Consider the following 56,231-nt stretch of genomic DNA (forward strand, 5'->3'; position numbering starts at 1 on the left):
GCCGCTCGCACCCGCGACGACCTGTACCGCGCCATCGGTGCCGCCATCGACACCTTCACGCCTGCCGAGTGCGCCAACTACTTCGCCGCTGCAGGATATGATGCGTACTGATCGGAATCTGCTCTAGGGTCCGGACTCATAACCACCAGATGACTGCGGCCGCTAAGGCGATGGTTGCCATGAAGTTTTTGATGTTGCGATCAAAGGGGGTTGCGATGCGCCTCCAGTCCTTGAGGCGGCAGAACATGCGCTCGATGACATTTCGCTGTTTGTAGATGGTGCGGTCGTAGTCGTACTGGACCTTGCGGTTGCGCCGCGGCGGGATGACGGCCTGGGTGCCGCGCTCGTCGAGCCATTCGCGCAACGCCTGGCTGTCGTATCCCTTGTCGGCGACGAGTTCGGCGGATGGTGGCAGTGCAGCGATGCAGGCCTTGGCGACCTTGCAGTCGTGGACGTTTCCCGGCGTCAGCAGGAGGACATGAGGGCGGCCCCTGGCGTCGCAGACGGCATGGACCTTGGTGTTCCGACCGCCTTTGGTGCGGCAGATACCATGGGCCAAGCCCCCCTTTTCCGCCGCCTGCACAGCGGTGCACCTTGATGCAACTGCTGTCGATGAAAGGCCGGTCCGGTACACCGTCCGCACCTGCGAGCGCGCTGAAGATGCCATCCCAGACACCGCGTCCGGCCCAGCGCACGAAGCGGTTGTACAGCGTCTTCTTCGGCCCGTACACGTCCGCGCAGTCCGCCCAGCGCCCTCCACAGCGCAGCGCATGCACGATCCCGCTCAGTACACGGCGATCATCCACCCGTGCCTTGCCGCGCACGTCGGTCGGCAGCAGTGGAGCGATCCGCTCCCACTGCGCATCCGAAAACCAGAAGAAATCTGACATCGCACCACCTCCCCACAGAGGCAGTGAATCACCATCAGGCACACAACCAAAGACCGTTATTGGCTCCGGACCCTAAAAAAAGCCGCCGGCATCTTTGCGGAGATGCCGCGGTGAAGTTCGCCTTTATGGAGCAGCATGGGTCCACCTGGCCGGTGAACGTCATGTGCCGCATGCTCGGTGTGTCGCGCAGCGGCTATTACGACTGGCGCGCTCGCGCACGGAGCGCGCGATCCTGGCGTTGCTCACCGACGTGCGTCGTCTCCAGGCGCGCCATCAGGGACGATACGGAGCGCCCAGGATGCATGCCGCCCTGCGGGCGGAAGGCCATCGGTGCAGCCGTGGCCGCGTCGAGCGGCTGATGCGGCGACACCGCATCCGCGCGCTGGCCGGGCGCCGGTTCCGGCCATGCACCACCGACAGCCGCCACTATCTGCCGGTCGCTCCGAACCTGCTGGCACACCGCTTCGTGGCAAACGCACCGAACCGGATCTGGCTTGCGGACATCACCTACATCGCCACCGGCGAGGGCCGGCTGTATCTCGCGGCCGTCCTCGACTTGGCGACCCGCGAGATCGTCGGTTGGGCGATGCGCGACCATATGCGGACCAAGCTGCCGCTTGCCGCGCTGATGGTCGGGGAGCGGGCGACGATACGGTTGTCGCAGCGAAAGGCTCGGCGTTGGCGGGCCGGGTGGCGGCAGGGGGCGGCATTCTCGAAATCGGGGGCCTGGATGCCGGCGATGCGGATGTGCTCGCCGGTGCGGCACCAGAGGGGCTAACTCCGTTGTCAGCGCGAATCATGGAGCAGGTGAACGGCGTCAGCATGAACAACTTACAAATCGCCTGACCTGCTTATCGCTGGACCGCTTTGCGCTACGTACGGGAACGTGATCCGGATGTCGGAATGCTCCACCCCGATGGCGCGCGTCCGCATGAAGATCAAGGTTGGGTGTTCAGAAGGTCGGCTGAACCGATGCCGCTCCCCCTCGCGGCCACGAACTACCCCGCAATGCATCGTCAGCAGACTTGAGCAATTCATCCCCCCGGTACGGCTTCTGCAGGACCGGCACGTCCTGATAGGCGCCGTTCAAGCCTGCCCGGCCGTAACCGGTCGCGAAGATGAAGGGGGTCCCCCGGGCCCGCAGCAGATCGGCGACGGGGTAGCTCCGGTCTTCGCCCAGATTGACGTCGAGGATACCAAGCTCCACCTCGTCGTCATCCGCCAGCATCATGGCCTCGTCCAGGCGCATCGCGAGAAGCACCTCGCATCCCGCGTCAAGCAGCAAGTCTTCCGCCAGGGCCGCAACCAGGCTCTCATCCTCGACGAGAAGAATGCGACGGCCATTGAGGGAATGGGGGGGCATCATGGTCATGACGCTGTGCCCGTCGCTGTTTCTGATATGGCGACGTCAGCCCTGCCCGGATGCGGAAGACCGAGATCCATCTGGCACACCAGCCCGGATGGACGGTATTGGAGCTGGATTGATCCATCGAACTCCATGGAGACCTGACGCTCCAGAAGACGCGTGCCAAAACCCTTCCGGGTCGGCACCTCGACTTGCGGCCCGCCGACTTCCTCCCAGCGCATCGCAAGGCGCTCGCCTCCCGCCGCCTGCCGCCTGACCTGCCACTCGATACGGACCAATCCATCGGGCACCGACAGGGCGCCGTATTTGACGGCGTTGGTGGCCAGTTCGTGGATCACCATGGAAAGCGAAACCACCATTTTGGGTGCGAGCGGGTGATCGACCCCGTCGAGTTCGAAGCGACCGGGCGCTTGGTAGGCGGCAATCGCCGTCTCGATGGCGGTATAGAGGCTGGCTCCTGTCCACCCCTCCTTCGTCAGGACATTGTGCGCGCCTGAAAGGGCAACCAGCCGGCCTTCAAAGGCCTGTCGCGCATCCGCGTCGGCTCCCTTCAACGACTGGTAGGCGATCGACTGGACGGCCGAGAGCGTGTTCTTCACGCGGTGGTTCAGTTCGTCGATCAACAGGCGCTGACGCTCCCGCGCGGCCTTCTCGTCGCGGATATCGCGAACCTCGATGATCGTGCCGATCGTTCTCGACGCCTCGTCACGAATGGGGCTGGCGGTGAAGGCGACCGGATAGAAGCTCCCGTCCTTGTGGACGAAGGTTTCCTCCCCCTGGGTCTGGTTATGCTCGGGGAAGGCGCGATCGATCGCACATTCGGCAAGCGGGAAGTGCGAACCGTCCGGTCGCGTATGGTGGACGATGTCATGGAGCGGGCGATCCAGCGACAGCACCTCGTCCAGCGTGAATCCGGTCAGCTTCTCGGCCGCGCGGTTCATGTAGATACATTGCTGCCGCTCATCCATCAGGATGATCGAGACGGAGGCGTTGTTGAGAACGGCATCCAGTCGACGTTGCGTGTCGCCAAGCTGTCCGACTTCAGCACCGCTCGCACCCTTCAATCCCATGCCTGCCCCTCGAACTTGTGTCGCCATCTTCCAACCATATGGGATTATACAAACCTCGCAACCGGTTAGACCCTGGATGGTTGCAATCGGTTTAAATGCGTTGCCTGCGAGGTCGCGTATGAGGGACGATAGTGCACCAACGCGGTGCGCCGCGAACGACACATACCTATGAAGTTGAGCAGGATGGCACCAAGCCAGATGAAACCGCATCGGTATGTGCAACGCCAAGTCGGCACCCAGGCACGATGCTCGGCGCCGCGTCGGTGGACGTGCTTGCGGAGATTGTCACCGGTCAACTCAGCGGTGATGTCTTTGCCGATCCGCTAACCATGCGCCTCCTGCACCTCGACGCCTTTGGCCTCCCGAAGCGGGTCGAGGCTGATCCTGCCGTCGCCACGCCAATCTGCGCCCGGTCGACGTCGCGCCCGATCACACCGATGCGGATTAGCCGGGCGATCCGTTGGCGTATGGGGGGTGCCGATGCGTGGCCGTATGCCCCGGCTGATGCGGCATCCCGTGGGGGGCATCCAATCGCCTGGGCATTCGACGTCGACTGCGGTGGCGACCCAGGGGGTGGTGCCGGATAGTCCGTCCGCCCCGCCTCTGCTTTCCGCTCTTATGGAGGCGGTGGCCCGGCGAAATCTATCCCGCCCCGGCGCCAGGCAGCGAACCGAACCTGTGTCCTACCGCTTCACCACAGGCTGATCGACCAACCGTTCCAAATCCTCCCTCACCGCCTCCAACGCGATGACGATGTCGATTACCTCGCCTCTGAATATCAGATCGATGGCCGCAACCAGACCGTCGTTCAGCTCGGCCGACGCGGGCATCAGCGTGCAGCATGGATGTCCGGATGTGTTCTCGTCAGCGGATGATCGCCAAATCCGATCCACCTGCCAACGCTTATCGCGCGATAGGCCTGCATTCCGGATGTGCTATGGCATTGCAGACAAGCAGAACGAGGTCCTGCACTGGACGATTCACATGCCGCGTAGCAAGACCATCCCTGCCATCGACCGCCTGCTGTCAAGGTCATTACAGTATAGATTGAGTCAACCACTGCGTTTCGTCGTCGCCACGGCTGCGGTCCTGGTAGTGGCGTTGTTCCGGGCGTTCGTCGTGACGTCGATCCTGCCGTGGCTGCTTTTCGTTCCGGCAATCCTGGCGATCGGCCTGATGCTGGGACGCGTGCCCAGCGTCTACGCCTGTGTCCTGGCAACGGCCGTCGCAGCCATCTCAATCGCAAATCCCGATCAACCATATTGGCTGACCGACGTGCAATGGGTCGCCAGCCTCATCTTCCTGGCGATTTCCGTTGGCGTCGGGATGCTTGCGGCCGAACTCCACGCAGCCTTTGCCCGCGCACAGAGCCTGACCCTCGAAAAGGACGACGCGCTCGCCCGTTTGTCGGATCGCGAATCCTTCCTCTCCAGCGTCCTTGCCAGTTCGACCGACTGCATCAAGATCCTCGATCTCGACGCGCGCCTGACCTTCATGTCCGAAGGTGGGCAGAAGATCATGGAGGTCAGCGACTTCAACGCGATCGCGGGATGCCCCTGGCCCGATTTCTGGCAAGGCAGAGGCAATGTGGAGGCGCGCGCCGCCGTCGCCGCCGCAAAGGCAGGCGAAAGCAGCAGCTTCGTCGGCAATGCCTCCACCATGGCGGGTACGCCGAAATGGTGGCACGTCGCCGTCAGCCCGGTACGCGGGCCGGACGGCGCCCCGACCGGCATCTTGTCGGTGTCCCGTGACATCACGGCCATCCGCGAGGCGCAGGAGGAAAGCAGTCGTCTGCAACGCGTGGTCGAGAACAGCACCGATTTCATCGGCCTGGCCAGTATGGACGGCACCGTCTTCTCCCTGAACGATGCCGGCCTGGACCTGGTCGGCCTGGACCGGTCGGCGCTCAATGCCGTGGTCATCGCCGACTTCTTCCCGCCGGAAGAGGCGGAGATCGTAGAGGCGCAGGTGCTTCCCGCCGTCCAGAACGAAGGCAATTGGTCCGGCGAACGCCTGTTCCGTCACTTCCGAACCGGCGAACTGATCCCGGTCTTGTACACCGTCTTCTCCGTGTTCGACACGGACGGCACCCAGATCGGCTACGGCACGGTCACGCGCGACAATCGCGAACGCCACAAGGCGCGCGAACAGCAGCAGCTGCTGAACGACGAACTCAGCCACCGGCTGAAAAACGTGCTGGCGGTCGTGCAGTCGGTCGCGGCGCAGACCCTGCGGCAATCGACCGATCTCTCTGCCGCGAATGACGCGCTCGCGGCGCGCCTCACCGCCCTGGCGCAAGCCACGGATGTCCTCACCGCCAAATCCTGGGCGGCGGCCGATCTGCACGAGATCATCCGGCGGACCCTGGCACCCCATGGCTTCAGTGATCGCATCCGGATGCAAGGACCCGCGATTGTGCTCGATCCGCAGATCACGTTGGCCTTCGGACTGGCGTTGCACGAGCTGGCCACGAACGCCGGCAAATATGGGGCGATGTCGACGGACGCTGGACATGTCGATCTTACCTGGAACGTGACGCATGGATCGATCGGCGAAAAGCCACGTTTTCGTCTTATATGGCAGGAGGTTGACGGGCCTATAGTGCGCCCTCCAACCCGCCAGGGCTTCGGGCAGCGGATGATCGAACGATCCCTGCGCTCCTACTTTAAAGGGACCGCAAAGCTCGACTTCCCGTCGAGCGGTCTTGTGTTCACCTTGGACGCCCCGTTGGGCGACAATGGGAAGGTTTGCGAGTAAGCGTCATGGGTCAGAGCAAGCCTATCACCACCAGGTCCATCCTCATCGTCGAGGATGAGGCGTTGATCCGGTTCGACCTGATCGACTTCTTCGAGGATGCCGGCTTTCGCGTGTTCGAGGCGGCCGATGCGGACGAGGCGATCGAAATTCTGGAGCGGGAACGCACCATCCGCGTCGTCCTCACCGATATTCAGATGCCCGGCTCCCTGGATGGCCTCAACCTGGCCCATTATGTCCGCGACCGGTTTCCGCCCACTGCACTGATCGTCACCTCGGGCGCGCTGAGCCCGCGCCCGGCCGATATGCCGATCGACAGCTTCTTCGTTCCGAAACCGATGAACACCCGCAACGTCCTGGCGCAGATCGAACGGCTGATCGGCTGAAATCCTAAAACTACGAACATGGTGTACCAGGGCGGAGACCTCCTCCGCCGCCCATCATGTCCCCTCATGGGAGATACAGGGCGTGAGCCGATCCTCACGCCCCATGTCCCCGTCAGAAGGCGACCCGCACCGAAAGCGAAGTCGTCCGCGCGTTGATGGTCCGCGCCGGCACGATGCCATTCGCCGGGATCACACCATCCTCGGCCTCGGTAAAGCCCAAGGCGTTGAACAGGTTGTTGCTGTTCAACGAAACCAGGATACGGTCGGTCGCACGGAACTGCGCGAAGGCGTTCACCACCATATAGCCGGGCAGATTCAGCTGGTTGCTGTCCTGCGCATAGCTGCTGGTCGTGCCGACCACGTTCGCGCCGATCGTGACGCGGTCCCGATCGACCTGCGGCGTCGCCTGGAAGATAGCCGGGCCTGACGGCGCGGCGGATTGCCGACCAGGCCGCGGTTGAGCGCATCGCTGACGATCTTGGCATCGGTCCAGGTCGCACCGCCGGTCATGTTGAACGGGCCGACGCTATACGCCCCGTCCAGCTCCAGCCCAGAGGCGCGATATTCACGATCGATGAAGACCTGGCGGGTCGCTTCGTAATTCTGCTCCGCGGTCCGCGCCCAGAAGCCGGTCAGGGTCACATGCATGCCCTTCTTGCGATATTTCAGGCCCAGCTCCGCCTGGCGCACATGATCGACGGCGGCATCGCGATTAATCAAATGGCCATCGGTCGTGCTGACCGCCGGGCCGAACAACATCCGGTCGGCATTGGCGCCCCCCCCGCCCGGCTATAGCGGACGAACATGGCGAACGGCTCCGATACGCGGAAGTTGATCCCCGACGAATAGGAGAGATAGTATTAACCGCAATCGACCGGCGTCGGGCTGGTCAGCGGGATCACCGCCACACGCCGCTCGGCCGCCGAGATCACGCCGTCGCCGTTCATGTCCCGCGCCGTGGTGCCGACATGACCGCCGCCCATATCCGATCCGAAGATCGATCCGCGTGCATTGCCGAAATCGTAGCGGACGCTGGCGCCCAGCGCGAAACGCCCGACCTTGTCGTTCAGCGACCCGGACGGCGCGTTGACATTGTAATCGACGCGGTCGCTGCGAAGACAGCAGCCTCCGAAATAGTCCGCCCCGAACGCATAATAGCCGTTCTGAGTCTGCGGCACGCCCGCGGCCTCGACCACATCGACCAGCGCCGCGCGACCATCGTCGCGCACGTCCATCAGCGTCGAGGTCCACAGCCAGTCGGTATCGATCGTCTGGCGCGACTTGTAGAAACCGGCGGTCATGGTCAGCTCGCCCTTGCCGATGTCATAAACGCGGCTGGCGCGCAGGTCGTTGGTGACAATGTCGAGGCTGTTGAGCTTGGTGTCGAACACCACGACGCGCGCAAGCAGACTGTTGCCGTTCGGCCCCGACGGGTTCGTGATCGCCTGGCCGTTATTGGGGCCGCTGACATAGCGCAACGTCGCTCCCGCGCCGCCCAGTGCCGTGCGGTCGCCGCCGCGCCGTCGACCGCCGAGGGGAAGTTCGAGATGAACCGGCCCGAGATGTCCAAGTAGCGGAACCGATCGGTCACGGTCCATCCCGACCCCTCGAAGCGCGTCTCGACCACGAAGGCGTTGACCATCGGATGCTGGCCATCGCGAATATCGTCGACCACCGGATTGTTCTGGCCATCCAGCGTCACGTTGCTGGTGTCGTAGCGCGACAGCAGCGCGTCGCGGGCGATGCTGAATCCCGGTACGATCCCGTACCGTGGATCGGCGTTGGTGCCGGTCACGTGCACGGGGTTGGGCAGATAGGCCGCCGACCGATCGTTCAGGAACTTGCCGTAGAAGCGCATATAGCCGCCACGGAATTCCTTGGTGACGTTCAGCTTGATCTGGCCGCCCTTCGTTCCGTCATAGCTGACGCGGCGCGGCCCCTGGACCTGGTGATAGAAGCCGCCGATATGGAAGCGCAGGGTGTCGGTGAGCTTGGCGCCGTAATCGAAGTCGAGCCGATACTCGCCACAGTCCAGGCCAGCGGTCGCCATGATCGCGCCGCCCGGCACGTCACCGGTCTTGGAGATCATGTTGATGACCCCGCCGGACGAATTGGACGAGAAGGTCGAGGCGGAGCCGCCGCGAATGGCATCGACTGACGACACGTTCGTGTCGGCGCGCAGGAATGTGCAGGAAAATGTCGGCATTGTCGAAGGTGATGTCGCGGAATTCGAGCACCGGCAGGCCGTCTTCCTGCAACTGCAGGAACGTGGCGCCGCCCGACGCGATCGGAAGGCCGCGGATCGCGATATTGGCATTGCCGTCGCCGCCCGAGCTTTCCGATCGGATGCCGGGGATGTTGCGGAAAATCTCGACGGTCGATCGCGGCCACGTGCGACGGCGGTGACTATGATATCCTTGCCAGCCGTAGTCTCCTCACCGGCTTGGTCGTTTGTAGATGCGCCATCCGGTGCAGCTTGCGCCTGCGCTTGCGCAGGGATTAGCAGGGCGAAAGGAATGACTGACAGTAGCAGATTATGATGAAGCACTTGCCCCAAGGTATTTTAGCGCCGTCTATCGAGGAAGCACTTGCGACAGATTAAATCCTCGTAATTTTAAAGGGTAGTTTATGGGTCAATATCGCTGTTGATACAGCTGTAATCGTAACATCAAATTAGTCAAAATCGACATCACATTGTTGAGGGCGGGATTCATTCACGAAATACTGCCGTTTGGACGGTATATTCTACCGGCCGATGCTCAAAAACGCTGCCTGCTGACTTACCTCGGCAGGAGGGGCGGGATAATGTTTGACCATAGGATCGTTTTCGGGATGACGCGCCATCCGTCGCGGCGGCAACCTCGAACGCACCCGCCATCAGAAGATGCGATTGAGGGAGGCCAGCCAAACAGAAATTCGCCGTGACCTGCAACCGGATCAAGCAAGGCGGTGCATCATGGCGCGACTTCCACAACATGAACCAAATTGGCTTCTAAAACGTCCATTCGAGGCGCTTGTCGCAGATCAGCCAATGGGCCTATCTAGGCGGCTTGGCCTTCAAGATTGTGGTGACGATGCCGACTGCTCATTGCGTAGCCACGATCGACGGTATCATCCTCACCGCAGATCGGGGGTTTCTCGATCTTGTCGGATTGAGCGAGGCGGAGGTGATCGGCGCTTCGTACCGCACCATCACCCACCCGGACGATCTCGACCGAAGCGCGACGATGCTGGCCTCTCTCGTCGATCGCGCACCGCCATTCCGCCTGCAAAAGCGGTATATCCGACCGGACGGCACCATCATTGCCGCGAACCTGTATGTCACCCGGTTCACCGATGCCGATCGGCTCGTCAGCACGATCTTCTGGAATGATGACGGGCGGACACCGCCGCCAGCGCGGTTGTGGGAAATGGCGCTGCGCATCCGGCGCTTGCACGAGGTGCGCAAGGCGGCACTGGGTGACGACTTGTCGACGGATCCGGTCTGGTCTGTACTGAACTGCGTCTACCTTGCCGAGGCGGAAGGGCGCGTCGTCGGCGTTTCCGATATCGCGACCGAGACCGGCCTACTGCCGGCGATCGTGGAACGCTGGGTGAAAGTCCTTAGCGATCGCGGGATCGTCGAACCCTGCGCGCTGGCACGGCGAAACGTCCAACTGACCCAAGCCGGCATGTCGAAAATGGAGGCGATCCTGTCATCCGCGTACGAAATGCCGGTCTCGCGCTGACGCTTCGTCGACCAGGCAGATCACGCCGTCCAGATAGGCGGCCGCGACCGCGCAGCCTTGCTCGTCCAGGATCGCGAGGGCGTCGCGGAGAAGGTCCGATGCAAGCTCCAAGCGTGCTTGATCTTGCTGGTTCACCTCTGCCTCCTATCTGCCGCCACAAGGCTACCATTGTCGGGATTACAGCGGGATAGCCACGATATGACAGGCGCCAACGCACATCACCACTTGTTATCGACAGGCTGCGCAGAATCACCCCGCCGCCTGGCCACCCTTGCGCGTCGGGAACACCGGCCCGCGCACCGTCATCCGCTCCGCCGGATAGGGCCGCTGGAGGGCGACCACGTCCTCATAGCTGCCGGTCAGCCAGCGGTCCCAGTCCGCCTCGGGCAGGATCGTGATCATCGCCTTGGGGTGGATCGGCGCGACCAGATCGTTCGGATCGCAGGTCACCATCGCGAAGCCGGTGCCCTTCGCCGCCGGCTGCCAGAAGCCGGCGATCGCGAACACCGGCTGGTCGGGCACGGCGAACCACATCTCGCCCTTGATCGGCGGCCCGTCGCCGACCGGGTGCTTGTCCGGCGTCCACTCGCAGAACTCGGTCAGCGGCACGAGGCAGCGGTGCCGCGGCTCGGCGGCGAGCCGGCGCCATTGCGGCAGGCCCAGGTTGCGCACGTTCGTCATCGGCCATGACGCCGCGCCGCCCAGCACATCCCACAGCATCAGGTCGACCACCCGGGCCCCGCCCGCCTCGCGGACGACGAAAGCCTTGCTCTTGGGGAACAGCTCGACCGGATCGCGGTTCGGCCGCACCACGCCGTCCGCCCAGCCGGCCCCGAAGCGTTCGAACAGCGTCTCGGGCTCGCTGGCCAGCCGGGCGCGGTTGCACATGCGATCAGCGCCGCGCCGTGACCGGCACGGACGCGCGACCGGGTGGCGGTGCGTCGCGCGCGGCCGGCGGCCCGTCCGGGGACGCGGACAGCCGGGTCGCGTGGAGATGCCGCAGGATCAGCGCCAGATCGCGCTCCGTCAGCCCAGAGGCCGCATCGATCACGTGCCCCTCGGGCAGCGGTTCGACCCAGGCCGCCAGGCGGTTGCATGCTGCGCCCAGCGCCGCGTCGGAGGAGTCGTCGAAATCAGCCATCCGCGAAAGGTACGGCGTTTGAGATGGGGTTCAAGGTGCGAACGGTGCCGACGGCGCGTACTCGCGCACATCGCTGCAACGGCGACTGCCGCCGCACACAGCCTGCTATAGAGCTTTGATATGCCGACTAAGCTATGATGGGATGAGCCGTTGTGCAAATCGTTTAATCTGACGTGGGCGATGAGGAATGATCGCTGATCGCGCGCCATACTCGACGAAGTGGTGGGGCGCCATCACCGCATGTTCGTCGACCCGCACGAGGCGAACAGCCGTTCCTATGCCGATTTCCAGGGTCGGCTGCGCGCGGGCGAATTCTTCTCGGCAGAGTTTCCCCGCGTCAGCAAGGCCGGCAAGCGGATCTGGATCCAGGGCGTCTACAACCCCCTACTCAACGCGGATGGTGTTCCATTCAGGATCATCAAGTTTGCCACCGACATCACGAACGCCAAGCTCAAAAGCGCCGATCACGCAGGCCAAATGGCTGCGATCGGTCTGACGCAGGCAGTGATCACCTTTGACCTGAACGGGATCATCACTTCGGCGAACAAGATATTCTGCGACGCGGTGGACTATGCCGAACATGAAATCGTCGGCCGGCACCACCGGATGTTCATGCTACCCGAAGAGCGGGACAGCGTCGGCTATGCCGATTTCCGGAAAGCGCTCAATCGCGGCGAGTGTCTATCCGGTGAATTCTGCCGACGGACTCGGTCGGGTCGTTCCATCTGGCTCTAGGCGTCCTACACACCGATCCTTGATCCGAACGGCATAGCGTTCAAGGTGTGAAATATGCCAGCGACATCACGAAACGCGTCGAGGAAAAACAAGGGTTCAATCTACTCTCGCTGGTCGCTGACGGCGCCGAGAATTCCGTCGTCACGGACCGCGACCGGCGCATCATCTATGTCAATGAAGGCTTTCGCCGCCTGACCGGATATACGGATGCGGCGGCGACGGGCAAGTCGCCTGGTCGCATCCTGCAGGGTGTCGCAACCGACCCGGACACCATCGCGCGGATCAGGAGCAAGCTGGCGAATGGCGAAGCCTTTTACGATGAGATCTTGAAATATAAAAGCATGGCGAGCCCTATTGGATTTCGCTGGCAATCGATCCGATGCGCAGGGGCAAATCGAGAATTTCATTTCGATTCAGGCCAACATCACCGAAACCAAGATGCAGTCTCTGCAGTTCGACTTGAAGCTCAAGGCGATCGGTGCCTCCACCGCCATGGCGGAATGGAACGACGATGGGATATGCCAAGCGCTAAACCCGGTTCTCGCGGATCGCGCCATGCGGCCATTGGCGAAGATCCTATCAGGCGACCAGATCGCGCGCGTGCTTCGCAACGAGGTGGTGCGGTGCGAAGTCGCATGGCCTGATTCCAGGGGCCACGACATGTGGCTGGACGCTGTGTTTTCGCCGATGATCAACCTCGAAGGTCGGATCGACCGCATCCTGATGCGTGGCGTCGATATCACGCCACGACGTCACACGGTCGAGGAGACGTCGTTGGCGATGCGGCAAATGCTGGATGGCGTCACCAACATCGTCGGGAAGATCGACGTGATCGCCAGAATGACCAATCTCCTTGCCTTCAACGCGGCCGTGGAGGCGGGCCGGGCCGGCGAAGCGGGCAGTGGCTTCAAGGTAGTGGCGGAGGAATTGCATAAGCGCGCAGCGCAGGCTGGGGAAGCAACCACGGAAATCAACGTACTACTCGAGAACAGCAGGGTCCAGATCGCGCGCCTCCGCGACGGCGACACCGCCGATCATGGTTCGCCTATCAGGATCGCTGGGTGACTCGCCCCGGAACGCGTTCTTCGAATCCATCGATAGGGCACACCATCAAATTCGGAGATCAAACAGTTAGGCCCAGGCAATCTTCATAGCGCGGCGACGATAGCGCGCCGCGCCGCCGATCAGGCTGAATCCGACCAGCATCATCGCCCAGGTGGCGGGTTCCGGAACCGTGCCAGTGGCTTCGTCATAGGTCAGGGTCAATGTGCCGGCGGCCCAGCGCGCATCCGGCGACACCGAAATATCGTCCAGATCCTCGAAATATTCCAACCGCAGGATGCCGTCCGCACCGACCATGAAATCGAGGCCCAGCACGACGAGATCCGCCGAGCCCGTGTAGCTGGCCGTCCCCGGATTGTTGTCGTTGCCGCCGGGCGTCAGGGTCAAGCCGGCACCGCCATCCGAACTGGTCAACCCCACCGACGTCTCCGACAGGTAGCTTGGATCGAATGCCGTGATCGTCACGGCGTATGCCAGGCCGGTGACCCGCGATGCGGCTCCGATGTTGAAGATTTGCACGCTATTCTGCGCGTCGCCGAATGCGGCGAAACTCTGCGCGCCCGCGACGTCGACGATCAGCGTTGCCGCCTCGGCCTGGGACACCTGCAGGGCCGCCGTCGAAAGGACGCCGGCGATCACGTAACGGATGATCTTCCCCATCACATTCTTCCCTGTTCGGCCCCGCTGGTTGTCCTCAAGGGTCAGTGACGATCGAGATCGATCGATACTTGCCAACGCTTGGGGTCGAGTGCCGACCGCAATCATGCCACAAGCACCGATTTTCTCAATGAATTTCTGTTAACTATCAGCCACTAAAGCGCCGTCACCTGTATCAGAACGGGATGGTTCAATGCTGCGCATGCCGGACGATTGCCTCGCATGTCTCATGCGTCTCCAGGATGGCGGCGCCGTCGACCGGCCGACGCTCGCTCGCCGCAAGCAGGAAGTCCGCGCACATCGCCTCGAAACCGCGTTGCCGCCCGACCGATGTCCAGTCGGCCCGTCGATGCGAATGCTGCACCCCACGCGCTTCGATGCGTTCCGCGAGGTTGAGCACGGTGTGGCGCGCCCCGCCGCCCATCGCGTCCAGCCGCTCCTCGTCTAGCCCGCTGTCACGGTGCATCGTGCCGATGGCGGTAAACCCATCGCCAGCGAGCGTGAGGGTGACGGCGTGCAGCAGGCCGTCCACGACATGGGTCTCGACCGTGCGTCGGCGGACCGCGCCAGGCACGAGGAACAACAGTGTATCGACGACATGGATGAAGTCATCGAAGACCACCCGCCGCGGCGCGTCCGGTTGGCGAAACCGGTGTTTCTCCATGAGGATGAGGTTCGCGCCGATGCCACGCAGAGCCATATAGTCGGGGGCGAAGCGTCTGTTGAAACCGACCATGAGCGGAACCGCACGCGCCGTGGCCGAGGCCACAAGCGCTTGGACGTCGCTGAGATTGTCCGCGAGCGGTTTGTCGACGAAAGTCGGGACACCGCGCTCGATCAGCAGTCTGACAAGGTCGGCGTGCGCCGGCGTCGCCGCATGGACGAAGGCGGCATCGAAGGACGTGGCGGACAACGCATCCGTCGCATTGGCATGCCGATGCTCGATACGGAACGCACGACCGACCGCGTCGAGAACGACCTGGTCGCGCGTCGCCAGATGAATGTCGAGATCGGCGCGCCTGGACAGCACCGGAAGATAGGCTTTCTGGGCGATGTCGCCCAGACCAATCAGGAGGACCCGCATATTGTCTTTCCTTGGTCCGGCATGATCGCGGCCCTTGACGACATGCGGTACCGTCATCGTTGCGCTTCCCGCAACCGGCCGCCGGGGCAACCCCGGACGAACTGGACTCCAGAGCCAGCCAGTTCATCCTTGATCCGATCCGCAAGGGCCTGATAACTATCCGGCGGCCTCTGCATCGATCCGGTCGATCATCCGCAGGACCTGATCGATATCGACGGCAAAGTCGTTTTCGCCCTGCTGCTCGCCGACCACAAAGGCATAGCGAAGGCCGATCGCGTCGCACAAATCCTTGATGATCAGTTCGAAACGATGAGGTGGTTGTATCGTCAGCACCGCCCCGCCGCGCCGCGCCCAGAGCGCGCCGTTCAACATCTGGCTGCCCTCGACGCCGACCACCAAATCCGCGTCGACACAGGTTGCGAGTATGTGCGACACCGGCGTCTCAGCGGGATCGAGGACGATGAAGCCCTGCGCGGCCAGGGCCTCCGCCAGCGCCGCTTCGTTGACGAGCATCCGCCGCTTGCCCGTCGCCCCGCGCAGCAACATGACGCGCTGTCCGCGGCTCGTCGGATACCGGTCCCGAGCCAGCGCGCGCAGTCGCTCGTAGCGATCCTGCTTGTCCGCATTCTGACCGAAATCGTCGATGACGATCAGCCGGTCGACCCGCGCTTCCGGCGTGACGGGAATGACCAAATCAAGCTGCGCGGCATAATCGCGTTGCGATGCCGTCGGTTGGGTCAATACCGACAGCGGTGGCGCAAGGGACTGGACCGCAAGCTGGCGGGGCAGATCGTCCATCAACCAGTGGCCGAAATAGCGGCAACCGATCCAGGACGAGGCCATCGACGCGTGATCATAATGCGGCGCCATCAATGATGCCATCACGGGCGCCGGCTCCATCCCAACCTGTAGATAGGTGCGCCAGGTGAAGATCTGCCCGCGCGCGATCACGGCGTCCTTCAGTTCATAGGCGATCGTCGGGGCATTCTCGACCGGTCCCCCCACCACGCGCCGACGCTCGGACGCGACGTCGCGTATCGCGGAGCCCACCCCGGTGATCCGGTCGAGATCGGCGGGATGGTAGAGTGCCGCCGGACTGACGGTCCTTGTACCAGGGGCGATCTCCCAGCGCCGCGTCGCTCCATGGCCATGATCGTTGCGCAGCCCCAGCTTCGGCCGCAACCGGCTGACGAACGGTTTGAGACGTGACAATAGCGCAGTCCGACGAGCGTCCATCCAAGCATCCTTCGTTCGCATGATCGCCGCGGCAGGACGCGTATCGGCGACACCGGTCATGGCTGGCGACGGGTTTGACGGCTCGCGCGATGAAGAACAATCACCTTTGCACAATACCTTGCATAGGTTTCCTCAATTGTGTGGAAGCCCGGCGGTCAGGCGCCGATATAGGGAAGCAGCTTGTGGAACAGCGCCTCGCGCGATCCGACCTGGAGCTTTTCGTAGATGTGGCGGATATGCACCCGCACCGTCCCGATCGAGATGTGCAGCGCCACCCCCGCCTCCTCGGCAGTGCAACCGTTGAACAGCGCCTGCACGATGCGGCGCTCGGCTCCGGTGAGGTGAAACAGGCCTTGCAACCGATCACCCTCGATCGTCTGGGTCGGCATCGCGGCACGAAGCGTCAGTCCGATCAGCGGTTCCCCCGCTTCGCTGCGAAGCTGGATCGCGGCGCAGAAGAGATGCCGGCCGCTGGCATGAGGCAGGCATATCCACGTCGCCTCACCATGCACGGATTGCACGATCCAGCGTAGCAGGTCGGATCGATGCGTTCCCCCGCCAGCCATGCAGCGCTGATTGATAGGTCGGGTGGCCAACTCCTCGAGCAATTCCAGCGCCGCGGCATTGGCCCAGAGTATAGCGAACTGATCGTTGATGATCAGCTTGGCGCGCTCGTCATGTTCCGCCCACAGCGAAAACATGCTGGCTCGCGCAGATGTCGCCACCTGCTCCATTATACTGACCATATATGTTCCCCCTTGAATGACGGCTGTTCAGACGACTCAAGGCGATCGCAGTGTAGGAATCTCGACCGTCACAACCCGATCCACTGCTATGCTGCTTTGGCTCGATTCCTGGTAAGACTGGAACAGACATAACGGATCGTTCCGGCGTGATGCACTTCCCTCGACGAGTCCATGAGTCGTATTCGCCTGATTTCGAACGGATTATGCACCGATTATGGGGATGAAAATCCCCAGATGGGCGGACCATTATTAACACCTGTCCCATTTTGAAGCATTTTTATAAAGACCTCGTCATCGAAGACTTTTTCGACGACCTACCCAATGTGTGAGATTTCACCATCGAGGAATTCACCTAGCGTTCATGCGACGCCAAGGGGTTCGTTCCCGAGGGGTCGCAAAGGGAAACCGCCGGACAAAGGGCGGGTGAAACCACATAACAGGAGAAAATCGATGAAGGGTCTGATCATCGCTTCGGCTGCCATCGCAGCCGGGATCGTCGCAGTGCCGGCATCGGCGGAAACGCTGAACGTTCAGGGTGTCGTCGCGCCCTACTGCAACGTCAACCTGACCAACGTATCGAGCGGCACCGCCTCGGTCGCCATGGCCGGCGTGCAGACGGTGGCCAATCTGCGGCTGTCCTGCAATGCCGTGTCCGGCACCAAGTTCATCCTGCGCACCCAGAATGGCGATCTCCTCCAGACCATCAACGGCATGGAGCACCGGATCAACTATGACGTGAGCGTGGATTCGGCCAGCGACAGCGCGTTCAACATTCCCGCCCACGACACCTTCCCCGGCAGCAATACCGAGGATCGCAACCAGTTCACCCGCTCCAATTCGGGCTATACGCAAGCGGTGGCGAACGGCATTCCGCTGGTGCTGTCGATGAACCTGAACGTCGCGGTGGACCCGAACAACACGCCCACCTCGCGCAACTATCCGGCCAATGCCGCGCCGGCCGGCACCTATGCCGAGGTGTTCAGCTTCACCGCTACCTCGGTCTGAACCACCTGATCGAAAAAGGGGAGACGCCGCGAGCGGCTCCCCTTTTTCAGAGGTGGAAGATGGCGGAAAAGGGGGACGGGACATGCGAATTTCAAGGACGCTCATCGCGGGGGCGCTGCTGATCGCCGCCTGGCCGGCGACGGCCGTGGCGCAAGGCTATCAGGTCCAGCCGATGCTGACGACGATCGCGCCATCGGGACCCAAGGCGCGGGTTAGCATGATCATAAAGAACTCGGGCGCGGTCCCGATCTCGCTGGAGATGACCCCGTTCCGCGCCACCGTGAACGAGGCCGGGGCGGCCACCAGGGTCGATGAGGAGAAAGACGTGCTCGTCTATCCCGCCCAGACCTCGATCGATCCGGGCAAGGAGCAGACGGTGCAGATCCGGTATATCGGCGATCCTGCCCTGACCGAGGCGCGCATGTACGGCGTGCGCGTCTCGCAACTGCCGGTCAGCGCGCCAGGCATGGCGACCGCGACCAGCAGCTCGGGTGCGGCCACCGACGTGAAGGTCAGCTTCAACTTCCTGAGCCATATCATCGTCTCGCCCGAGGATGCCAAGGCGGTGCTGGCGGTGGAGGATGTCGGTCGCGCGCCCAATGGCGACCTGATGCTGCGCATCACCAATAGCGGCGCGGGAATCGCAGTGCTGACCGCGTCCGATGTCCGGCTGACCGACGCGGCCGGCAAGCGTAGCGAACTGAAGCCCGAGGATTTCAAGATCGGCGATTTCTCGGCCTTCATGCCCCGCCAGACCCGGCGGGCGACCATCGCGGCAAAGGACCTGACGGGGCTGACCGGCCCGATCAAGCCCGTTCTCACCGTCCAGTGACCTATGGCACGCGTCGGTGCGCGCCGGCGGATGGCGCGCCTCGCGATGGCGGGCGCCTGCGCGTCGAGCGTCGCGCTGGTGCCCGCGCGGGGGCATGACCTGCCGCGCAGCGATGACGCGGCGGCCGCGATGCCAGGGTCGCCCGTCGCGCCGGCAACGGCGGCCGGTGCGGCGGCGGTGCAGAACACTGCCTCGCCGCTCGGACGGGTCGGGCCGGTGCGGGTGCCGCTGGAGGTCTCTTTGCGGGTCAACGACGCGTTCCTCGGCACGATCAGCGTCGCGGTCGATCCCAAGGGCGCCGGCGAGATCGATGCGATCCGCTTCCTTGCGCTGATCCGGCCGGTCGTCGCCGCCGACCTGTACGCGGCGATGGAGGCACGGGTCGCCGGGCGGCCGAGGGTTGATTTCGTCGAGTTGAACATCGATACCTTCGTGCTGCGCTTCGACAGCTTGGCCCTGGAGGTGGTCGGCACGCTGGCTCCCAGCGCCACCGCCGCGAAGGCGCTCCGCTTCGCGCCGCAACAGGAGGTGCCGGTGCCGTCCAGCTTCGACCAGCCGGCCCGGTTCGCCGCCGGCGTCAATATCGGCGCGGGCCAGCGCTACGTCTATGGCCGGGGGTTCGAGCGGGTTCGCGCCGACTTCAACGGCATCGCCAGCATCGGCGGGTTCGAGGGAGTGACGCTGACCGGCGGCGCGACCTATGATGGCGAGCGCTGGCTGCGGCGCGAGCTGCGCGCGACGCATGACGAATTCGAACGCGCGATCCGCTTCACCGCCGGCGAGTTCACGCCCAGCTCCACCTCGTTTCAGGGATCGGCGCGTATCCTGGGGCTTGGCGTCGAGCGGGCCTATCAGACGATCCGCCCCTTCCAGAACACGCGTCCGATCGGGCGACAGCAATTCACTCTCGACCGGGAGTCGAGCGTCGACGTGCTCGTCAACCAGGTCCGCGTGCAGACGGTGCGGCTGGCCGCCGGCCGCTATGACATCGGCGATTTCCCCTTCGCCGCGGGCCCCAATCAGGTGCAGCTCGTGGTCGAGGATATCGGCGGCAAGCGCGAGATCCTCGATTTCGACGTATTCAATTCGACCAGCCTGCTGACCCCCGGCCTGTCCGAATTCGGCGGCGCGGTCGGGGTGCGCGAACATGGCACCTTGCGCTACGGCGCGTCGCCAGCGGCGACGGGCTATGGCTATTTCGGCCTGTCGGACAATCTGACCTTGGGCGCCAATGCCCAGGCGACCACTAGGCGGGCGCAGATCGGTGGCGTCGCGGTGCTGGGCACGCCGATCGGCTTCTTCCAGATCGAGACGGCGGCGAGCCGGCGCTTCGGGGCCGGTGGCATCGAAACGGCCGCCTCGCTCGACTATCGTGGCGAGTTCACCACCCGGTCGAAGAACGATCTTCGTCTCGCCCTGTCCGCCGTCTATCGCAGCGCCGAATTCCAGAATGCGTTCAGCCGCGATGGCCGGAACAGCCGCGCGCTGGATGTCGCCGCGCAGGTGCAATGGCTGGCCCCCTATGCGATCAGCATCGGCGGCAGTGTCGGCTATAGCAAGGCGCGCGACGGGGGGCCAAACTCCTATCGGATCGACATGACGCTCGGCCGCAGCTTCGGCCGGCTGGGTCTTAGCACGACGGGATCGCGGCTGGTCTTCGGCAACGGCTTCGGCAATGACACCCGCGTGGCGCTGGGCCTGTCGCTCCGCTTCGGGCGACGCGACAACCTCTTCGCCCGCTATGACAGCGGCACGGGGCGCAGCGAGGTCGAGGTCAGCCGCACGCCCGATGGCCGGCTGGGCGAGATCAGCGGCAATCTCCGCTATACGCAGGATGACGATGCCCGGGCGATTTCCGGTCGGCTGGCCTATATCAACAACCGGTTCGACCTGGTGCTCAACCATAATCGGCTCGAGCGGCGGGGGCCTGACGGGCAGACCGCCAATGCCTCCGACTGGAACGCCCGGACCTTCATCGGCTTTGCCGATGGCCGGTTCGGGGTCGGCCGCGCGGCCGATGAGGGGTTCGTCATCGCGGCCCTGCATCCGTCGTTGCGGGGAGCGCAGGCGTCCATCCTGGCGGGCGACCGGGTCGTGGCGCGCAGCGGCTGGCTGGGGCCGGCGCTGGTGCCGGTGGGCCGCGCCTATGGCGCGGGTCGCTACGAGGTGAAGGTCGATCCGCTGCCGATCGGATATGATCTGGGTGCCGGCACGATCAACGTCTTCCCCGGCTTCGGCTCGGGCTATCGCGCGATGATCGGCAGCGACGAATCGCACATCGCGGTCGGCATATTGGTCGGCCCGGCCGGGCCGCTCGCGCTCGCGTCCGGGACGATCGAGCCTGTCGATGCCGCCCGGCGCAAGACGTGGAAGGCGCGCGGCTTCTTCACCAATCGCAGCGGTCGCTTCGTCGCCGATCGGCTAGCCCCCGGCCGCTATCGCCTGGCGCTGCCCGGCCAGGCGGATGCGACGTTCGAGATCGCCAAGGATGCGGAGGGGTTGATCGATGTCGGTACGATCCGGCTGGCACGCTGATCTGGCACGGCGCGCATGGCGCAGAATCTGGCCGGGACTGGCTGGCGTCCTGATGATCGTGGCGGGGCCGGAGGCGGCGGCGCAGCAATGCGATGCCAGGCTGCTGCCCGTCGCCTCGACGCTGCGGCTCGATTATGATCCCTTCGCCCTGGCGCGCACAACCGGTCGGTGGAGCTTCGATGTCGAGAGCCGCTCGGACCAGCCCTGCGAGGTCGATCTGGCGCTGGTCGATGACCAGCATCTCGGGCGCGCCGACATCGCGATCGATCCCAGCGGCGTGGTGATCGGCATCCAGGCGGCACCGGGCGACGCGACCCCGGTTCCGACCGCCTCGGCCGGCGTCTGGCGCGTGCGGCTGCCGCCCGGACGACGGACCCGGCTGTCGCTGGACGCCACCGTCACCACGGATGGCGTCGCACCGGCGGGCGAGAGCGCGACCGACCTCTCGTTGGAATTGCGCGCGCCGGGCAGCGTCGTCGCGACCGGGACGGCGTTGCCGGTTCGAATCGTTCTGGCGACGGTGCCGCGCGCGCAGATGAACATCGTCGGCGCCGCCGGGACCTTTGGCGAAGGCGCCAGCGTCACCCGCGTGGACTTCGGCGTCCTGGAAACGGGTGCGCAGCGTCGCGTCTTTCTTCAAGTGCGCGCAAATGGCCGGGCGAGGCTGTCGATCGCATCCGCCAATGGCGGATATCTGATGCGGACCGATCATGCGGCGAGCGAGGCGGGCGTCCCCTATCAGGCGGCGTTCGACGGTCGCGCCGTCGACCTCGCCCGAGGATGGGCGGAGGAATTCGAGCCACCGGCGTCGCTGGCCGGTGCGTCAATGCCGCTCGACCTGACACTCGGCACCGTCGGCCCCCGCCCGGCGGGGAGCTATTCCGACCTGCTGACGATCGAACTGAGCGCGCTTTGACCCGACGGACGTCCCCGGTCCGCTCCGTATAATTCCGTACCGAACAGTCGTTGCCGCTGGTGGGTTGTCCAGCCCGACATTCGATACGCTGGCCGGCACGCCGAACGCCGATCCGCTGGGCGAACGTACAATTCGGTGACGCCGTATCGCTGGGGCGACTCTATCGCGAAATATCGTCTGGCGCCGATCGCCCCGGACCAGCGCGCGCTCACCGGCCGAACCGTCGAGGCTGCAGACCGCCCCGATGCGATCCGCGAAGACGTTCGCGTCGAGATGGCGCGGCTCGATGTGGAATGGGAGTTCCAGGTCCGGCTCTGCCGCGATCTCGACAAGCCGCCGATCGAGGATCCGACCGTCGAATGGGACGAGGCGATCTCGCCCTTCCAGCGCATCGCCGTGCTGCGCGTGCCGGCACAGGGCAGTTGGGATTAGGCCCAGGTGCGCGAGATCGACCAGGAGATCCGCTTCAGCATCTGGACCGGCCTTGCCGCGCACCAGCCGTTTCGCAACATCAACCGCGCGCGCGTGAACGGTTGCCCCTACCACGAACCGACCGACGCCAGCGCCTGACCATCCGCAACGAGGAAGACACGGCATGGCCAAAGCCCTTGGCCATGCCACCAAGTATTTGTTCAGACACTTCAAACCATTCGATTAACCTGAAGTCGGATCGGACGCTGACGCCGGCCACCCCGTCGATGCGGGTGACGGACATGTCCGCAAGCCGTCGCTTCGGGTTTTCGGGCACCAGTCCACAGACGATGCGTTCTCCGCCCCCTGCTCCAACAAAAACGAGACCCGCAATGACTCAGCAACAGCGTCCCGATGCCGATTATGCGGAGCGCGATGCCGCCATTGCGATCAACACCTATACGACTGTCCTCAAGCGGCCGCAGGTCCCACATGAGGTGTTCGCAACCTATTGGCGCGACGTCCACGGCCCACTCTGCTCCCGGGTGCCGGGACTGGCCTGGTACGTCCAATATCATCTCGACCGCGAGCAGGACGCGCATCTTTGGCCCGCGCAGCAAGGGATCGAACCCTTTCCCGATTATGTGCTCGATGGCGGGGTGGAGATCGGCTTCGCCGATGCCGCCGATCAAGCCATTTTCAACAAGGCTTCCTCGATCCTATTCTCCGACGAGCAGAACATGTTCGCCGCCACGGTGGCCTATGCGCTTCCGCACGGCTCGCGGACATTGGTGGACCGGATCACCGACCCCAGTCCCAACGGCACCGACAGTTTCGACCGGATGCATGTCCATTTCGGACCGGGCGCCGGAGACCCGAACGCGTTTACCGCCTTCATGACGCGTTTTGCGCAGATGCTCGCCGATGACCCGGCCCTGCTGCGCGTCCGGCTGCACCTGCCCGAGACCTATGACAATGCCGATCCCGCGCCGCCCGCGCCGGACGTGGCCCATGCCGTTCCACCGGAACGCACGCGACTGGTGGTTCTGGACCTCACCTTCGCCACGCCGCTCAGCCGGCGACGCTTCTTCGCATCCGAGGATTTTTCCGGCACAGTCGACGCGCAGAAGCGGTATATCGGCCATGTCACCGCTTTTGCAGTCAGCGGCATGTACACCTATGTCCGCGACAAGGAACTGACGCTCGCGGGACTGAGGGGCAGCCGGCCGGCGCAACTCATCGAGCGGCTGGGGGCGATCAATCAGACCGCGGAGGATGTTCGCCATCTGATGCTGACGGGTGGGCTCGCCTGACAGTCGATGCGGCGGTAGCCGTCTCTGAAAGGGATTGCTGCCGAGGCACGATCGTCCGAGATCGAAGGCGTGATCACGCCGCAGCCGTCTCTGAAAGGGATTGCTGCCGAGGCACGATCGTCCGAGATCGAAGGCGTGATCACGCCGCCCGACAGCGGCCTTGCTGATAGCATTGTTCGATCAGTTCGCCGGCCGCCTTCGCATCGACCGGTCGGCTGAACAGGAAGCCCTGTAACGTATCGCAGCCCCGCGATTGCAGTTCCGCCTGCTGCTCCAGGCTTTCGACGCCCTCGGCGGTCGTTTCCATCTGCAAGGCGGAGGCGAGGTCGAGAATGGCCTTCACGATCGCCCCGGCATTGGGATCATCGGCGATGTTGATCACGAAGGACCGGTCGATCTTCAGCTTGTCGAAGGGGAAGGACCGAAGATAGCTGAGCGAGGAATAGCCCGTGCCGAAATCGTCCAGCGCGATCCGGACGCCCAGGCTGCGCAACTGGTGGAGAATATCGGTCACCGTATCGACGCCATCGAGGAACACCGACTCGGTGATCTCGATTTCGAGCCGCGAGGGGGAAAGGCCGCTGCGGGCGAGCGCCTGCAGCACGATCGCCTGAAAGCCCGGCGCCCGGAACTGCAAGGGCGACACGTTCACCGCCACGCGGATGTTTGTGGGCCAGGCGGCGGCCACCCGGCATGCCTCATGGATCACCCATTCACCCAGCGGCACGATCAGGCCCGTCTCCTCCGCGACCGGGATGAAGTCGACCGGGGAGATATAGCCGTCGATCGGATGCGGCCAGCGCAGCAAGGCTTCGAAGCAGCGGATCGACGTGTCGCTGGTGCCGACGATCGGCTGGAACCGCAGTTCCAGCCCGCCGGTCCGAATGGCGCTGCGCAGGTCCGCCTCGATCTGGCGACGACGCCTGGCCTGCTGGTCGAGCGCCTGTTCGAAGAAGCGATAGACGCCGCGCCCATCCTGCTTCGCGCGGTAGAGCGCCAGATCGGCATTCCGCACCAGCGCCTCGCCTGTCCTGGCGTCCTCCGGGAACAGCGATATGCCGATGCTGATCCCGGCCGTCACCTCGCGCCCATCGACCATCACCGGGTTCGCGAACACGTCCAGAATGCTGTGGGCCAGCCGGCGCGAGGAGCTATGGTCGGCGGCCTCGCCGATGATGATCACGAACTCGTCGCCACCCAGCCGCGCCACGAAGGCGTTGTCGGACAGTTCGAGCAGTCGCTGTCCGACCGCGCGCAACAGGCCATCGCCCACCGGATGGCCGAGCGCGTCGTTCACGACCTTGAACCCGTCCAGATCCATGTAGAGCAGCGCCAGCGCTTCGCCGTTGCGCGCGGCGCGGGCGATTTCCTGATCGAGCGACTGGCGGAAGAAAGCGCGGTTGGGCAGGTTGGTCAGGACGTCGTGGAAGGCGAGATGCGCGATCCGCTCCTCCCGCTCGACGATCCCCTGCGACATGAGGTTGAAGCTCGCCGACAATCGTCCGATCTCGTCCGCCGTCTCCACCACGACCTCGGTCCGTTCGCCCTCGGCCAGTCGGCGGGCAGCGCGATCGAGGGCGGTGACGGGCCGGGCGATGCTCCTGGCCAGCCTGGCGGAACCGATGCCGATCAGCGTCAACCAGACCAGTCCGGCCGCGACGAGCCCGATCTGGATAGAGCGGTACGGCGCCATCGCCCGGTCCATCGGATAGGCGAGGAGCAGCGCCGCCTCCGTCCTGGCGCCCATGCCATGCAGTGGCTTCAGCATGGCGAAGCTCTGCTCGCCGGCCGACGACAGGGTGAAAACGCGATCGGCGGGCGTGGTCGCCCCGAACGTCCGGTCACGGTCCATCCAGCCCGGCCCCTGGCGGATGAGGATGCTGGCGGTCAGGGGTATCGAGGACAGTCGTTCGAGCCCGCGCATCTCCTGAGCGTCGAGGGGAACGATCAGGACGATCCGGCCGATCTCCAGCGGGGCGAGGACCGGCGCGGTGACGATGCGGCTTGCCCGCCGCCCGACGGCAACCACCGCGTCGCGCCGATCGCCCAGCGCGTTGCCCTGCATTGCGGCAAGCTTGCCGGACACCGGCCCCGCATCGCCGATGACGCGCCCGTTCATGTCGATCAGCACGGCATAGGGCGCATCGGCCCGCGTGCGCAGGCTGGCCAGCGCGGAGACGATGGTCGCGGCATCGCCGCTGGCCACGGCCGAGCGGAAACCGAAATCGCGCGCCAGGATATCGGCCGCTCCCACCAGCGACCGTTCCCGCTCCTGCCACAAACGATCATAGACGCTGCCGCTCGCCGCAAGCGCGTCTGCGGCGGTTTGGCGCGCACTCCGCTCGATCATTCCCTGCGCCACGATCGCGAGCGCCAGCAAGCCGGCCGAGAAGAGCCCGGCATAGAGCACCGTCAGACGGGCGCGCAGGCTATTGAAGCGCGGACGACGGATCACGGCCGCAGCCGAACGACGGATGCGGCACCGCCTGCACCTACGGCCAGCGGCTGCGACAACGTGTTGCCCGCTTTGCGGATCGACGGATGCCAGACGGTCAACATCCCCCGCCCCGCCCCGACCCCGGTGAAGGCGACACGACCGTCCCCGTCCGCGACGGCGGCGAAGGGGGTGGCGGTGACATAGACCAGCCCGTTCATGGCGTCATGGATGTTGCACCCCAGCGCGACCGGCCCCGGCTTGTCGAAGGTGACGCTGCGGCTGTCGTCGCGGCCATAGAGCTTGAGATCGAACTTCTTGGCCGGCGAGAAGGAATAGACATGGTGGCGCACCCGATCGAGATTGGGGAAACTTACCTGCGCGCCCACCGGGACGATCAGTACCTTGGGATCGAAGGCGATATTCTGCTGTGCCACGCGATAGGTCCCGCGCGGCGTCGGCGCGGGCGTACCCGGCAGGGTCAGCGTCACCACCGCGCCCGACAAGGGTCGGCCATCGGGGCCGAGGACCTGGATGGACACCGGTGCCGCCGACGCGACACCAGCCGTGCAAAGCGCTGCGATCGAAAACAGGGCATGGCGTAGGATCATGCCCGCTCATGGATCGTGCGAGGTTTCAAACGGGTAAATTTGCCAAGACTCTCCGGCTGATTGTTAATCGGGTTTTGACATTTCCTCGGCAGGAGCGTGGCGATGCGCCCCTCTATCCTCCTCTTCGGCATGGTCCTCCTGGCCCATGCCATGCCCGCCCAGGCCGCCGAGCGCCGCTCGGGTGGCAAGCTGCGCCTGACCGATGGCGTCAGCAGCGTGGAGGGTGCGGCCGGCGGAGGCCTCGCGGCCTGGGCGGTGATCGGGGGCAGCGAGACGCGCGACGGCATCGGCGGCAGCGCCCATGCGACGATCGTCGCCTTGCCCGACTTCGACCTGAAGACGGCTGGCCTCGGGCTGGGCATCAACGACTCGGTCGAGCTCTCCTATGCCTATCAGCGCTTCGACACGCGCCGCGCCGGGGCGGCGCTTGGTCTGGGCCGTGGCTTCACCTTCGGCCAGCATATCCTGTCGGGCAAGCTGCGGATCGCCGGCGACGCGGTGTGGGAGCAGGATCGCTGGCTGCCGCAGATCGCCATCGGCGTGCAGCACAAGATCGCCGAACGCGGTGGCGTCATCCGGCTGGTCGGCGGGCGGGCCTCCAGCGGCACCGACTTCTATGCATCCGCGACCAAGGTTCTGCTCGCCCAAAGCCTGGTCGTGGATGCAACCGTGCGGTGGACGAACGCCAACCAGTTCGGGCTGCTCGGCTTTGGCGGGGATCGCCACCAGAGACGATCGGCGCAGTTCGAGGGATCGGCCGGGTGGCTCGCCACACCCTCGCTGCTGCTGGGCGCGGAGGTGCGGACCAAGCCCGACAATCTGGCCTTCGCCCGCGAGCAGCGCGCGATCGATGCCTTTGCCGCCTGGGCGGTGGCCCGGCACCTGTCCATCACCGCCGCCTATGTCGACCTCGGCGACATCGCCACCTTCCGCCGCCAACGTGGCGCCTATCTCTCTCTACGGGGATCCTTCTGACATGATCGCCATCCTGATCGCCCTCGCATGGCAGAATGCCGCCGTACCGCCCGCCGGGGAGGAGCCGGTCGCACCCTATGAGCGGGCCGACGCGAATGCGGGAGCGACGCCATTTCGCGGCGATGCGATGTGGCAGGCCTTTGGCGGTGCGGCCGGTGTCCACGCGATCGTCGACGATCTCGTGTCGACGAATACGGCCGACCCCAGGATCACCGATATCTTCAAGAACCGGGACTTGGTGCGTCTGCGCCGGACGCTGTTCGAACAATTCTGCTACATACTGGATGGCGGATGTCATTATTCCGGCCAGACCATGGCCCAGTCGCACAAGGACATGGGCATACAGCAGGCCGACATGGCGGCGCTGGTCGAAAACCTGCAAGCCGCCATGCGCCGCCATCACGTGCCCATGGCCGCACAGAACCGCCTGCTGGCGAAACTGGCCCCCATGCACCGGGAAATCGTAGCGCGGTGATACCGGACCATATACCGTCATGACGTGACGCAACGCCGCCCGAGGCGCACGGCATGGCATCATGCGTTCGGGTCGGAAATCTCGCGGCCGAACGCCCGCCGCCGAGCCAAGGCGGGTGCGGAGCGAACAGGCACCACCTTGGCGTCTTGCGAACGGAGCGCCAGACCAACAACTCTATCGGCGCGGCGGCGCGCACGGCCAACCTGTCAACGGGGCAGCGGCTGCTCAACTATTGCTGCGGGGATGCAGAAGCCCCGGCAGCACTCCGGGCAAAAATTAAAACCGCCTCTAAGCTTATCGCATCCAGTTTGGATATTTCAGACGGGATTAACGAAGAACGGTCATTTTCTCCTGATATTCCAAGCGATTGCTTTGGGGGCAAGGTGAACGTCACTATGCAGAATACAGGAAAAGCTACCGTCCGGCAGGTTGCGACCTTGTTCGGGTGCGCGATCTCGGCGGCGTTGACCGCGACACCGGCCATGGCATCGACGCAGGGTACGCTCGGCACCACCTCGACGGGCAGCATCACCATATCGGTCAGCGTCGCGAACCGCGCCCAGATCACCGGTCTGTCCGATGTGACCTTCACCAATATCGATCCCGCTACGGCGGCCTCGGCCGCGCAGAACAACTGCGTGTGGAGCAACACCGCGACCAAGGGCTATAGCATTACCGCAACCGGCAGTGGGACGAGCGGCGCGTTTACCTTGGCGAACGGGCCGTTGACCGTCCCCTATTCCGTCCAATGGAGCCAGACCTCCGGACAGAGCACGGGCACGGCGCTGACGGCCGGCACGGCGCTCACCGGCTTGGCGACCACGGCCGCCAATCCGACCTGCAGCACCAGTCCGTCGACGACGTCGAGCCTGGTCGTCACGATCTCGGCGCCCAGCCTGCAAAGCATGGTGTCGGCAACCACCTATACGGGTTCGCTGACCTTGCTCGTCACGCCTCAGTAACGCCGGCATTCCAGGAGGAAAGCGATGCTGTCGGCGCGGCTGGCCACCCTGTTGGCGCTTGGCCTGGCAAGCCCGTGCGTGACGATGCCGGCGGCCGCCCAAGGCGTGCAGATCTCCAACCTGTCCGACATGGGATTCGGCCTGGTGACCGATATCGGCAGCGATCAGGTCCGGGCGCAATCCGTCTGCGCCTATAGCGGCTTGCTGGGCGGGCGGTACACCGTCACGGCCTCGGGGTCGGGCGCTGGCGGAACCTTCACCCTGTCCAACGGATCGGCGACCCTGCCCTATGAGGTGCAGTGGAGTCCCTCCGCAGGGCAGATGTCCGGCACCAACCTCGTCGCTGGACGCCCGCTATCTGGGCAAACGATGCTGCTGAGCTGCCCGGTATTGCAAGCGACCAATGCCAGCCTGATCGTCATTCTTCGCGGTATCGCCCTGAGCGCGGCCCAAGCGGGAAACTACACCGGCACGCTGACCGTCATCCTGTCGGCCAACTGACATGTACGCCCTATTGGCACCCACCCTGCTGTCGTTGGTCGCCCAAAGCGGCAACGTGGTTAACGGCACGAACGCGGAGCCGCCGGCCCCGACGCCGGCCGCGGCGGTGACGGCTGCGATGCCGGCCGATTTCGCCGATCTGGACCGGAAACGGGTCACGGTCCTCGACGTGTATTTCGGCGATCGCCGGATCGGCCAGTTCGAGGTCGAAGCCGACCCCGCCTCGCTGCGCTTCTTCCATCCCGACGCGGTCGCCGCGGCCATCCCCGATCTGCTGGATCGCGCGAGCGTCACGGCCGCCCTGACGGGCGCATTGCCCCCCCATGCCGCTCCGCCTTGCGCGTCCTCTGCCGATCCCTGCGATCGACCACGGCCATTGATCGCATCCATCGTCTATGATCCGGCCCGGTATCGGATCACCATCTATGTCAATCCGCGCCTGCTTGCCGTGCGCGACGACGGCAACGCGCATTTCCTCACGCCCCCGTCATCGGCACCGACGGCCATCGACACCATGGGGTTCGCCATCGCCGGTGGCAGTGGTCAGCGACCAAGCTACGCCTTGCGCAATCGCCTGGTCGCCGGGGCCGGGAACGCCCACCTGATCGCGGAGATGGCGATTTCGTCCTTTCGAGGCCTCGACATCGACAGTCTCACCGCACAGCTTGACCGGCCCGGCCATCGCTACATCGCCGGCCTGTTCTATGCACCCGGGACAGAGCTGGTCGGGCGCCGGCGGATCGTCGGTCTGGGCGTCGGATCGCAGTTCGACACCCGCATCGACCGGTCATCGCTGACCGGCACGCCGTTGATCCTCTTCCTCGACCGGCGGGCGCGGGTCGACCTCTATGTCCAAGGTCGACTGATTGGCTCCCAATCCCTGGAGAGCGGCAATCAGACGCTGGACACGACCACCTTGCCTGACGGCTCGTACATGATCGAACTACACATCCATGACGCCGGCGGTGCCCAAAGGGTCGAACGGCGCTTCTTCACCAAGAACGCCGCCCTTGCCCCCGTCGGCTATCACCTCTTCCACGCCGAAATCGGCTGGCTGGCCGCGGCACGGGAAGACATGCCGGTCGCGATCACATCGGTCCCGATCCTCAATGTCGGATTGGCCGGCCGCCGGGGCGCGCATCTCGCCTGGGACGCCTCGGGGATCGTCACGGACCGCAAGATTCTGGCGGAGATCGGCGTCACGGTCATCACTCCGGCCTTGCAGGGGCATGTCGGCCTGCTGGCGTCCTCGACCGGCGACCGCGGCGTGGCGATCCAGCTCAATTCCACCAATGCCGGCTGGCTGAACTACGGCTTCGATCTGCGCCATGTGCGCAGTGCCGATGGACGCACGCTCATCCCGATCGAGGATGATAGCCGCTGGTCGCCGCTGGCGGGCGTCGGGCTGGCGCCGTTTCTCGACCAAAGTCCCGATTATGTCCAGGCGACCGGCAGCGTGTCGGCCTATCTCCGGCGGACGCAGTGGAGCCTGTCGGCCTATTATCGTCGCGGTCGCGACGGTCGCGCGAGCTATGCCGTGGGCCCGGCGTTGCGCTGGACCATCGTGGAACGCGACCGTTTCCGCCTGGGCTGTACGGGGACCTATGCCGCGACCGACCGGGGCAACGCGGTCGCGTTCGGGCTGCAATTCCAGCTTCTCGGCGCACGAAGCCAGCTCCACGCCGCGATCCGGGGGCAGTCGGGGGGCGGTGCATCCTCCTCGGGAGGCGAGGAGGCGGTGGAGCTGGGCGCGTCGGTGCAACGGGACGATCGATCGGGCGGACTGCTCAATGCAAGCGCGCTGACCCAATTCACGCGGGGAGCCACCCTGGTGCAGGCCGGCGCGGACGCGCGTGGGCCCGCCGGCTATGTCGCCGGCGCCATCGTCCAGCGGCTGAAGCCCGGGGCGGACAGCCGGCAATATGGTCTGTCGGGTCAGACCACCTTGGGCTGGGGCGGCGGCACGCTCCATCTCGGCGCCAGGGAGCAGACCGACAGCGTGATCGCCGTGCGCGTACGGGGACCCAAGAGCAGCGCCCGCTTCGAGGTGCTGGTCGATGAGGCGGTGCGCGGCGTCCTCCATCCGGGCGAGCGCCTGGCCGTCGCCGTGCAGCCCTATCGCCGCTATGCCGTTCGGCTTCGCGTGATCGGCGACCAACTCTGGGGGTTCGACACCCGGACCCGTCGTGTCGACATGCATCCGGGCTCGTATCGGACATTGGAATGGTCCGCCCGTCCCGTGCTGGCGATGTTCGGCCGGCTGGTGACTGCCGCCGGTGCGCCGTTCCGGAATGGAGACATCACCAGCGAAGACGCGGTCGCCGCGACGGACGACCATGGCTATTTCCAGATTCAGGCGGCGGGGAACGCATCGCTGACCGTCCACGCCGCCGATGGAGCCACCTGTACCGCGACGCTCGACGCACGGCATACGACCGCGCCTTTTGTCGCCCTGGGAGACGTACCATGCCGACCATGATCCGCACCGTTCTCGCCCTGGTGCTGGCCGCCCCGTGGTTTCCGGCGCCGGCGGATGCGGGCATCGTGTTGAGCCAGGTGGTTCTGGATATCCTGCCGAGCTCGGACATCGCGCAGAATGTCGAAGTCACCAACGACGGTGCCGACATGGCCTATGTCGTGGTGGAGCCTTCGGAAATCCTGGCAGCCGGGCAGCCGGCGGAAGCGCGCAGGCCGATCGTCGATCCGGGCGCCGGCGGGCTGCTGGTGACGCCGCAACGGCTGATCCTGCAACCGGGTGAGCGCAAGACGATCCGCTTCGCCGCGATCGCCGATCGTGGGGCCATCGACCGCATCTACCGCGTCACCGTGAAGCCGGTGGTCGGCGCCGTTGCCGCACCGAGCACTGCCCTGAAGCTGTTGGTAGGCTATGACGTGCTGGTCATCATCCGTCCGGCCGTGCCGCTGGCGAAGGTGGCTGGTGCCCGTGACGGCTCCACGCTCGTGCTTCGGAACGACGGCAACACCAATGTCGAACTGTACGACGGCCGCCTATGCGATGCCGCCGCGCCGACGACCTGCCACGACCTGCCGTCGCGACGCCTCTATGTCGGACAGCAATGGCAACAACCGCTGCCCGGCACCGGTCCGGTCACCTACCGCGTCGCGGTCGGCAAGACCTCCACCTTGCAACGATTCTAGCCTCCCTGCCCCATCGTCAGCGAAGGATGGCGCAGCGGTGACAGCCAGCCGTTCCGTCCGACGCGGCGACGCGCGTCCGGGCGATCGAATATTCTAGACAAGCGCCCAACTAAGGCGTTCTCTTTGCGAGAATTATGCAAAGGCAGTCGGAGTTTGACGATGTCGCTGATCATCAATGGAGTGGACGTGCCGGCACCGGTCGATGCGCGTGTGTCGCTGCTCGACCATCTGCGTGAAGGATTGCACCTGACCGGCACCAAGAAGGGCTGCAACCAGGGCGCATGCGGGGCCTGCACCGTGCTGGTCGATGGCGAGCGAATCCTGTCCTGCCTGGCGCTGGCGGTCCAATATGACGGCCGGCAGGTGACGACGATCGAGGGCTTGGCGGACGGTGACGGGCTGCACCCGCTCCAGACCGCCTTTATCGAGCATGACGGCTTCCAATGCGGCTATTGCACGCCGGGCCAGATCTGCTCGGCCATCGGCATGACGGCGGAGGCGGAGCGCGGGGTGCCGAGCTATTTAAGCGAAGACCTGTCGGCGGACGTCGCGCTGACCCGCGCGGAGATCCAGGAACGGATGAGCGGCAATTTGTGCCGGTGCGGGGCGCATAACGGGATCATCGATGCGATCCGCGCGACGGTGGCGGCATGACCCCGTTCGACTATGCCCGCGCCACCGACCGGCCGGAGGCTCTGCGCTTGGGGGCCGTTGCCGACACCGCCTATCTTGGCGGTGGCACCAACATCGTCGATCTGATGCGCGAGCGGATCGCGACGCCGACCCGTCTGGTCGACGTGACCGGACTGCCCGCCGAGATCGTCGAGACCGAAGGCGGCGGGTTGCTGATCGGTGCGGCAGTCCGCAACACCGCGCTGGCCGAGCACAAGCTGGTGCGCGGGCGCTATCCGGTGCTGGCCCGCGCGATCCTGGCCGGCGCATCGGCGCAGATCCGCAACATGGCGACGGTCGGCGGCAACCTGCTCCAGCGGACGCGATGCTCCTATTTCTACGATGCCGACGGATCGCGCTGCAACAAGCGGGCACCGGGCACGGGCTGTGACGCGCGCGAGGGGTTCAACCGCATCCATGCCGTCCTCGGTGCCTCGGACGCCTGCGTCGCGACGCATCCGTCCGACATGTGCGTCGCCCTGGCGGCCCTGGACGCGATCGTCCATCTCGACGGCGCGGGCGGCCCCCGTACCCTGCCCTTCGACGCCCTGCACCGCCTGCCCGGCGACCGGCCCGATCAGGATACCAGCCTGGCCCCCGGCGAGCTGATCACTGCGGTGGAACTGCCGCCGCTCGCCTTTGCCGCGACCTCCACCTATCGCAAGGTGCGCGACCGGGCGAGCTATGCCTTCGCGCTCGTCTCGGTCGCGGCGGCCGTCGAGATGGCGGATGATCGCATCGCCGACATACGGATCGCCTTTGGCGGGATCGCGCACAAGCCATGGCGGGCAACGAAGGCGGAGGCTGTGCTGCGCAATGGTGCCGCCACCCGCCAGGCGTTTCTGGATGCGGCGGCGGCCGAATTCGCCGACGCCCGCCCCCTGCGGGACAATGGCTTCAAACCGGCGCTGGCGACGCGGACCTTGGCCGCCGTTCTCGCCTCGCTGACCATGGGAGATGCAGCATGAGCATCGTCGATACCGCCAGGCAGGCGGCGCAGGGCCTGGTGCAGGGCGCCCTGGAAAAGCTCGTGCCGCTGGCCCCCGACAACTGGATTCCGGGCGGCAAGCCCGATCCGCTGATCGCACGCAAGCATGGGTTGATCGGCCAGCCGGTCTCGCGACTGGACGGGTCGCTGAAGGTCACCGGCGCCGCCGCCTTCGCCGCGGAGCATCGTTTCGACAACATGGTCTATGCCGCGCTCGCCTATGCGACGATCCCCCGCGGGCGGATCGCGGCGATCGATACGGGGGCCGCGGAAGCCGCACCGGGGGTCGTGCTGGTGATGACCCACCGGAATGCACCGCGCATGGCGCCCCCACCGGCCTTCGGCTCCTCGCCGACGGCGGTCGGGCCGGCCGACCTGCCGATCCTGCAGGACGACCGCATCCACTGGAACGGCCAGCCGGTCGCCTGCGTGCTGGCGGAAACGCAGGAGCAGGCGGATCACGCCGCCGCCCTTCTCGTCATCACCTACGAAGCCGAGCCGTCGACCACCGATCTCGCCGGCGCCAAGGCGAACGGCATCGAGCCGGGCCTGTTCATGGGCCAGCCGTTGTTGAACGAGATCGGCGATGCCGAGGCGGCGCTGGCCGCGGCCCCGCACCGGGTCGACCACATCTATCGCACCCCGCGCCACAACCATAACCCGATCGAGCCCCATGCCGCGACGCTGGCCTGGATCGGCGACGATCTGGTGATCCACGACGCCAGCCAGATGGTGACGCAGCAGGCCCAGACCATGGCCGATGTGTTCGGCCTGCGGACCGATCAGGTCCGCCTGACCTCGCCCTATGTCGGCGGCGGGTTCGGCAGCAAGGGCCTGTGGGACCATCAGGTGATCGCCGCGGCGGCGGCGCGGCTGGCCAATCGCCCGGTACGCGTCGCGCTGTCGCGCGAGGGCGTCTATCGGATCGTCGGCGGGCGGACGCTGACCGAACAGCGCGTGGCGATCGGCGCCACGAACGACGGCAAGTTCGAGGCGCTGATCCATACCGGCCTGACGGTGATGACGCCGCACAATGCCATGCCCGAGCCCTTCATCCTCGGCACGCGCGCGGCCTATGCCGCACCCAACATGCTGCTGAAGGTGGAGGTGGCGCGGATGAACATGCTCGCCAACACCTTCATGCGCGCGCCCGGCGAAGCGGTCGGCACCTTCGCACTCGAATCGGCGATCGACGAACTGGCGTCGGACCTTGGCATGGACCCGGTCGAACTGCGTATCCGGAACGAACCCGACGCCGACCCGACCAGCGGCCTCCCCTTCTCGTCCCGCCACATCGTCGAGGCGTGGCGGCGCGGCGCGGAGCGGTTCGGTTGGGACGCGCGCCCGGCCACGCCCGGATCACGGCAGGATGGCGAGTGGCGGATCGGCATGGGCTGCGCGACCGGCACCTATCCCTATTACCGGATGCCGGGTGCCGAGGCGCGGATCACGATGACCCGCGACGGCGACGATGTGCGTGCGAAGGTCGAGGTCGCGGCGGCCGAGATGGGCATGGGCACCGCCACCACGACCGCGATCGTCGCCGCCGAGCGGCTCGGCCTGCCGATGGAGCGTATCGAGATCGGCTATGGCGATTCCGCCATTCCCGGCGCGATCATGGCCGGCGGATCGCAGCAGACCGCCGCGATCGGAGCCGCCGTCATCGCTGCCCAAGCCGAGCTGGTGACCGCCTTGCTGAAGCTCGCCGGCAACGACTCGCCCCTGGCGGGCCTGTCGGCGGACGAGGTCGGCAGCGATGCCGGGGCGCTGGCCAGCCTCGCGGAGCCATCGCGGCGCGAAAGCTACGTCTCGATCCTCACGCGTGCGCAGCGCGATAGCGTGACGGTGACCAAGGCGGGATCGATGCCGTTGGAATTGATGCACTGGTCGATGCACTCGCACAGCGCGCTATTCTGCGAGGTGCGGGTCAATACGGTGACCGGCGAGACGCGCATCAGCCGTTTCCTGGGCGCGTTCGACTGCGGCCGCATCCTCAATCCGAAGACAGCGGCGAGCCAGTTCCGCGGCGGCATCATCATGGGGCTGGGCATGGCGCTGATGGAGGAAACGCTGTTCGACGAACGCAATGGCCGGATCATGAACCCCAGCCTGTCCGAATATCACCTGCCGGTGCATCTCGACGTGCCGGAGATCGACGTCATCTGGACGGACATCGCCGATCCGCACACGCCGATGGGAGCGCATGGGGTCGGAGAGATCGGCATCACCGGGGTCGCGGCCGCAGTTGCCAATGCCGTCTACAACGCGACCGGCATCCGCATCCGCGACCTGCCGATTACACTCGATAACTTGATGCGATAGACCGCCCCTCCCCGCATCGAAGCCGACCCATGTTCAGTCGTTCCGTCATCCCTGACGGCTTCGTCAACGCGAACACCGGGTCATGGTCAGAAGCGATCGGAACATCGAGGCGAGTGGCTGGCGATCATCGGCCAGCCTCTCGCCCTCAATCCCTGGCCCGCACGTAGATCGAGACTGCCATCTGCATGAAATCGCCCTATAATCCTGTCGCTGGCAGCAGGCCCACCCTGGTCCCGAACCCATGCAGGGACGCATCACGGCCATGAACCAATCGCATATCGATGGCGCAAAAGCAGACCTTCGCACCCTCATCCATGCCCATGACTGGTCCGCCTCCGCGATCGGCGACCGTGCCACCTAGCCACGTTGCCTGGAAACCGTGCTCGACCTGATGCTGTCGTCGAAGTTCGCGATGTGCCTCGGTTGGGGGCCGGAACTGACGCTGCTCTACAACGACGCCTATGTCCCGTTCCTTGGCGCGCGGCATCCAGCCGCTTTGGGCCAGCCGCTCCGCGAGGTCTGGGCCGAGGTCTGGACGGATATCGAACCGTCCGTCGCATCCGCGATGGCGGGCATTCCGGTCGACCATGTCGACTGGCCGCGCATCATGACGCGGCATGGCTATCCTGAGGAAACATGGTTGACCTTCGCCTATAGTCCGCTGCGGGACGATGACGGCATGGTGGCGGGATTCCTCGACATCGCGACCGAGACAACCGGTAAGGTCGTGCATGAGCGTGACTTGATGAAGCGCGAAGCGCAGTTGCGCGCGCTCAACCAGGACCTGGAAAGCCAGATCGTCGAGCGGGGCCGCGAACGGGCGATGACGTGGGCCGTCACCTCGGAACTGTTGTCGGTCATCGATCTGCGCACCGGCTGCTTCAACCGCGTCAATCCGGCCTGGGCGGCGACGCTCGGCTGGACACCGCAGGAGATGGAGGGATCGCCCTTCTCAGACTTCGTGTCACCCGATGATTCATGTCGCAGTGCCGACGCCTTCGATGCGGTGCGAGACGGCAATCCGGTCTCGCGCTTCGACAATCGCTGCCGGACGAAGGCCGGCGGAATCCGGTGGCTGTCATGGGTCGCCGTGCCGTTCGAGGGCAAACTCTATTCGAGCGCGCGTGATATCACCGACGAACGCGCGCAGACGGACAAGCTGGCGCTCGCGGAGGACACGTTGCGCCAGGCGCAGAAGATGGAGGCGATCGGCCAGCTGACGGGCGGTGTCGCGCACGACTTCAACAATTTGCTGACGGTGATCCGCGGCTCCGTCGACCTGCTCCGTCGTCCCGAACTCAGCACTGCTCGTCGCGCCCGATATATCGACGCGATCGGAGACACCGCCGACCGCGCCGCGAAGCTGACGGGACAGCTCCTGGCCTTTGCCCGCCGCCAATCCCTGACGCCGGAGACGTTCGATTGCGGGCGGAGCATCGCCGACGTCGTGTCGATGGTGCGCACGCTGACCGGAACGCGGATCGGCATCGAGACGATCGTGCCCGACGATCCATGTTTCGTGCTTGCGGACAAGGGCCAGTTCGACACCGCCATCGTCAACATGAGCATCAACGCGCGCGATGCGATGGACGGCGAGGGCGAGCTGACGATCGTCGTCGGCCCCGTATCGGGCATCCCCGAAATCCGCCTGCATCCTCCCGTCGCCGGCGACTTCGTGGCGGTGACGATCAGCGACACGGGCAGCGGCATCTCGCCGGAGAATGTGGTCCGCATCTTCGAGCCCTTCTTCACCACCAAGGGACTGGGCCACGGCACCGGTCTGGGCCTGTCGCAGGTGATCGGCTTCGCCAAACAGTCGGATGGCGACATCCGGGTGGAACGCCGGGAGGGGGGCGGCACGACCTTTACGCTCTATCTGCCCCGGGTGGCGATGGACGGCAGCCACGCCGAGGTCGAGGAAACGCATCCGCTCACGATCACCGGGAACGGCGTGTGCGTGCTGGTCGTGGAGGATAATAGCAGCGTCGGCGAATTCGCGGTCCAGGCGCTACGGGAACTGGGGTACGACACGATCCTGGCGCTCAATGCCGACGAGGCCCTGGCCGAACTGGACAAGGATTGCGACCGCTTCCACATCGTCTTCTCGGACGTGGTCATGCCGGGCATGTCCGGGCTGGATCTCGCGCAGGAGGTGCGCCGTCGCCATCCCCGGCTGCCGGTCATCCTGACCAGCGGCTATAGCCATGTGCTGGCTCAAAATGGGCGGCATGGTTTCGAACTGCTGCACAAGCCATATTCGATCGAACAGCTCTCGCGCGTCTTTCGCAAGTCGATCACCTGGCAGGCCCGACGCTGGTCATCGTGACGTGCCGAGGCACAAGAAGCCGAGCGGCGGCGACCCGCGACAGATCATCGTCTTTTTGCTACCGGCTCCGCCATGAGCTTCGAACTGCGCGCAGCCCGGTATATCCCCCTCCCCAGCCGGAACGAAGACCCGTGCCGGCCCCGGCCGGGCGGTCGCATTGGCTGGATGGTCCGCTTGCCCCTGCTTGTCGTTTCGCTGGTCACGAGCGTGACGGCCGCTGCCGCCACCTACCCGACGCGTTCGATCGGTGCCTGGGTCCTATCCGCGAGCAGCGATCAGAAAGGCTGCTTCCTGAGCAGGACCTATCCTGCACCGCGGCAGACGACGCTGCAATTGGGCCTCGATACCGATGGAAGCAACCGGGTATCGATCCTCAATCCGCATTGGTCGATCCGCCCCCGCCAGAAACTGACGCTGGATTTCAGGCTTTCCAACATCGCCTTCCCCCGGCATGTCGCGATCGGCATCGCGAGCCAGGACAAGAGGGGGTTCGTCAGCAGCTTCGGCCGGAGCTTCCCCGCCAGTTTCGCAGCGTCCCGCTTCCTCCATGTTCGGCGGGGTGACGTGCCGGTCGAGGAACTCGATCTCGACGGCAGCGGTGCGGCGATCGCAGAACTGCGGACCTGCGTAGCGCATTATCGCACCGCGCCAGGCAAGACCCAGCCGCTTCCAAGGACGGAAGCGCGAATTCCGACCGATCCCTTCTCCAACTCGCCTGATCGTGATTCGCGGAATTGAGATCAAAATAGTTTTGGGTTCATCATGGGTTCATTGCCCTCCATCAGATGAAGGATAAGTATTTCTGCAAGATGAACACGCTGCATTGGCCACTCGACTGACCGTACGCGAAACCCGGACTGTCGCCTGCTCTATTGCCGCACGACGCCGTTCAGGGCTCCTTCGCGAACCTCTAAACTATTAGGAAGACAGCGATGCTGCCATCTTTGACGAAGCTTTCTCCCCTGGCCCTGATATTGCTCGCCGGCCCGGTGCTGGGCGGGTGCGCCACCAAATCCTACGTCCGTGAGCAGATCGCACCGGTCAGCGCTCGCGTCGATACGCTCGAGACCCAATTGCAGGCGACGGACGGCACCGCCAAGCAGGCCCTGACCGAAGCGCAGGCGGCCTCGGCTCAGGCGCAGCAGCAGGGCCAGCGCGTCGATCAGATCAACGGTCGCGTCGACGGCGTCGAACAACGGCTGCAGGAACAGGAGCGTCGCGGGAAGCGTCCGCGCCACTGATCCCGATGGCGCGCATCCGCGCCACCGTCATTACACGATGAAGTCCGGGGCGTCCCACTCCACAGGCGGGACGCCCCTCGATACAGGAGCCGATGATCAAGATCTTCGTCCCACTCGCGGGTCTGGCCTTGTGCGCCACCGGTGTCCAAGCCACCTCGACGCCGAAAACGGACGCCCGATCGGGGCCGTCGGAGCTATCCCGTCGCGCCGCACCGACGATAATGGCATCGCCCGATGCGGAGCGGGTCGCCGCATGGATCGCCGCGTCCGGCGACAATCACGCCCTGCCTTATGCCGTGATCGACAAGAACAGCGCGTCTTTGCTTCTCTATGACGGTCGAGGGAGGCCAGTCGCGCAGGTGCCCGTGCTGATTGGCATCGCCCCGGGTGATGATGCCACCCCGGGTGTCGGCAGCAAGACGCTCGGTGAGATCGGGCCGGCCGAGAAGACGACGCCTGCGGGCCGCTTCCTGGCAAAGTTCGGTTATGCCGCCGGACGGCAGAAGGTGCTATGGGTCGATTATACCAACAGCGTCGCGATCCACCCTATCCCCGGAGACGCCGCGAAGCGCGAGATGCGTCGCGAGCGGCTGCTTTCGCCGGAACCCGATGACAATCGCATCACCTTCGGCTGCATCAACGTGCCACGGGCCTTTTACGGCTCGGCACTGCGTCCGCTTTTCCAAAAGAAGGGCGGCTATGTCTATATACTGCCGGACACCAAGCCACTGGAAGATGTATTCCCACGCCTCCGCGTCCACGCCCTGACGGCGCACCGATTCTAGCGGGTGCGATCGGCCGCTCATTTCCCACAATAGCATCGCCTCGCGCTTGAACTCGCCCGTGAAGCGATGCTTCGTCGTACCGCAATCAGAAACACCTGCGGCTCCGCTGCGCCTATCATCGGTGTCCGTCAAACCGAGGGATTACCACTCTGTGGTGAAACGGACATCCGGACGGATCGATGATCAGTCGTCGTCGTAATTCTCGCCTTCCGAACCACTGCCGGCCCCCATGCCGCTGCCATGGACCTCGCCGGTCCGCTGATCGATATGCGCGCGGCGTCCGGCCTCATCGGGGATGGCTTCTCCCGGGCGGTGGGCGGCATCGATCGGCGTACGCGCCGTACCGCCCTCTCCCGCACCGACCGCGATCTGCCCCGGGCTCATCGCCGCATGGCTGTCATATTCCTCGCCGGAATAATGGCCCTTGTCGCCCAAGGGATTACCGCGCATCTCCTGCGTGTCGTCGGTTTGGGGCGGTGTGATGTCACGCTTGTCGACCATGATGAACTCCTTCGCATGGTGAACGCGCGAGGAGGCAACCGGTCCCCGACCCGGTGCGTTCCACCGCCGAAATGATCAAGGTCGCCAGCTACAACATGCGCAAGGCCATCGGCACCGACCGACGGCGCAACCCCGAACGCATCCTGGAGGTGCTCCGCGAGATCGATGCGGACATCATCGCGTTGCAGGAGGCGGATCGGCGCTTCGGTACGCGGGCGGCGGTACTGTCGCCGCATCTGATCGAGGAGCATAGCGATTGGAAGCCGGTCGCGGTCGCGCGACGGGCGACCTCGATGGGATGGCACGGCAACGCCCTGCTCGTTCGCAAGCGCGCCGAGATTCGGAGCTGCGGCACGATCCACCTTCCCGCGCTGGAACCCCGCGGCGCCGTGGTGGCCGACCTCCTGATCGACGATCAGCCGATCCGCGTGGTCGGCATGCATCTCGACCTGTCCGGCCTGTGGCGACGGCGGCAGGCCGCGGCGATCCTGTCGCATGTCGATGCCGCCCCGGAAACCATGCCGACGGTGATGATGGGCGACCTCAACGAATGGACCGCCGCCTCCGGTTGCCTGCGCGACTTCAGCCGCGACTTCGCCATGGCCGCGACCGGTCCCAGCTTCCACGCCCGCCGACCGATCGGGCGGCTCGACCGGATCATGGTGTCGCGCCAGATGCGCACGGTGGACTGCGGCGTCCACACCAGCCCGGCGGCACGGATAGCGTCCGATCACTTGCCGATCTGGGCGACGCTCGCACCGGCGTGATATGCGGCTATAAAGGGAGGATGGAGAGAGGATCACAGGGGGGCCGGACCACGGCCCCGCGCGCCTGATCGTGCGCGAGAAGGAACTGCGCCTGGCGCTGATCTGCTATGGCGGGATCAGCCTGGCCGTCTACATGCACGGCATCACCAAGGAGATCTGGCACGTCGCCCGCGCCAGCCGCGCGCGTCACGACGGCTCGCAGCCCTCTCCGGGCGCCGATCACGTCTATCACGCGCTGCTCACCGAGATCGAGGCGGAGAATGGCCTTCGCCTCCGCGTCCTGGCCGACATCGTCGCGGGTGCCTCGGCCGGCGGCATCAATGGGATCTTCCTGGGCCAGGCGATCGCCACCGGACAGTCGCTCGATCCGCTGACCGACCTTTGGCTCGCCTCCGCCGATGTCGAGGCGCTGATCGATCCCCAGGCCGCTCCTGCCAGCCGCTTCTCCAAATTATGGGCGCTGCCGCTGGCCTGGATGGCCGCCGGGCGCAGCGCCGCCGAAGTCGACCAGCTACCCGATGCCCGGACGCGCGAGGAGGTGCGCGCCAAGCTGTCGCATTTCGTCCGCTCGCGCTGGTTCGAGCCGCCCTTTGGCGGCGCGACCTTCACCCGCCTGCTGCTCGACGCGCTGGACGCGATGGCCGCTTCCGAGCGCGGCCCGCGCCTGCTGCCGGATGGACAACCGCTCGACCTGTTCGTCACCGTCACCGACTTCACCGGCCATCCCGAACGCCTGCCCCTCAACTCGCCGCCCGAGGTGGTGGAGACGGAGCATCGCCTGGTCGTCGGATTTTCGGACCATGGCCGGTTGCTTCCCACCCTGGCAGCCCTGCCGGAACTCGCCTTCGCGGCGCGATCGACGTCCAGTTTCCCGGGCGCCTTCCCGCCCTTCATGGTCGGCGAGCTGGACCGCGTACTGAAAGAGCGGCGGCTCGCCTGGCCTAGCCGGCGCGCCTTCCTGCGCCGTATCCTGCCCCGGCAGGCGGCGGCGAACGCGCTCGATACGGCGGTGCTGATCGACGGTTCGGTTCTCGCCAACGCGCCGTTCGGCCCGGCGATCGATGCGCTGCGCGAACGCCCGGCCCGGCGGCAGATCGACCGGCGCTTCGTCTATATCGATCCCTCGCCCGGTCCCAAATTCCGGCTGGCGAGCGGCAGCGCGCAGCCCGGCTTCTTCCAGACGATCATCGGCGCGGTCAGCGAATTGCCGCGCCAGCAGCCGATCCGCGACAATCTGGAGGCGATCGCCGAGCATAGCCGCCGGGTCGAGCGCATGGCCGGCGTGGTCGCCGCCATGCGCCCGGCGGTGGAGGAGCAGGTCGAGGCGGTGTTCGGCCACACCCTGTTTCTCGATCGGCCAACGCCCAAGCGGCTGGCGGCATGGCGCCACCGCGCACAGCAGGCAGCGGTGAACCAGGCCGGCTATGCCTTCGCTCCCTATGAGGCGGTGAAGCGCGATGGCGTGGTCGAGCGGCTGGCGACGACCATCGCCGGATTGATCGGTGAGTCGAGCACGCGTCGACGGGGCACCGCGCGCGCGCTGATCCAGGCGGCGCTGGCCGCCCAGCCCGGCCGGGGCGGCATCCCGCTGCTTCGCGCCTATGATATCGGCTTCCGCATCCGCCGCCTGCGCCTGCTCGCCCGCCGATTAGCGGACATGGAGGCGGTCAATGAAGATGCGGCGCTGAGCCCGATGCACGACGCGATCTTCGAATCGCTCGCCGGCTATCTCCACTGCCAGCGTTTGGAGCCGCTGCTGACCCTCCGGCCGCTCGCCCGCAGCATGGGCGGCGATGCGATGCCGCTGCTCGACTCGATCGCCACCGCCTATGACCTGGCCGGTCTGGATGCGCAGGCCGACCAACGACTGAGCATGGCGCTCGCCGCGCTGCCGCGCCCGCTACGACGGCCCCTGCTGCTCGCCTATCTCGGCTTCCCCTTCTACGACACGGCGACGCTGCCGCTGCTCGGCGGCGAGGGGATGGACGAGTTCGACGCGATCAAGGTCGACCGCATCGCTCCCGAAGACGCCGCCACGATCCGGGCCGGCGGCGCGGAGGCGACGTTGAAGGGCATCCAGTTCAACAGCTTCGGCGCCTTCTTCAGCCGCGCCTATCGCGAGAACGACTATCTCTGGGGCCGGCTGCACGGGGCGGAGCGGATGATCGACATCATCGTCTCCACCCTGCCGATGGGGTCCCGGTTGCGCGCGGGACGGCTGTCCGCGATCAAGCGTGCCGCCTTCCTCGCGATCCTCGACGAAGAGGAACCGCGCCTCGCCACTGCCGCCGCGCTGATCGCGCAGATCCGTCGCGAGATCGGTTGATCGGGTCGCCTGCTACCGCCTGCTCTGGTCAAATCGGCCGAGTCCGGCTAGCCTCTCCCTCCCCATCCGTGGAGACGCGCATTGCAGTTCCTGAAGATCCTGTTCTGGTGCCTGTTGGCCTTTCTGGCTGCGCTGTTCACGATCGCGAACTGGACGTCGATCCCGGTTCATCTGCCCGGCGACCTGGTCGCCGACATCAACCTGCCCTTCCTGTTGCTGGTCACCTTCCTGCTCGGCCTGCTGCCGACGCTCGGTTGGCAGGCGGCGCGGCGCTGGCGTTTGCGGCAGCGGCTGACCACCTGCGAACGGCAATTGGCGGAGGCGCGCGCGCTCCATGCCGCGATCGAACCCGTCGCCCTGCCCGCGACGATCGCCGAGCCTGCCGTCACCCCCCTTTCGCCGTCGGCGGGAGCCACACTGTGAGCAACCGCGTCTATGTCGCGATCGACACCCCCGATCTCATCCGCGCCAAGGCGCTGGCTACGCGCGTCCGGCATCATGTCGGCGGGATCAAGCTGGGGCTGGAATTCTTCTGCGCGCATGGCCAGTCCGGCGTGCGCGAGATGGCGGCGCTCGGCCTCCCCATCTTCCTCGACCTCAAGCTCCACGACATCCCCAACACCGTCGCCAAGGCGGTGCAGGCGCTCCATCCGCTGCATCCCGCGATCCTGACCGTCCATGCCAGTGGCGGCCGCGCGATGCTGGAGGATGCCAAGGCCGCCGCCCCGACCGGCACCAAGGTGGTGGCGGTGACGATGCTGACCAGCCTCGACGCCAGCGACTTGTCGGCCACCGGCGTGCAGGGCAGCGCGCATGATCATGTCGTGCGGCTCGCCGGGCTGGCGCAGGAGGCCGGAATCGACGGGATCGTCTGCTCCGGCGCGGAGGTCGCCGCCGCCAAGGCACTGTGGTCGCAGGGCTTCTTCGTGGTGCCGGGCGTCCGGCCCGCCGATGCGGCGGTCGGCGACCAGAAGCGCGTGGTGACGCCGCGCGCCGCGGTGGACGCGGGCGCATCGATCCTGGTCATCGGTCGCCCGATCACCCAGGCCGAGGACCCGGATCAGGCCGCCCGCGCGATCGAGGCGACGCTCTGACCCTTTCGCCGATCCGCATGATGGCTATAGGGCCTGTCATGCCCACCACTGCCAAAATCTGCGGGCTGACCACGCCTGAGACGATCGGGGCCGCCATTCGTGGCGGCGCCAGCCATATCGGCCTGGTCTTCTTCCCGCCCAGCCCCCGCCATCTCGAATTCGACCGCGCCGCCGGGCTCGCCGCGCCGCTGCCCGACTCGGTCGGGCGCGTCGGCGTGTTCGTCGATCCCGATGACGCGATGCTCGACCGGGCGATCGCGGCGGGGCGGCTGGACATCCTCCAGCTGCACAAGACCGCCCCCGCCCGCATCGCCGCCATCGCCGCGCGTACCGGGCTGGAATGCTGGGCCGCGGTCGCGGTCCGCACGCGGACCGACCTGGACGAGGCCCGGCGCTATGTCGGCGCGGCGGGTCGCATCCTCTACGATGCCAAGACCCCGCCCGGTGCGGCCCTGCCCGGTGGCATGGGCCTGCGGTTCGACTGGAGCCTGCTCGACGGCTTCCGCCATCCCCTGCCCTGGGCACTGTCCGGGGGGCTCGATCCGGTCAATGTCGGCGAGGCCATCGCGCGCACCGGCGCGTCGCTGGTCGACGTTTCATCGGGCGTCGAACGGCAATCGGGCGTCAAGGATATGGACAAGATCGCCGCCTTCCTTCAGGCGACGCAACGATGAACGCGCCAAACTCCTACACGACGCAGCCCGACGACCGCGGGCATTTCGGGGCCTTCGGCGGCCGTTATGTCGCCGAGACGCTGATGCCGCTGGTCCTCGATCTCGAACGCGAATATCGCGCCGCCAAGGCCGATCCGGCATTCCAGGCCCAGTTCGACGACCTGCTCGAACATTATGTCGGCCGGCCGAGCCCGCTCTATTACGCCGAACGGCTGACCGACGCGCTGCGCGTCGGCGCGCCCGAGGGCATGGGGGCGGAGGTCTGGTTCAAGCGCGACGAGTTGAACCATACCGGCGCGCACAAGATCAACAATACGATCGGCCAGATCCTGCTGGCGATACGGATGGGCAAGACGCGGATCATCGCGGAAACCGGGGCCGGACAGCACGGCGTCGCCACCGCGACCGTCTGCGCACGCTTCGGCCTGCCATGCGTCATCTATATGGGCGCCAAGGACGTCGAGCGGCAGCAGCCCAACGTCTTCCGCATGAAGCTGCTCGGCGCGGAGGTGCGCGCCGTCACCTCGGGCGCGCAGACGCTAAAGGATGCGATGAACGAGGGCCTGCGCGACTGGGTCGCGAACGTCCACGACACCTTCTACATCATCGGCACCTCGGCCGGCCCGCACCCCTATCCGGAACTGGTCCGCGACTTCCAGAGCGTGATCGGGCGCGAGGCGCGGGCGCAGATGCTGGCGCGCACCGGCCGCCTGCCCGACCTGCTGGTCGCGGCGATCGGCGGCGGGTCGAACGCGATCGGCCTGTTCCACCCCTTCCTCGACGATCCCGAGGTCGCGATGCTCGGCGTCGAGGCGGCCGGTCACGGCCTGGACAAGGACCATGCCGCCAGCCTGGCCGGCGGCTTTCCCGGGGTGCTTCACGGCAACAAGACCTATCTGCTCCAGGACGAGGACGGACAGATCACCGAGGGGCACTCGATTTCGGCCGGGCTCGACTATCCTGGCATCGGCCCCGAACACGCCTGGCTGCGCGATATCGGCCGCGTCGAATATGACAGCGCCACCGACAAGGAGGCGCTCGACGCCTTCCAGCTGCTTTGCCGGACCGAGGGCATCATCCCCGCGCTGGAACCCAGCCATGCCATCGCCGCCGTCGCGCGACGGGCACGGACGATGCGGCGCGACCAGGTCATCCTGGCCAATCTGTGCGGGCGCGGCGACAAGGATATCTTCACCGTCGCCGAGGCGCTGGGGGTGACGATATGAGCCGCCTCGCCACCGCCTTCGCCGCCGGCAGGCCCGCGCTGGTCGCCTTCGTCACCGCCGGCGATCCGACCCCGGCGGCGACGCCCGCGATCCTCGACGCGCTGGTCGCGGGCGGAGCCGACGTGATCGAGCTGGGCATGCCCTTCACCGATCCGATGGCCGATGGCCCCGCGATCCAGGCGGCGAACATTCGCAGCCTGGCCGCCGGCACCACCACCGCCGACATCCTGCGCATCGCCGCCGACTTCCGCGCGCGTCATCCGCAGGTGCCGCTGGTGCTGATGGGCTATGCAAATCCGATGCTGCGACGCGGGGCGGACTGGTTCGCCGCCGCTGCGGCCGAGGCCGGGGTCGACGGCGTGATCTGCGTCGACATTCCGCCGGAGGAGGACGACTCGCTCGGGCCGCAGCTCCGCGCCGCCGGGATCGATCTGGTCCGCCTCGCGACCCCGACCACCGACGAGGCGCGCCTGCCCCAGGTGCTGGGCGGCGCGTCGGGCTTCATCTATTATGTCTCGGTCGCGGGCATCACCGGCCTGCAACAGGCGGCGCAATCCTCGATCGAGACGGCCGTCGCGCGGCTCAAGCAGCATAGCGACCTGCCCATCGCGGTCGGCTTCGGCGTCCGCACCCCGGAACAGGCGGCCGCCATCGCGCGCGTCGCCGATGGCGTCGTCGTCGGCTCGGCGATCGTCGAACTGGTCGCGCGCGACGGGGCCGAGGCGCCCGCCGCCGTGACCGCCTATGTCCGCAGTCTCGCCGATGCCGTCGCATCGGCCCGCAAGGTATCCGCATGAGCTGGCTGAACAGCGTCCGCAACGCCCTCCCCTTCGTCGCGAAGAAGGAGACGCCCGATCATCTCTGGCACAAGTGCAAGGGATGCGGGCAGATGATCTTTACCAAGGAGCTGGCCGAGAACCTCTATGTCTGCCCGCGCTGCGAGCATCATGAGCGGATCGGGCCCAAAGTCCGCTTCGCCCAGATCCTCGATCCCGGCAGCTGCAACGAACTGCCCGCGCCCAAGGTGCCGGAAGATCCGCTGAAGTTCCGCGACTCGAAGAAATATGGCGATCGCATCCGCGCCGCCCGCGCCGCCACCGCTGAACCGGATGCACTGATCAACGCGCGTGGCACGATCCTGGGCCAGCGCGTCGTGATGGGCGTGCAGGACTTCGCCTTCATGGGCGGGTCGATGGGTCTGGCGGTCGGCGAGGCGTTCGTACGCGGCGTCGAGGCGGCGATCGCCGATCGCAGCCCGTACCTGATCTTCACCGCCGCTGGCGGCGCGCGGATGCAGGAAGGCATTCTCAGCCTGATGCAGATGCCGCGCAGCACCGTCGCCATCCAGATGTTGCACGACGCGGGCCTGCCCTATATCGTCGTGCTGACGGATCCGACGACGGGCGGCGTCACCGCCTCCTATGCCATGCTCGGTGACGTGCAGATCGCCGAACCCGGTGCGCTGATCGGCTTCGCCGGCCAGCGCGTGATCGAAAGCACGATCCGCGAAAAGCTGCCCGAGGGGTTCCAACGCGCCGAATATCTGCTCGACCATGGGATGCTCGACATGGTCGTGCATCGCAAGGATCTGCGCGAGCGCTTGGCGCAGGTGATCGGCTATCTCTGCGGCAACCGGACGGCGGCCGCCGCTTAACTCCTCCGTCCGCGAACCCGCGCGGCGGCATGAGCCTCCGCGCGGGTCAGCAGCGCCTCCAGATCCTCGCGCGCGATGTCGAAGGACTCGTGCATCTCCTCGAGCGCCGCATCGATATCCGCGGCATGGAGGCCCGGCGCCGACGCGGGGGCCGATTGGTGCGGATAGGATCGTGCCGTCGCGCGGTGGAACATCATCGCCAGCGTGACCAGCGCGATCGAGTTGATCCCCACGGGCGCGAAGGCGAAGTCATAGCCCGCCGCATGGATGCCCTGGCTGCCGATCACGGCCGTCAGCGCCGCCGCCCCGCCCGGCGGGTGCAGGCAACGCAGCAGCGACATGACCAGGATCGCACAGCCCACCGCCACCCCGGCGGCGATGGTCGGGTGCGGGATCAGCTTGAACACCGTCACGCCCACCAGCGTCGACAGGATATTGCCGCCCACCACCGGCCAGGGCTGGGCCAGCGGGCTCGACGGCACGGCGAAGACCAGCACGGCCGAAGCGCCGAGCGGCGCGACGATGATCGGTAGGTCGGCGGCGGCCATCGGCACGCCGGCGCACACGACCATGGTCAGGCCGATGCCCAGCACCGCGCCGAGGCACGCGATCAGCCGCTCGTGCCAGTTCGCGCCGGCAAGCAGCAGGGCCGAGATCCGGTTCGTCATGCAAGCATTTGGGGAAAGAAAGGAGACACGGTCGCGCTGTAGAACGCGCCGACCGGGATAGCCAACACCGGATCGCTCGGTTTCCCCCTGTCCCGAACCGCGCTAGGGACGCGGCCATCATGGCCGACCACGCAGTCTCCGCCCACCCCGCTGTCCAGGCGCAACTTGATCGCCTGGCCTCGCTGTCGCCGGGCGCCGATATCCTGGGCCTGGATCGCATCACCCGGCTGCTCTTGCGACTCGGCGATCCGCATCATGCGATGCCGCCCGTCTTCCATGTCGCGGGCACCAACGGCAAGGGATCGACCTGCGCGTTCCTGCGCGCCGCGATCGAGGCGAGCGGCCACAGCGTCCATGTCTATTCCAGCCCGCATCTGGTCCGCTTCAACGAGCGGATACGGGTCGCCGGCACGCTGATCGACGACAACGCGCTTGCCGCGCTACTCGCAGAGGTTTTGGACGTGGCCGGCGACATCAGTCCCAGCTTCTTCGAGGCGACCACGGCGGCGGCCTTCCTCGCCTTTGCCCGGACGCCGGCGGCCGCGACGATCGTCGAGGTCGGCCTGGGCGGTCGCCTGGACGCCACCAATGTCATCCCCGCCCCCGTCGTCACCGGCATCGCCGCGCTCGGCATCGACCATCAGGCCTTTCTGGGACGCGACGCAGTGACCATCGCGGGCGAAAAGGCCGGTATCGCCAAGCCCGGCGTGCCGCTGGTGACCATGGACTATCCCCGCGCCTCCGCCGAGCGGATCGCGAGCGTCGCCGCCGCCGCCGGAGCGCCCGTCTTCGCACGCCGACGCGACTGGCAGAGCGAAACCGCGCGCACGACGATGCGCTACAGCGATCCCGGCTTTTCGGTGGTGACGCGCCGGCCCCGGCTGGTCGGCCCGCACCAGTCGCGCAACCTGGCCCTCGCCATCGCCATGCTCCGTCATCAGGGGGCGCTGCACATTCCGGAGGCCAGCCTTCGGGCGGCGGCCGATTGGGCGCAATGGCCGGCCCGGATGCAACGCCTGGGTTATGGCCCGCTCACCGCCCTGCTGCCGGCCGGGTCCGACCTCTGGCTGGACGGGGCGCACAACCCGTCCGCCGCAGCACCGGTCGCCCGGGCGCTACGCACCATCGCCAAGGGCAGGCGGGCCATATTGGTCATGGGCATGTTGGCGAACAAGGATGCCGGCGACGTCCTCAGGCTTTTGGCGCCCGGCATAGGCCGCATCCTTGCCGTGCCCGTACCGGGGCACGATCATCACGCCGCTGCGCATCTGGTCGAGGTCGCCGGACACTTCGGTGTCGAGGGGATGGCCGCCCCTGACCTCCCATCCGCCATGGCGGCGGTCGCCGAGCCCGGAATCGTCCTGATCGCCGGCTCGCTCTACCTCGCGGGCGAAGCGCTTCGGCTGAATGATGAAGACCCGATTTAGTTGCTATTGACTTGCAATAACGAACAAGCGAACATGGCCTCCTACCCCGCCAGAGAGGCCCGTGCGATGACGACCACCGAAACCGCCACGCTGATCCCCCATGCGCTGCCGACATGCCCGAATGCCCGCATCATCCTGTTCGCGATGCGACGGATGGGCGCACACGGCATCGGGGATGCCCGCGTCGGTCATTTGTTCTTCTCCAGCTTCGGCCAGGCGTTTCGCCGGCCGCTGACGCTCATGCGCACGCTGATGATCGAACTGGCCAGTGGCGCGGCCGGCACCATCGCCATCGCGCCCTGCTGCTGCGCCCGGATGACCACGGCGGAGGCGGCGCTGCTCACGACACTGGCGCGGATCGAAACCCAGCCGGACTCGGCGCGCTTCCTGATGAGCGACCTGCTTGGCACCCGCCGGGTCGAGCCCGCGCTCATGGCGGCGGCGGCGGTGGCGGCGGCCTTTGCCGATGAGGGTCGGCCGATCGCCTGACGGATCAGCCGATCGGTCGACGGGCGCGAAGCGCCTGCGCCAGCGTGCCTTCGTCGAGATAATCCAGCTCGCCCCCCACCGGCAGGCCATGGGCGAGTTGGGTGACGCGGACTGGAAAACGCTCGATCCGGTCCGCCAGATAATGGGCGGTGGTCTGCCCCTCCAGCGTGGCGTTCATCGCCAGCACCACCTCGTCGATGCCGCCCGCCTCGATCCGGCGGACCAGCGAATCGATCGCCAGATCCTCGGGCCGTATGCCTTCCAGCGCCGACAATCGGCCGCCCAGGACATGAAACCGCCCGGGAAACAGCCGCGATCGTTCCAGCGCCCAGAGATCGGCGACTTCCTCGACCACGCAGAGCGAGCGCGCATCGCGGCGCGGGTCGGCACAGATCGCGCAGGGATTGGCGGTATCGACATTGCCGCAGGTGGCGCAGGTCTCCAGCCGTTCGTCGACCTGCTCCAGCGCATGGCGCAACGGGCCGAGCGCCGCCTCGCGCTTCTTCAGCAGGTGCAGCACCGCGCGACGCGCCGATCGCGGTCCCAGACCGGGAAGGCGCGCCAGCGCCTGGGTCAGCGCTTCGATTTCGGGAGAGGCCATGCGGAACAGATAGGGGGTTGCGCCGCCGCCCGCCAGCGCGTTGAAGGCGCATCATGCGGATCGTCTTCATGGGAACCCCCGACTTCGCCGTGCCGACGCTGGAGGCGCTGGTCGCCGCCGGCCACGACGTCGTCGCCGTCTACAGCCAACCCCCCCGCCCCGCCGGGCGTCGCGGGCGCGCGCTCGTCGCCTCCCCGGTGCAACAGGCCGCCGAACGGCTGGGCATCGCGGTACATGTGCCGGCATCGTTGCGCGACGCACAGGCTCAGGCGACCTTCGCAGGGCACGGAGCGGACATGGCGGTGGTCGCGGCCTATGGCCTGATCCTGCCGCGCGCGGTGCTGGACGCGCCGGTCCATGGCTGCCTCAACGTCCATGGCTCGCTGCTGCCGCGCTGGCGCGGGGCCGCGCCGGTGCAGCGTGCGATCCTGGCCGGCGATGCGGAGTCCGGCGTCGGGATCATGCAGATGGAAGCGGGGCTCGATACCGGCCCCGTTCGGCTGGAGGGGCGGACGAGCGTCGACGGCAAGACGGCGGGCGATCTGTCCGCCGAATTGTCCCGGCTCGGCGCACGGTTGATGGTGGAGGTGCTCGCCGACCTGCCCGGCCATCCGGCCATCCCGCAGCCCGAGGACGGCATCACCTATGCCGCCAAGATCGACAAGGCGGAGGCGCGGCTGGACTTTGCCGAGCCGGCCGTCACCGTCGAACGTCGCATCCGGGCGATGAACCCCGCCCCGGGTGCCTGGTTCGAATGGCAGGGCGAGCGGATCAAGCTGCTCGCCGCCGACATCATCTCGATTGATGGCGGTCCGGCCGGCACCGTGCTGGATGACCGGCTGACCATCGCCTGTGGCACGGACGCGATCCGCCCGACGCTGGTCCAGCGCGCCGGACGCGGCGTGACCAACGCGGCGGATCTGCTCCGCGGCTTTCCGATCCCGGCAGGTAGCCGGCTTTGACCCGCTTCGCGCTGACCATCGAGTTCGACGGCCGGCCCTTCATGGGCTGGCAACGCCAGTCGCACGGCCCCTCGGTGCAGCAGGCGCTGGAGACGGCGGCGCATGAAATCACCGGCGAGACGGTCACCGTCCATGCCGCCGGGCGCACCGATGCGGGCGTGCATGGACTGGCGATGCGCGCGCATTGCGACATCGCCAAGCCGATCGCCCCGTTCCGCCTGATGGAAGCGCTCAACGCCCGGCTTCGCCCCAACCCGGTCGCGGTGCTGGCCTGCGAACCGGTGCCCGACCACTGGCATGCGCGCTTTTCCTGCCTCGGCCGCGCTTACGAATATCGCATCGTCAATCGCCGCGCGCCGCTGACCTGGGAGGCGGGGCTGGCGTGGCAGGTGCCACAGCCGTTGAACGAGGACGCGATGGCGGCAGGCGCGGCGCATCTGCTCGGCCGCCACGACTTCACCACCTTCCGCTCCGCCCATTGCCAGGCGGACAGCCCGGTCCGCACGCTCGACACGCTGACCGTCACCCGGACCGCCGACCGCATCGCGATCCGTGCCGCCGCGCGGTCGTTCCTGCATCATCAGGTCCGCTCGATGGTCGGCTGCCTGGCGATGGTCGGCATGGGCCGCTGGACACCCGATCAGGTCGGCGAAGCACTGGCGGCGCGCGATCGCGCCCGGCTGGGGCTCAATGCCCCGCCGGACGGACTGTTCTTCACCGGCGCTATCTACTGAAGCAGGCGGCCAGCTCGACATGGGTCGACCAGCGGAACTGCCCGACCGGCTGCACCCAGTCGATCCGCCAGCCCGCCTCGACCATCAGCTTGGCGTCGCGCGCGAAGCTGGCCGGATTGCACGAGACATAGGCGATCCGCTTCACCATGCATTCGGCCAGCGCCGCCGCCTGCTCGCGCGCGCCGGAGCGTGGCGGATCGATCACCACCGCGTCGAACCGATTCAGCTCGGTGACCGTCAGCGGCCGCCGGTAGAGGTCGCGATGCTCGGCGAAGACCGCCCGCTGTCGGGCATTCGCCGCCAGCTTCAACGCCATCAGGGCATCGCGCGCGCCCTCGGCGGCATAGACCTTGGCCGGCAGCGCCAGGGCGAAGGTGCCCAGCCCCGCGAACAGGTCCGCCACCGTCTTCGCGCCCTCGGTCGCCTCGCGCACGGCGGCGACCAGCGCCGCCTCGCCCTCGCGCGTCGCCTGAAGGAAGCTGGCGTGCGGCAGTCCGACCGGGAGGCCGCCCAGGGTGATCGTCACCGGCTGCGGTTCCCAGCGCGTCTCCGCGCCGTCACCCCCATCGACCGCGAAACGTGCGACGCCATGCTTCGCGCAGAAGTCGTTGAGCGTCTCCGCCGCCTTCAATCCTTCGGGCGCGAAGCCGGTGACCAATATGTCCGCCCCCTGGTCCGACAGGGTCAGGTGTACATCCGCCCGCCGCTTCAACCCCAGGCGCTGGAGCAGCGACCGCAGCGGTGCGACCAGCACGAACAGCTCCGGCGTCAGGATATGGCATTCGCGCAGGTCGACGATCGCATGGCTCTGCGCGGCGGTGAAGCCCAGCAGCCCCTTGTCGGCATGCAGCGTCGCCCGCCGCCGCGTATCGGGCGGCGATACCAGCGGCGCGCGGAGGGGGGCGCTGAGGCCTTGCCCGTCCAGGGCGCTCGCCACCCGGTCGGCGACGAAGCCCGCATAGCTTTCATCGTCCAGATGCTGGAGCTGGCATCCGCCGCATTGCGGGAAATGGCGGCAGGGCGGCGTCTGGTGATGCGGACCGGGGGTCACGCCGCCATCGTCGTTCAGCAGGTCGCCGGGTGCGGCAAGGGCGGCGTGGCGGCCATCGGCGGTCACGCCATCGCCAAGGGCGGCGACGCGCAGGATCGGGGTCATAGGGATGCTCGTGTCAGGGTCAGGGCCGTGGCCAGGTCGTCCGCGATAAAGCTTGCACCACAGCGCCGTCCAGCCTCCGCGTGCAGCCAGACGCCGGCGGCCGCCGCCTCGATCGGCGTACCATGGCCGCCCGCCAGCATCGCGGCGATCGCGCCGGTCAGCACGTCCCCGGTGCCGGCGGTCGACAGCCAGGCATTGCCGCCCGGATGGACGATGGCGCGGTGGCGATTGGCGATGACCGTGGTCGCGCCCTTGAACACGACGACCGCCCCCGTCGCGCGGGCGGCGTCGCGCGCCCGGTCGATCACGCTGCCGCCGCCCTTGCCGAACAGCGCCTCGAACTCGCCTTGATGAGGGGTGAGGATCACCGGGCAATCGCGATCCGGCAAGGTCGCCGGGTCGAGCAGGTGCAGCGCGTCGCCATCGATGACCAGCGGATGCCGGTCCGCCGCGACCAGCCGTTCCAGCCGCACGCGCGCCGCATCGTCGCGCCCCAGCCCGGGTCCGATCACGATCGCACCGATGCGCGGATCGTCGAGCGCCGCCGCGTCGTCGCGTGGCCGGTGGACGATCGCCGCCGGCCCAAGCCCCGACCGATCGCCATAGATCGCGGCATAGCCGGCACCCGATCGCA

59 protein-coding genes and 2 pseudogenes (1 of these 61 running past the window's edge) are annotated in these 56,231 nt (G+C 66.3%); 39 read left to right on the plus strand and 22 right to left on the minus strand.

Annotated features, from left to right (window positions below):
* Positions 1-111 (plus strand): annotated as a pseudogene (locus BRX43_RS20755) (IS630 family transposase); the annotation flags it as partial.
* A gap of 25 nt (positions 112-136) precedes the next feature.
* Here BRX43_RS20755 and BRX43_RS04685 read toward each other — a convergent pair.
* Positions 137-890 (minus strand): IS5 family transposase gene (locus BRX43_RS04685; RefSeq protein WP_125993707.1). Its coding sequence is split into 2 segments (ribosomal slippage): positions 137-560 and positions 559-890, totalling 756 coding nucleotides; the frame shifts between segments, so codons are not numbered across the junction.
* Between the two features lie 74 nt (positions 891-964).
* Here BRX43_RS04685 and BRX43_RS04690 point away from each other — a divergent pair.
* Positions 965-1,524 (plus strand): annotated as a pseudogene (locus tag BRX43_RS04690) (IS3 family transposase); the annotation flags it as partial.
* 318 nt (positions 1,525-1,842) lie between these two features.
* Here the strand turns inward: BRX43_RS04690 and BRX43_RS04695 are convergent.
* The 3 genes from BRX43_RS04695 to BRX43_RS20200 form a co-directional block, all read right to left on the minus strand.
* Complete coding sequence (locus BRX43_RS04695; RefSeq protein WP_241214769.1) at positions 1,843-2,262, minus strand: response regulator; 420 nt, start codon at positions 2,260-2,262, stop codon at positions 1,843-1,845.
* The gene (locus tag BRX43_RS04700) at positions 2,259-3,326 is read right to left on the minus strand and encodes an HWE histidine kinase domain-containing protein (protein WP_241214770.1); all 1,068 of its coding nucleotides are present in this window, start codon (positions 3,324-3,326) and stop codon (positions 2,259-2,261) included. Before BRX43_RS04700 ends, BRX43_RS04695 begins: the two co-directional genes overlap by 4 nt.
* 683 nt (positions 3,327-4,009) lie before the next feature.
* Positions 4,010-4,156: a hypothetical protein gene (locus BRX43_RS20200; RefSeq protein ID WP_164523525.1), complete on the minus strand. Its 147-nt coding sequence runs from the start codon at positions 4,154-4,156 to the stop codon at positions 4,010-4,012.
* A gap of 100 nt (positions 4,157-4,256) precedes the next feature.
* On the opposite strand from BRX43_RS20200, the gene BRX43_RS04705 reads away from it, so the two are divergent.
* The gene (locus BRX43_RS04705) at positions 4,257-6,083 is read left to right on the plus strand and encodes an HWE histidine kinase domain-containing protein (protein ID WP_241214771.1); all 1,827 of its coding nucleotides are present in this window, start codon (positions 4,257-4,259) and stop codon (positions 6,081-6,083) included.
* A 5-nt stretch (positions 6,084-6,088) separates the two neighbouring features.
* Positions 6,089-6,466 (plus strand): response regulator, encoded by a 378-nt coding sequence (locus tag BRX43_RS04710; RefSeq protein WP_125993709.1) that lies wholly within the window; start codon positions 6,089-6,091, stop codon positions 6,464-6,466.
* A 112-nt stretch (positions 6,467-6,578) separates the two neighbouring features.
* Here BRX43_RS04710 and BRX43_RS20760 read toward each other — a convergent pair whose 3' ends face one another.
* From BRX43_RS20760 to BRX43_RS20780, 5 genes are all read right to left on the minus strand, one after another.
* Positions 6,579-6,827, minus strand: a complete 249-nt coding sequence (locus BRX43_RS20760) for a TonB-dependent receptor (RefSeq protein WP_241214772.1) — start codon at positions 6,825-6,827, stop codon at positions 6,579-6,581.
* Entirely contained in the window at positions 6,782-7,225 is a 444-nt protein-coding gene (locus BRX43_RS20765; protein WP_241214773.1) for a hypothetical protein, read from the minus strand. The genes BRX43_RS20760 and BRX43_RS20765 overlap by 46 nt, the downstream gene beginning before the upstream one ends.
* A 101-nt stretch (positions 7,226-7,326) precedes the next feature.
* Positions 7,327-7,857 carry a hypothetical protein gene (locus tag BRX43_RS20770; protein WP_241214774.1) on the minus strand — a complete coding sequence of 177 codons (531 nt, stop codon included), beginning with the start codon at positions 7,855-7,857 and terminating at the stop codon, positions 7,327-7,329.
* Positions 7,770-8,555, minus strand: coding sequence for a hypothetical protein (locus BRX43_RS20775; RefSeq protein WP_241214775.1), 786 nt, complete (start codon positions 8,553-8,555; stop codon positions 7,770-7,772). Before BRX43_RS20775 ends, BRX43_RS20770 begins: the two co-directional genes overlap by 88 nt.
* Positions 8,536-8,835, minus strand: a complete 300-nt coding sequence (locus BRX43_RS20780; RefSeq protein ID WP_346962849.1) for a Plug domain-containing protein — start codon at positions 8,833-8,835, stop codon at positions 8,536-8,538. The genes BRX43_RS20775 and BRX43_RS20780 overlap by 20 nt, the downstream gene beginning before the upstream one ends.
* A gap of 681 nt (positions 8,836-9,516) precedes the next feature.
* Here BRX43_RS20780 and BRX43_RS04720 point away from each other — a divergent pair.
* The gene (locus BRX43_RS04720) at positions 9,517-10,194 is read left to right on the plus strand and encodes a PAS domain-containing protein (RefSeq protein ID WP_241214776.1); all 678 of its coding nucleotides are present in this window, start codon (positions 9,517-9,519) and stop codon (positions 10,192-10,194) included.
* A gap of 249 nt (positions 10,195-10,443) precedes the next feature.
* On the opposite strand, the gene BRX43_RS04725 is transcribed toward BRX43_RS04720, so the two are convergent.
* Both BRX43_RS04725 and BRX43_RS04730 read right to left on the minus strand, forming a co-directional pair.
* The gene (locus BRX43_RS04725) at positions 10,444-11,082 is read right to left on the minus strand and encodes an SOS response-associated peptidase family protein (RefSeq protein ID WP_125993710.1); all 639 of its coding nucleotides are present in this window, start codon (positions 11,080-11,082) and stop codon (positions 10,444-10,446) included.
* Between the two features lie 4 nt (positions 11,083-11,086).
* A complete protein-coding gene (locus BRX43_RS04730; protein WP_125993711.1) occupies positions 11,087-11,335 on the minus strand; it encodes a hypothetical protein in 249 nt (82 codons plus the stop codon).
* A 222-nt stretch (positions 11,336-11,557) separates the two neighbouring features.
* Between BRX43_RS04730 and BRX43_RS04735 the strand changes: the two genes are divergently transcribed.
* Both BRX43_RS04735 and BRX43_RS21145 read left to right on the plus strand, forming a co-directional pair.
* Entirely contained in the window at positions 11,558-12,070 is a 513-nt protein-coding gene (locus BRX43_RS04735; protein ID WP_277600156.1) for a PAS domain-containing protein, read from the plus strand.
* A 354-nt stretch (positions 12,071-12,424) separates the two neighbouring features.
* On the plus strand, positions 12,425-13,135 hold the full coding sequence (locus tag BRX43_RS21145; protein ID WP_277600153.1) for a methyl-accepting chemotaxis protein: 711 nt from the start codon (positions 12,425-12,427) through the stop codon (positions 13,133-13,135).
* 66 nt (positions 13,136-13,201) lie between these two features.
* Here the strand turns inward: BRX43_RS21145 and BRX43_RS20790 are convergent, their stop codons facing one another.
* The 4 genes from BRX43_RS20790 to BRX43_RS04765 form a co-directional block, all read right to left on the minus strand.
* Complete coding sequence (locus BRX43_RS20790) at positions 13,202-13,897, minus strand: PEPxxWA-CTERM sorting domain-containing protein (RefSeq protein ID WP_241214777.1); 696 nt, start codon at positions 13,895-13,897, stop codon at positions 13,202-13,204.
* Between the two features lie 82 nt (positions 13,898-13,979).
* Complete coding sequence (locus BRX43_RS04755) at positions 13,980-14,930, minus strand: Gfo/Idh/MocA family oxidoreductase (RefSeq protein WP_206433107.1); 951 nt, start codon at positions 14,928-14,930, stop codon at positions 13,980-13,982.
* A gap of 99 nt (positions 14,931-15,029) precedes the next feature.
* Positions 15,030-16,085 carry a glycosyltransferase 61 family protein gene (locus BRX43_RS04760; protein ID WP_164523526.1) on the minus strand — a complete coding sequence of 352 codons (1,056 nt, stop codon included), beginning with the start codon at positions 16,083-16,085 and terminating at the stop codon, positions 15,030-15,032.
* Positions 16,086-16,264: 179 nt separating this feature from the next.
* Entirely contained in the window at positions 16,265-16,810 is a 546-nt protein-coding gene (locus tag BRX43_RS04765) for a LuxR C-terminal-related transcriptional regulator (protein WP_164523527.1), read from the minus strand.
* A 495-nt stretch (positions 16,811-17,305) separates the two neighbouring features.
* Here BRX43_RS04765 and BRX43_RS04770 point away from each other — a divergent pair, with 495 nt between their 5' ends.
* From BRX43_RS04770 to BRX43_RS04795, 7 genes are all read left to right on the plus strand, one after another.
* Positions 17,306-17,860, plus strand: coding sequence for a hypothetical protein (locus BRX43_RS04770; protein WP_125993718.1), 555 nt, complete (start codon positions 17,306-17,308; stop codon positions 17,858-17,860).
* A gap of 82 nt (positions 17,861-17,942) precedes the next feature.
* Positions 17,943-18,692, plus strand: a complete 750-nt coding sequence (locus tag BRX43_RS04775; RefSeq protein ID WP_125993719.1) for a fimbria/pilus periplasmic chaperone — start codon at positions 17,943-17,945, stop codon at positions 18,690-18,692.
* Between the two features lie 3 nt (positions 18,693-18,695).
* A complete protein-coding gene (locus BRX43_RS04780) occupies positions 18,696-21,227 on the plus strand; it encodes a hypothetical protein (RefSeq protein WP_125993720.1) in 2,532 nt (843 codons plus the stop codon).
* Positions 21,199-22,143: a hypothetical protein gene (locus BRX43_RS04785; protein ID WP_125993721.1), complete on the plus strand. Its 945-nt coding sequence runs from the start codon at positions 21,199-21,201 to the stop codon at positions 22,141-22,143. The genes BRX43_RS04780 and BRX43_RS04785 overlap by 29 nt, the downstream gene beginning before the upstream one ends.
* A gap of 135 nt (positions 22,144-22,278) precedes the next feature.
* Positions 22,279-22,575, plus strand: a complete 297-nt coding sequence (locus BRX43_RS04790; RefSeq protein WP_125993722.1) for a hypothetical protein — start codon at positions 22,279-22,281, stop codon at positions 22,573-22,575.
* Positions 22,576-22,581: 6 nt separating this feature from the next.
* Positions 22,582-22,713, plus strand: a complete 132-nt coding sequence (locus BRX43_RS21150; protein WP_277600154.1) for a hypothetical protein — start codon at positions 22,582-22,584, stop codon at positions 22,711-22,713.
* A 128-nt stretch (positions 22,714-22,841) separates the two neighbouring features.
* Positions 22,842-23,867 (plus strand): hypothetical protein, encoded by a 1,026-nt coding sequence (locus BRX43_RS04795; RefSeq protein ID WP_241214778.1) that lies wholly within the window; start codon positions 22,842-22,844, stop codon positions 23,865-23,867.
* 139 nt (positions 23,868-24,006) lie between these two features.
* On the opposite strand, the gene BRX43_RS04800 is transcribed toward BRX43_RS04795, so the two are convergent.
* Positions 24,007-26,322, minus strand: a complete 2,316-nt coding sequence (locus BRX43_RS04800; protein WP_241214779.1) for an EAL domain-containing protein — start codon at positions 26,320-26,322, stop codon at positions 24,007-24,009.
* Positions 26,319-26,843 carry a methylamine utilization protein gene (locus tag BRX43_RS04805; protein ID WP_241214780.1) on the minus strand — a complete coding sequence of 175 codons (525 nt, stop codon included), beginning with the start codon at positions 26,841-26,843 and terminating at the stop codon, positions 26,319-26,321. The genes BRX43_RS04800 and BRX43_RS04805 overlap by 4 nt, the downstream gene beginning before the upstream one ends.
* Before the next feature lie 171 nt (positions 26,844-27,014).
* Between BRX43_RS04805 and BRX43_RS04810 the strand changes: the two genes are divergently transcribed.
* The 13 genes from BRX43_RS04810 (at position 27,015) to BRX43_RS04870 (ending at position 41,318) form a co-directional block, all read left to right on the plus strand.
* Positions 27,015-27,887 carry a DUF3034 family protein gene (locus BRX43_RS04810; protein WP_125993725.1) on the plus strand — a complete coding sequence of 291 codons (873 nt, stop codon included), beginning with the start codon at positions 27,015-27,017 and terminating at the stop codon, positions 27,885-27,887.
* A 1-nt stretch (position 27,888) separates the two neighbouring features.
* Positions 27,889-28,362 carry a group 1 truncated hemoglobin gene (locus tag BRX43_RS04815; RefSeq protein ID WP_125993726.1) on the plus strand — a complete coding sequence of 158 codons (474 nt, stop codon included), beginning with the start codon at positions 27,889-27,891 and terminating at the stop codon, positions 28,360-28,362.
* Positions 28,363-28,508: 146 nt separating this feature from the next.
* The gene (locus BRX43_RS04820; protein WP_125993727.1) at positions 28,509-29,324 is read left to right on the plus strand and encodes a hypothetical protein; all 816 of its coding nucleotides are present in this window, start codon (positions 28,509-28,511) and stop codon (positions 29,322-29,324) included.
* A 24-nt stretch (positions 29,325-29,348) separates the two neighbouring features.
* A complete protein-coding gene (locus BRX43_RS04825) occupies positions 29,349-29,825 on the plus strand; it encodes a hypothetical protein (protein WP_125993728.1) in 477 nt (158 codons plus the stop codon).
* Between the two features lie 55 nt (positions 29,826-29,880).
* Positions 29,881-32,304, plus strand: a complete 2,424-nt coding sequence (locus BRX43_RS04830; protein ID WP_164523528.1) for a TcfC E-set like domain-containing protein — start codon at positions 29,881-29,883, stop codon at positions 32,302-32,304.
* The gene (locus BRX43_RS04835; protein WP_125993730.1) at positions 32,292-32,984 is read left to right on the plus strand and encodes a molecular chaperone; all 693 of its coding nucleotides are present in this window, start codon (positions 32,292-32,294) and stop codon (positions 32,982-32,984) included. Before BRX43_RS04830 ends, BRX43_RS04835 begins: the two co-directional genes overlap by 13 nt.
* A gap of 159 nt (positions 32,985-33,143) precedes the next feature.
* Positions 33,144-33,638: a 2Fe-2S iron-sulfur cluster-binding protein gene (locus BRX43_RS04840; protein ID WP_125993731.1), complete on the plus strand. Its 495-nt coding sequence runs from the start codon at positions 33,144-33,146 to the stop codon at positions 33,636-33,638.
* The gene (locus tag BRX43_RS04845) at positions 33,635-34,624 is read left to right on the plus strand and encodes a xanthine dehydrogenase family protein subunit M (RefSeq protein WP_125993732.1); all 990 of its coding nucleotides are present in this window, start codon (positions 33,635-33,637) and stop codon (positions 34,622-34,624) included. The genes BRX43_RS04840 and BRX43_RS04845 overlap by 4 nt, the downstream gene beginning before the upstream one ends.
* Positions 34,621-36,966 carry a xanthine dehydrogenase family protein molybdopterin-binding subunit gene (locus BRX43_RS04850; protein WP_125993733.1) on the plus strand — a complete coding sequence of 782 codons (2,346 nt, stop codon included), beginning with the start codon at positions 34,621-34,623 and terminating at the stop codon, positions 36,964-36,966. Before BRX43_RS04845 ends, BRX43_RS04850 begins: the two co-directional genes overlap by 4 nt.
* Positions 36,967-37,345: 379 nt before the next feature.
* The gene (locus BRX43_RS04855) at positions 37,346-39,292 is read left to right on the plus strand and encodes an ATP-binding protein (RefSeq protein WP_206433108.1); all 1,947 of its coding nucleotides are present in this window, start codon (positions 37,346-37,348) and stop codon (positions 39,290-39,292) included.
* 72 nt (positions 39,293-39,364) lie between these two features.
* Positions 39,365-40,030, plus strand: coding sequence for a hypothetical protein (locus tag BRX43_RS04860; protein ID WP_125993734.1), 666 nt, complete (start codon positions 39,365-39,367; stop codon positions 40,028-40,030).
* A 194-nt stretch (positions 40,031-40,224) separates the two neighbouring features.
* Entirely contained in the window at positions 40,225-40,533 is a 309-nt protein-coding gene (locus BRX43_RS04865) for a hypothetical protein (protein WP_125993735.1), read from the plus strand.
* A gap of 92 nt (positions 40,534-40,625) precedes the next feature.
* Positions 40,626-41,318: a hypothetical protein gene (locus BRX43_RS04870; RefSeq protein WP_125993736.1), complete on the plus strand. Its 693-nt coding sequence runs from the start codon at positions 40,626-40,628 to the stop codon at positions 41,316-41,318.
* A gap of 183 nt (positions 41,319-41,501) precedes the next feature.
* Here the strand turns inward: BRX43_RS04870 and BRX43_RS04875 are convergent, their stop codons facing one another.
* A complete protein-coding gene (locus BRX43_RS04875) occupies positions 41,502-41,819 on the minus strand; it encodes a hypothetical protein (RefSeq protein WP_125993737.1) in 318 nt (105 codons plus the stop codon).
* A 71-nt stretch (positions 41,820-41,890) separates the two neighbouring features.
* On the opposite strand from BRX43_RS04875, the gene BRX43_RS04880 reads away from it, so the two are divergent.
* The 8 genes from BRX43_RS04880 to accD all read left to right on the plus strand — a co-directional run bounded on the left by BRX43_RS04880 (position 41,891) and on the right by accD (position 49,560).
* On the plus strand, positions 41,891-42,586 hold the full coding sequence (locus tag BRX43_RS04880; RefSeq protein ID WP_125993738.1) for an endonuclease/exonuclease/phosphatase family protein: 696 nt from the start codon (positions 41,891-41,893) through the stop codon (positions 42,584-42,586).
* Positions 42,587-42,656: 70 nt separating this feature from the next.
* Entirely contained in the window at positions 42,657-44,912 is a 2,256-nt protein-coding gene (locus BRX43_RS04885) for a patatin-like protein (protein ID WP_125993739.1), read from the plus strand.
* Positions 44,913-44,993: 81 nt separating this feature from the next.
* Positions 44,994-45,335: a hypothetical protein gene (locus BRX43_RS04890; RefSeq protein ID WP_125993740.1), complete on the plus strand. Its 342-nt coding sequence runs from the start codon at positions 44,994-44,996 to the stop codon at positions 45,333-45,335.
* Positions 45,332-46,006, plus strand: a complete 675-nt coding sequence (gene pyrF / locus BRX43_RS04895) for an orotidine-5'-phosphate decarboxylase (protein ID WP_125993741.1) — start codon at positions 45,332-45,334, stop codon at positions 46,004-46,006. The genes BRX43_RS04890 and pyrF overlap by 4 nt, the downstream gene beginning before the upstream one ends.
* A gap of 38 nt (positions 46,007-46,044) precedes the next feature.
* Positions 46,045-46,680 (plus strand): phosphoribosylanthranilate isomerase, encoded by a 636-nt coding sequence (locus tag BRX43_RS04900; protein ID WP_125993742.1) that lies wholly within the window; start codon positions 46,045-46,047, stop codon positions 46,678-46,680.
* Positions 46,677-47,906, plus strand: coding sequence for a tryptophan synthase subunit beta (trpB, locus tag BRX43_RS04905; RefSeq protein WP_125993743.1), 1,230 nt, complete (start codon positions 46,677-46,679; stop codon positions 47,904-47,906). The genes BRX43_RS04900 and trpB overlap by 4 nt, the downstream gene beginning before the upstream one ends.
* Complete coding sequence (gene trpA, locus BRX43_RS04910; protein ID WP_125993744.1) at positions 47,903-48,703, plus strand: tryptophan synthase subunit alpha; 801 nt, start codon at positions 47,903-47,905, stop codon at positions 48,701-48,703. Before trpB ends, trpA begins: the two co-directional genes overlap by 4 nt.
* Positions 48,700-49,560: an acetyl-CoA carboxylase, carboxyltransferase subunit beta gene (gene accD, locus BRX43_RS04915; RefSeq protein WP_125993745.1), complete on the plus strand. Its 861-nt coding sequence runs from the start codon at positions 48,700-48,702 to the stop codon at positions 49,558-49,560. Before trpA ends, accD begins: the two co-directional genes overlap by 4 nt.
* Here accD and BRX43_RS04920 read toward each other — a convergent pair.
* Positions 49,557-50,228, minus strand: coding sequence for an HPP family protein (locus tag BRX43_RS04920; RefSeq protein WP_125993746.1), 672 nt, complete (start codon positions 50,226-50,228; stop codon positions 49,557-49,559). The genes accD and BRX43_RS04920 overlap by 4 nt on opposite strands.
* 119 nt (positions 50,229-50,347) lie before the next feature.
* Here BRX43_RS04920 and BRX43_RS04925 point away from each other — a divergent pair, with 119 nt between their 5' ends.
* Both BRX43_RS04925 and BRX43_RS04930 read left to right on the plus strand, forming a co-directional pair.
* The gene (locus BRX43_RS04925) at positions 50,348-51,655 is read left to right on the plus strand and encodes a bifunctional folylpolyglutamate synthase/dihydrofolate synthase (protein ID WP_125993747.1); all 1,308 of its coding nucleotides are present in this window, start codon (positions 50,348-50,350) and stop codon (positions 51,653-51,655) included.
* A 66-nt stretch (positions 51,656-51,721) separates the two neighbouring features.
* Positions 51,722-52,144 carry a DUF6628 family protein gene (locus BRX43_RS04930; protein WP_125993748.1) on the plus strand — a complete coding sequence of 141 codons (423 nt, stop codon included), beginning with the start codon at positions 51,722-51,724 and terminating at the stop codon, positions 52,142-52,144.
* Between the two features lie 4 nt (positions 52,145-52,148).
* On the opposite strand, the gene recR is transcribed toward BRX43_RS04930, so the two are convergent.
* Entirely contained in the window at positions 52,149-52,745 is a 597-nt protein-coding gene (gene recR, locus BRX43_RS04935; protein ID WP_125993749.1) for a recombination mediator RecR, read from the minus strand.
* Positions 52,746-52,798: 53 nt separating this feature from the next.
* Here recR and fmt point away from each other — a divergent pair, with 53 nt between their 5' ends.
* Both fmt and truA read left to right on the plus strand, forming a co-directional pair.
* Complete coding sequence (gene fmt, locus BRX43_RS04940; protein WP_125993750.1) at positions 52,799-53,707, plus strand: methionyl-tRNA formyltransferase; 909 nt, start codon at positions 52,799-52,801, stop codon at positions 53,705-53,707.
* The gene (truA, locus tag BRX43_RS04945; protein ID WP_125993751.1) at positions 53,704-54,441 is read left to right on the plus strand and encodes a tRNA pseudouridine(38-40) synthase TruA; all 738 of its coding nucleotides are present in this window, start codon (positions 53,704-53,706) and stop codon (positions 54,439-54,441) included. Before fmt ends, truA begins: the two co-directional genes overlap by 4 nt.
* Here the strand turns inward: truA and BRX43_RS04950 are convergent.
* Together BRX43_RS04950 and BRX43_RS04955 are read right to left on the minus strand one after the other, a co-directional pair.
* The gene (locus BRX43_RS04950; RefSeq protein WP_125993752.1) at positions 54,431-55,597 is read right to left on the minus strand and encodes a class I SAM-dependent RNA methyltransferase; all 1,167 of its coding nucleotides are present in this window, start codon (positions 55,595-55,597) and stop codon (positions 54,431-54,433) included. The two genes, truA and BRX43_RS04950, sit on opposite strands and share 11 nt — an antisense overlap.
* Positions 55,594-56,231, minus strand: the 3' end of a protein-coding gene (locus BRX43_RS04955; RefSeq protein ID WP_125993753.1) for an NAD(P)H-hydrate dehydratase. It continues 748 nt past the right edge of the window; the window shows 638 of its 1,386 coding nt (coding positions 749-1,386); its start codon lies off the right edge, out of view; it ends in the stop codon at positions 55,594-55,596. The genes BRX43_RS04950 and BRX43_RS04955 overlap by 4 nt, the downstream gene beginning before the upstream one ends.

Source organism: Sphingomonas sp. S-NIH.Pt15_0812 (genome assembly GCF_003951315.1).
GTDB lineage: Bacteria > Pseudomonadota > Alphaproteobacteria > Sphingomonadales > Sphingomonadaceae > Sphingomonas.

Excerpts from the sequence above, each read along its gene's own strand:
- BRX43_RS04695 (WP_241214769.1), bottom strand. The coding sequence starts at position 2,262 with ATGACCATGATGCCCCCCCATTCCCTCAATGGCCGTCGCATTCTTCTC.
- BRX43_RS04700 (WP_241214770.1), bottom strand. The coding sequence starts at position 3,326 with ATGGGATTGAAGGGTGCGAGCGGTGCTGAAGTCGGACAGCTTGGCGAC.
- BRX43_RS20200 (WP_164523525.1), bottom strand. The coding sequence starts at position 4,156 with ATGCCCGCGTCGGCCGAGCTGAACGACGGTCTGGTTGCGGCCATCGAT.
- BRX43_RS04705 (WP_241214771.1), top strand. The coding sequence starts at position 4,257 with ATGTGCTATGGCATTGCAGACAAGCAGAACGAGGTCCTGCACTGGACG.
- BRX43_RS04710 (WP_125993709.1), top strand. The coding sequence starts at position 6,089 with ATGGGTCAGAGCAAGCCTATCACCACCAGGTCCATCCTCATCGTCGAG.
- BRX43_RS20765 (WP_241214773.1), bottom strand. The coding sequence starts at position 7,225 with ATGTTGTTCGGCCCGGCGGTCAGCACGACCGATGGCCATTTGATTAAT.
- BRX43_RS20775 (WP_241214775.1), bottom strand. The coding sequence starts at position 8,555 with ATGATCTCCAAGACCGGTGACGTGCCGGGCGGCGCGATCATGGCGACC.
- BRX43_RS04725 (WP_125993710.1), bottom strand. The coding sequence starts at position 11,082 with ATGTGCAACCGCGCCCGGCTGGCCAGCGAGCCCGAGACGCTGTTCGAA.
- BRX43_RS04730 (WP_125993711.1), bottom strand. The coding sequence starts at position 11,335 with ATGGCTGATTTCGACGACTCCTCCGACGCGGCGCTGGGCGCAGCATGC.
- BRX43_RS20790 (WP_241214777.1), bottom strand. The coding sequence starts at position 13,897 with ATGATTGCGGTCGGCACTCGACCCCAAGCGTTGGCAAGTATCGATCGA.
- BRX43_RS04755 (WP_206433107.1), bottom strand. The coding sequence starts at position 14,930 with ATGACGGTACCGCATGTCGTCAAGGGCCGCGATCATGCCGGACCAAGG.
- BRX43_RS04765 (WP_164523527.1), bottom strand. The coding sequence starts at position 16,810 with ATGTTTTCGCTGTGGGCGGAACATGACGAGCGCGCCAAGCTGATCATC.
- BRX43_RS04770 (WP_125993718.1), top strand. The coding sequence starts at position 17,306 with ATGAAGGGTCTGATCATCGCTTCGGCTGCCATCGCAGCCGGGATCGTC.
- BRX43_RS04775 (WP_125993719.1), top strand. The coding sequence starts at position 17,943 with ATGCGAATTTCAAGGACGCTCATCGCGGGGGCGCTGCTGATCGCCGCC.
- BRX43_RS04780 (WP_125993720.1), top strand. The coding sequence starts at position 18,696 with ATGGCACGCGTCGGTGCGCGCCGGCGGATGGCGCGCCTCGCGATGGCG.
- BRX43_RS04785 (WP_125993721.1), top strand. The coding sequence starts at position 21,199 with ATGTCGGTACGATCCGGCTGGCACGCTGATCTGGCACGGCGCGCATGG.
- BRX43_RS04795 (WP_241214778.1), top strand. The coding sequence starts at position 22,842 with ATGCGGGTGACGGACATGTCCGCAAGCCGTCGCTTCGGGTTTTCGGGC.
- BRX43_RS04810 (WP_125993725.1), top strand. The coding sequence starts at position 27,015 with ATGCGCCCCTCTATCCTCCTCTTCGGCATGGTCCTCCTGGCCCATGCC.
- BRX43_RS04815 (WP_125993726.1), top strand. The coding sequence starts at position 27,889 with ATGATCGCCATCCTGATCGCCCTCGCATGGCAGAATGCCGCCGTACCG.
- BRX43_RS04825 (WP_125993728.1), top strand. The coding sequence starts at position 29,349 with ATGCTGTCGGCGCGGCTGGCCACCCTGTTGGCGCTTGGCCTGGCAAGC.
- BRX43_RS04835 (WP_125993730.1), top strand. The coding sequence starts at position 32,292 with ATGCCGACCATGATCCGCACCGTTCTCGCCCTGGTGCTGGCCGCCCCG.
- BRX43_RS04840 (WP_125993731.1), top strand. The coding sequence starts at position 33,144 with ATGTCGCTGATCATCAATGGAGTGGACGTGCCGGCACCGGTCGATGCG.
- BRX43_RS04845 (WP_125993732.1), top strand. The coding sequence starts at position 33,635 with ATGACCCCGTTCGACTATGCCCGCGCCACCGACCGGCCGGAGGCTCTG.
- BRX43_RS04850 (WP_125993733.1), top strand. The coding sequence starts at position 34,621 with ATGAGCATCGTCGATACCGCCAGGCAGGCGGCGCAGGGCCTGGTGCAG.
- BRX43_RS04860 (WP_125993734.1), top strand. The coding sequence starts at position 39,365 with ATGAGCTTCGAACTGCGCGCAGCCCGGTATATCCCCCTCCCCAGCCGG.
- BRX43_RS04865 (WP_125993735.1), top strand. The coding sequence starts at position 40,225 with ATGCTGCCATCTTTGACGAAGCTTTCTCCCCTGGCCCTGATATTGCTC.
- BRX43_RS04870 (WP_125993736.1), top strand. The coding sequence starts at position 40,626 with ATGATCAAGATCTTCGTCCCACTCGCGGGTCTGGCCTTGTGCGCCACC.
- BRX43_RS04875 (WP_125993737.1), bottom strand. The coding sequence starts at position 41,819 with ATGGTCGACAAGCGTGACATCACACCGCCCCAAACCGACGACACGCAG.
- BRX43_RS04880 (WP_125993738.1), top strand. The coding sequence starts at position 41,891 with ATGATCAAGGTCGCCAGCTACAACATGCGCAAGGCCATCGGCACCGAC.
- BRX43_RS04900 (WP_125993742.1), top strand. The coding sequence starts at position 46,045 with ATGCCCACCACTGCCAAAATCTGCGGGCTGACCACGCCTGAGACGATC.
- trpB (WP_125993743.1), top strand. The coding sequence starts at position 46,677 with ATGAACGCGCCAAACTCCTACACGACGCAGCCCGACGACCGCGGGCAT.
- trpA (WP_125993744.1), top strand. The coding sequence starts at position 47,903 with ATGAGCCGCCTCGCCACCGCCTTCGCCGCCGGCAGGCCCGCGCTGGTC.
- accD (WP_125993745.1), top strand. The coding sequence starts at position 48,700 with ATGAGCTGGCTGAACAGCGTCCGCAACGCCCTCCCCTTCGTCGCGAAG.
- BRX43_RS04920 (WP_125993746.1), bottom strand. The coding sequence starts at position 50,228 with ATGACGAACCGGATCTCGGCCCTGCTGCTTGCCGGCGCGAACTGGCAC.
- BRX43_RS04925 (WP_125993747.1), top strand. The coding sequence starts at position 50,348 with ATGGCCGACCACGCAGTCTCCGCCCACCCCGCTGTCCAGGCGCAACTT.
- BRX43_RS04930 (WP_125993748.1), top strand. The coding sequence starts at position 51,722 with ATGACGACCACCGAAACCGCCACGCTGATCCCCCATGCGCTGCCGACA.
- recR (WP_125993749.1), bottom strand. The coding sequence starts at position 52,745 with ATGGCCTCTCCCGAAATCGAAGCGCTGACCCAGGCGCTGGCGCGCCTT.
- fmt (WP_125993750.1), top strand. The coding sequence starts at position 52,799 with ATGCGGATCGTCTTCATGGGAACCCCCGACTTCGCCGTGCCGACGCTG.
- BRX43_RS04950 (WP_125993752.1), bottom strand. The coding sequence starts at position 55,597 with ATGACCCCGATCCTGCGCGTCGCCGCCCTTGGCGATGGCGTGACCGCC.